This window comes from Salinivibrio socompensis S35 (genome assembly GCF_000513715.1).
GTDB classification, from domain to species: domain Bacteria; phylum Pseudomonadota; class Gammaproteobacteria; order Enterobacterales; family Vibrionaceae; genus Salinivibrio; species Salinivibrio socompensis.
Genome location: NZ_AQOD01000053.1, coordinates 1 through 41,218 on the forward strand (window position 1 = coordinate 1; position 41,218 = coordinate 41,218).

The 41,218-nt window shown below is 49.3% G+C and carries 34 protein-coding genes and 7 pseudogenes; 21 read left to right on the top strand and 20 right to left on the bottom strand.

The genetic code is table 11. From position 1 onward, the window contains the following. Positions 1-404: 404 nt before the first annotated feature. The 4 genes and pseudogenes from tkt to DZ54_RS0106885 all read right to left on the bottom strand — a co-directional run bounded on the left by tkt (position 405) and on the right by DZ54_RS0106885 (position 4,634). Positions 405-2,398, bottom strand: a pseudogene (tkt, locus tag DZ54_RS19775) (transketolase). 98 nt (positions 2,399-2,496) lie between these two features. Further along, positions 2,497-2,676: a transaldolase family protein gene (locus DZ54_RS27675; protein ID WP_081721616.1), complete on the bottom strand. Its 180-nt coding sequence runs from the start codon at positions 2,674-2,676 to the stop codon at positions 2,497-2,499. Continuing rightward, positions 2,667-3,443 (bottom strand): transaldolase, encoded by a 777-nt coding sequence (locus tag DZ54_RS19780; RefSeq protein WP_081721617.1) that lies wholly within the window; start codon positions 3,441-3,443, stop codon positions 2,667-2,669. The genes DZ54_RS27675 and DZ54_RS19780 overlap by 10 nt, the downstream gene beginning before the upstream one ends. A gap of 180 nt (positions 3,444-3,623) precedes the next feature. Further along, positions 3,624-4,634: a sugar-binding transcriptional regulator gene (locus tag DZ54_RS0106885; RefSeq protein WP_128080468.1), complete on the bottom strand. Its 1,011-nt coding sequence runs from the start codon at positions 4,632-4,634 to the stop codon at positions 3,624-3,626. Positions 4,635-4,967: 333 nt separating this feature from the next. Here DZ54_RS0106885 and DZ54_RS23350 point away from each other — a divergent pair, with 333 nt between their 5' ends. Together DZ54_RS23350 and DZ54_RS19785 are read left to right on the top strand one after the other, a co-directional pair. Then, entirely contained in the window at positions 4,968-5,507 is a 540-nt protein-coding gene (locus DZ54_RS23350; protein WP_051415947.1) for a 7TMR-DISMED2 domain-containing protein, read from the top strand. Positions 5,508-5,576: 69 nt separating this feature from the next. Continuing rightward, a complete protein-coding gene (locus tag DZ54_RS19785) occupies positions 5,577-7,544 on the top strand; it encodes a putative bifunctional diguanylate cyclase/phosphodiesterase (protein WP_051415948.1) in 1,968 nt (655 codons plus the stop codon). A 27-nt stretch (positions 7,545-7,571) separates the two neighbouring features. On the opposite strand, the gene murQ is transcribed toward DZ54_RS19785, so the two are convergent. Both murQ and DZ54_RS0106905 read right to left on the bottom strand, forming a co-directional pair. Further along, positions 7,572-8,522, bottom strand: a complete 951-nt coding sequence (gene murQ, locus DZ54_RS0106900; protein WP_025673542.1) for an N-acetylmuramic acid 6-phosphate etherase — start codon at positions 8,520-8,522, stop codon at positions 7,572-7,574. A 9-nt stretch (positions 8,523-8,531) separates the two neighbouring features. Then, complete coding sequence (locus DZ54_RS0106905; RefSeq protein WP_037353823.1) at positions 8,532-9,644, bottom strand: anhydro-N-acetylmuramic acid kinase; 1,113 nt, start codon at positions 9,642-9,644, stop codon at positions 8,532-8,534. Here DZ54_RS0106905 and DZ54_RS25205 point away from each other — a divergent pair. Further along, a complete protein-coding gene (locus DZ54_RS25205) occupies positions 9,643-9,807 on the top strand; it encodes a hypothetical protein (protein WP_164831562.1) in 165 nt (54 codons plus the stop codon). The two genes, DZ54_RS0106905 and DZ54_RS25205, sit on opposite strands and share 2 nt — an antisense overlap. Positions 9,808-9,851: 44 nt before the next feature. Continuing rightward, positions 9,852-10,855 (top strand): annotated as a pseudogene (gene nagZ / locus DZ54_RS19790) (beta-N-acetylhexosaminidase). A 124-nt stretch (positions 10,856-10,979) separates the two neighbouring features. On the opposite strand, the gene DZ54_RS25210 reads toward nagZ, so the two are convergent. The 5 genes and pseudogenes from DZ54_RS25210 to DZ54_RS24085 all read right to left on the bottom strand — a co-directional run bounded on the left by DZ54_RS25210 (position 10,980) and on the right by DZ54_RS24085 (position 14,628). Next, positions 10,980-11,156, bottom strand: coding sequence for a hypothetical protein (locus tag DZ54_RS25210; RefSeq protein WP_164831563.1), 177 nt, complete (start codon positions 11,154-11,156; stop codon positions 10,980-10,982). A 149-nt stretch (positions 11,157-11,305) separates the two neighbouring features. After that, a complete protein-coding gene (gene hdfR / locus DZ54_RS0106925) occupies positions 11,306-12,151 on the bottom strand; it encodes an HTH-type transcriptional regulator HdfR (RefSeq protein WP_025673544.1) in 846 nt (281 codons plus the stop codon). Positions 12,152-12,240: 89 nt separating this feature from the next. Further along, on the bottom strand, positions 12,241-13,707 hold the full coding sequence (locus DZ54_RS0106930; RefSeq protein ID WP_025673545.1) for a lactate dehydrogenase: 1,467 nt from the start codon (positions 13,705-13,707) through the stop codon (positions 12,241-12,243). Positions 13,708-13,725: 18 nt separating this feature from the next. Beyond that, positions 13,726-14,436 carry a purine-nucleoside phosphorylase gene (gene deoD / locus DZ54_RS0106935; RefSeq protein WP_025673546.1) on the bottom strand — a complete coding sequence of 237 codons (711 nt, stop codon included), beginning with the start codon at positions 14,434-14,436 and terminating at the stop codon, positions 13,726-13,728. Positions 14,437-14,458: 22 nt separating this feature from the next. Beyond that, a pseudogene (locus DZ54_RS24085) lies at positions 14,459-14,628 on the bottom strand (XapX domain-containing protein). A gap of 482 nt (positions 14,629-15,110) precedes the next feature. Here DZ54_RS24085 and DZ54_RS0106945 point away from each other — a divergent pair. The 5 genes and pseudogenes from DZ54_RS0106945 to DZ54_RS0106965 all read left to right on the top strand — a co-directional run bounded on the left by DZ54_RS0106945 (position 15,111) and on the right by DZ54_RS0106965 (position 19,234). Further along, a complete protein-coding gene (locus DZ54_RS0106945; protein ID WP_205619373.1) occupies positions 15,111-16,025 on the top strand; it encodes a siderophore ABC transporter substrate-binding protein in 915 nt (304 codons plus the stop codon). Between the two features lie 122 nt (positions 16,026-16,147). Further along, the gene (locus DZ54_RS0106950; RefSeq protein ID WP_037353832.1) at positions 16,148-17,095 is read left to right on the top strand and encodes an ABC transporter permease; all 948 of its coding nucleotides are present in this window, start codon (positions 16,148-16,150) and stop codon (positions 17,093-17,095) included. Continuing rightward, positions 17,088-18,034: pseudogene (locus tag DZ54_RS19800) on the top strand (iron chelate uptake ABC transporter family permease subunit). The gene DZ54_RS0106950 and the pseudogene DZ54_RS19800 overlap by 8 nt, the downstream one beginning before the upstream one ends. Before the next feature lie 5 nt (positions 18,035-18,039). Next, positions 18,040-18,825: an iron ABC transporter ATP-binding protein gene (locus DZ54_RS0106960; RefSeq protein ID WP_025673550.1), complete on the top strand. Its 786-nt coding sequence runs from the start codon at positions 18,040-18,042 to the stop codon at positions 18,823-18,825. Positions 18,826-18,904: 79 nt separating this feature from the next. Next, complete coding sequence (locus DZ54_RS0106965; RefSeq protein ID WP_025673551.1) at positions 18,905-19,234, top strand: YnfA family protein; 330 nt, start codon at positions 18,905-18,907, stop codon at positions 19,232-19,234. Between the two features lie 52 nt (positions 19,235-19,286). Here DZ54_RS0106965 and DZ54_RS0106970 read toward each other — a convergent pair whose 3' ends face one another. Next, a complete protein-coding gene (locus tag DZ54_RS0106970) occupies positions 19,287-23,021 on the bottom strand; it encodes an EAL domain-containing protein (RefSeq protein WP_025673552.1) in 3,735 nt (1,244 codons plus the stop codon). 325 nt (positions 23,022-23,346) lie between these two features. On the opposite strand from DZ54_RS0106970, the gene DZ54_RS0106980 reads away from it, so the two are divergent. Next, complete coding sequence (locus DZ54_RS0106980; RefSeq protein ID WP_025673554.1) at positions 23,347-24,093, top strand: SDR family oxidoreductase; 747 nt, start codon at positions 23,347-23,349, stop codon at positions 24,091-24,093. Positions 24,094-24,146: 53 nt separating this feature from the next. On the opposite strand, the gene DZ54_RS0106985 is transcribed toward DZ54_RS0106980, so the two are convergent. Next, positions 24,147-24,656 (bottom strand): outer membrane beta-barrel protein, encoded by a 510-nt coding sequence (locus tag DZ54_RS0106985; protein WP_025673555.1) that lies wholly within the window; start codon positions 24,654-24,656, stop codon positions 24,147-24,149. Positions 24,657-24,899: 243 nt separating this feature from the next. On the opposite strand from DZ54_RS0106985, the gene DZ54_RS0106990 reads away from it, so the two are divergent. From DZ54_RS0106990 to DZ54_RS19810, 6 genes are all read left to right on the top strand, one after another. Continuing rightward, positions 24,900-25,487 (top strand): nucleoside triphosphate pyrophosphohydrolase family protein, encoded by a 588-nt coding sequence (locus DZ54_RS0106990; RefSeq protein ID WP_025673556.1) that lies wholly within the window; start codon positions 24,900-24,902, stop codon positions 25,485-25,487. 344 nt (positions 25,488-25,831) lie between these two features. Next, positions 25,832-26,605 carry an enoyl-ACP reductase FabI gene (gene fabI / locus DZ54_RS0106995; protein ID WP_025673557.1) on the top strand — a complete coding sequence of 258 codons (774 nt, stop codon included), beginning with the start codon at positions 25,832-25,834 and terminating at the stop codon, positions 26,603-26,605. 43 nt (positions 26,606-26,648) lie between these two features. Next, complete coding sequence (locus DZ54_RS26665) at positions 26,649-27,452, top strand: bifunctional enoyl-CoA hydratase/phosphate acetyltransferase (RefSeq protein ID WP_276201988.1); 804 nt, start codon at positions 26,649-26,651, stop codon at positions 27,450-27,452. Between the two features lie 37 nt (positions 27,453-27,489). Then, a complete protein-coding gene (locus DZ54_RS26670; RefSeq protein WP_276201989.1) occupies positions 27,490-28,077 on the top strand; it encodes a bifunctional enoyl-CoA hydratase/phosphate acetyltransferase in 588 nt (195 codons plus the stop codon). A gap of 6 nt (positions 28,078-28,083) precedes the next feature. Next, positions 28,084-29,274, top strand: a complete 1,191-nt coding sequence (locus DZ54_RS0107005) for an acetate/propionate family kinase (RefSeq protein WP_025673558.1) — start codon at positions 28,084-28,086, stop codon at positions 29,272-29,274. Positions 29,275-29,526: 252 nt separating this feature from the next. Beyond that, positions 29,527-30,114 carry a hypothetical protein gene (locus DZ54_RS19810; RefSeq protein ID WP_240472772.1) on the top strand — a complete coding sequence of 196 codons (588 nt, stop codon included), beginning with the start codon at positions 29,527-29,529 and terminating at the stop codon, positions 30,112-30,114. A 17-nt stretch (positions 30,115-30,131) separates the two neighbouring features. Here DZ54_RS19810 and DZ54_RS19815 read toward each other — a convergent pair. Both DZ54_RS19815 and fabG read right to left on the bottom strand, forming a co-directional pair. Beyond that, positions 30,132-30,839: pseudogene (locus tag DZ54_RS19815) on the bottom strand (SDR family oxidoreductase). A gap of 34 nt (positions 30,840-30,873) precedes the next feature. Continuing rightward, positions 30,874-31,605 carry a 3-oxoacyl-ACP reductase FabG gene (fabG, locus tag DZ54_RS0107020; protein WP_025673559.1) on the bottom strand — a complete coding sequence of 244 codons (732 nt, stop codon included), beginning with the start codon at positions 31,603-31,605 and terminating at the stop codon, positions 30,874-30,876. A 207-nt stretch (positions 31,606-31,812) separates the two neighbouring features. Here fabG and DZ54_RS0107025 point away from each other — a divergent pair, with 207 nt between their 5' ends. The 5 genes and pseudogenes from DZ54_RS0107025 to DZ54_RS0107040 all read left to right on the top strand — a co-directional run bounded on the left by DZ54_RS0107025 (position 31,813) and on the right by DZ54_RS0107040 (position 37,280). Continuing rightward, on the top strand, positions 31,813-32,157 hold the full coding sequence (locus DZ54_RS0107025) for a hypothetical protein (protein ID WP_025673560.1): 345 nt from the start codon (positions 31,813-31,815) through the stop codon (positions 32,155-32,157). A 370-nt stretch (positions 32,158-32,527) separates the two neighbouring features. Then, a complete protein-coding gene (gene hppD, locus DZ54_RS0107030; RefSeq protein WP_025673561.1) occupies positions 32,528-33,634 on the top strand; it encodes a 4-hydroxyphenylpyruvate dioxygenase in 1,107 nt (368 codons plus the stop codon). 261 nt (positions 33,635-33,895) lie between these two features. Next, positions 33,896-35,352, top strand: a pseudogene (locus DZ54_RS24735) (sensor histidine kinase). Then, on the top strand, positions 35,298-36,116 hold the full coding sequence (locus DZ54_RS24740; protein ID WP_051415950.1) for a response regulator: 819 nt from the start codon (positions 35,298-35,300) through the stop codon (positions 36,114-36,116). The pseudogene DZ54_RS24735 and the gene DZ54_RS24740 overlap by 55 nt, the downstream one beginning before the upstream one ends. A gap of 156 nt (positions 36,117-36,272) precedes the next feature. Next, on the top strand, positions 36,273-37,280 hold the full coding sequence (locus tag DZ54_RS0107040) for a sphingomyelin phosphodiesterase (protein WP_025673562.1): 1,008 nt from the start codon (positions 36,273-36,275) through the stop codon (positions 37,278-37,280). A 47-nt stretch (positions 37,281-37,327) separates the two neighbouring features. On the opposite strand, the gene DZ54_RS24095 is transcribed toward DZ54_RS0107040, so the two are convergent. The 5 genes and pseudogenes from DZ54_RS24095 to DZ54_RS23380 all read right to left on the bottom strand — a co-directional run bounded on the left by DZ54_RS24095 (position 37,328) and on the right by DZ54_RS23380 (position 41,050). Further along, positions 37,328-37,816 carry an MFS transporter gene (locus DZ54_RS24095; protein ID WP_128080470.1) on the bottom strand — a complete coding sequence of 163 codons (489 nt, stop codon included), beginning with the start codon at positions 37,814-37,816 and terminating at the stop codon, positions 37,328-37,330. Between the two features lie 139 nt (positions 37,817-37,955). Then, entirely contained in the window at positions 37,956-38,528 is a 573-nt protein-coding gene (locus DZ54_RS24100; protein WP_081721620.1) for an MFS transporter, read from the bottom strand. Next, on the bottom strand, positions 38,528-38,863 hold the full coding sequence (locus DZ54_RS24745) for a hypothetical protein (protein ID WP_164831561.1): 336 nt from the start codon (positions 38,861-38,863) through the stop codon (positions 38,528-38,530). Before DZ54_RS24745 ends, DZ54_RS24100 begins: the two co-directional genes overlap by 1 nt. Then, a pseudogene (locus DZ54_RS27400) lies at positions 38,776-39,865 on the bottom strand (lysine N(6)-hydroxylase/L-ornithine N(5)-oxygenase family protein). Before DZ54_RS27400 ends, DZ54_RS24745 begins: the two are co-directional and overlap by 88 nt. Before the next feature lie 105 nt (positions 39,866-39,970). After that, the gene (locus DZ54_RS23380) at positions 39,971-41,050 is read right to left on the bottom strand and encodes a GNAT family N-acetyltransferase (RefSeq protein WP_051415954.1); all 1,080 of its coding nucleotides are present in this window, start codon (positions 41,048-41,050) and stop codon (positions 39,971-39,973) included. Positions 41,051-41,218: the final 168 nt, after the last annotated feature.

Below are 41,218 nucleotides of genomic sequence, written 5' to 3' on the forward strand. Positions count from 1 at the left end.
TACCAGTTGCTTGATTAGACATAATCATTCTCTCTTAAATTACTAAAAATAGGATAGCTTTGAACGGAGTCGATGACATGTCTAGAAGCGAAAGCGGGTAACGTTAGAAACTCTATAATACAGATAATAGTGCAGCTTATGTTGCCTTTTACTTGATGAATCATTGACGCTCCGTGTTCCAGAGCTGTGACCACCGTACAGCAATCTGTTCACTTGTAAAGCGATGATGATCATTTTTATTAAATGATTAAGTGGTGCTTGGCTTCTGGTCCGTTCATCAAGTACTCCCCCCATGTTTTAAGTCGCTGTTTGACATCGAATTTAGGGTGCTAGAGGGCGGAGATAAAAAAAGGCCAGTCATCGCTGACTGGCCTTAGCAGAATTAACGTGCCGTAGAGATGCGATTAAGCGAGCAACTCTTCAGCGGTGTTAACCACGTTTTCAACCGTAAAGCCGAACATTTTGAACAGCTCGTCAGCCGGTGCGGATTCACCAAAGGTGGTCATTCCGATGATGCGACCGTCTAAGCCCACATATTTGTACCAGTAGTCAGCAATACCGGCTTCAATCGCGATACGTGCAGTAACGTCTGATGGCAATACCGACTCGCGGTAAGCGGCGTCTTGCTTATCAAACAAGTCAGTGCTTGGCATAGATACCACGCGTACTTGTTTGCCTGCTGCGCTTAGCTGAGCGGCTGATTCAACGGCCAGTTCAACCTCTGAGCCGGTCGCAATAAAGATAAGGTCAGGTTTACCTGCACAATCTTTAAGGATGTAACCGCCTTTGGCAATGTTCGCCAGTTGCGTTTCATCACGCTCTTGCTGCGCCAGACCTTGACGCGAGAATACCAGCGCACTTGGCCCGTCTTTACGCTCGACGGCTGCTTTCCACGCCACTGCCGATTCGACTTGGTCACAAGGGCGCCAGGTGCTCATGTTCGGCGTTTGACGCAGGTTAGCCATTTGCTCGACCGGCTGGTGAGTCGGGCCATCTTCACCCAGACCAATTGAGTCGTGGGTATAAACCTGGATGTTTTGCGTCTTCATCAGTGCTGCCATGCGCATGGCATTACGGGCATATTCCATAAAGATCAGAAAGGTTGCGCCGTAAGGAACAAACCCACCGTGCAGGGCAATACCATTGATAATTGCGGTCATACCGAACTCACGGACGCCATAGTGCAGGTAGTTGCCGCTCGCATCGTCTGCGGTGATCGCTTTCGAGCCTGACCACATGGTCAAGTTAGACGGTGCCAAGTCGGCTGAACCACCGAGTAGCTCCGGCAGTAGCTTGCCAAACGCTTCTAACACGTTTTGTGAGGCTTTACGTGACGCGATTTTTGCTGGGTTGGCTTGCAGATCGGCAATCAGCTTTTGGGTTTCGCTGTCCCAGTTGCTCGGCAGCTCACCGTTCATGCGACGGGTAAACTCAGCAGCAAGCTCTGGATACTGTGCTTGATACGCGGCAAACTGCTCGTTCCATGCCGCTTCTTTGGCGGCGCCGGCTTCTTTGGCGTCCCACTGTGCGTAAATGTCTTGTGGGATGTCGAAGGGCGCGTGCTTCCAGCCAAGGAATTCACGTGCCGCTTGTACTTCGTCGTCACCCAAAGGTGCGCCGTGACAGTCGTGACTGCCTGATTTATTTGGCGAGCCATAACCGATGGTGGTTTTGGTGCAGATCAGCGTCGGCTTACCGGTTTCGGCTTTCGCGGCAGCAAGGCGGCTTGGATCGCGTCAGCATCGTGGCCATCAACCGCTGGGATCACATGCCAGCCATACGATTCAAAGCGCTTAGCGGTATCGTCAGAGAACCAACCCTCAACGTGACCGTCGATTGAGATACCGTTGTCATCCCAGAATGCGATCAGTTTACCGAGGCCTAGCGTTCCCGCCAGTGAGCACGACTCGTGAGAGATGCCTTCCATCAAGCAGCCATCACCCAAGAACGCGTAGGTGTGGTGATCAACAATGTCGTGACCGTCACGGTTAAATTGCGCGGCGAGGGCTTTTTCTGCTACGGCCATACCGACAGCATTGGTAATGCCCTGGCCAAGTGGACCTGTGGTGGTCTCAATGCCTGGCGCATAGCCGTATTCAGGGTGGCCTGGGGTATTTGAGTGCAATTGACGGAACTGCTTAAGATCGTCGATAGACAGATCGTAGCCAGTTAGGTGCAGTAATGAATAGATAAGCATTGAGCCGTGGCCGTTTGAGAGCACAAAGCGATCCCGGTTGGCCCAATCTGGGTTTTGTGGATTGTGGTTCATGTGGTCACGCCACAGTACTTCGGCGATATCAGCCATGCCCATTGGGGCGCCTGGGTGACCAGATTTGGCTTTTTGAACGCCGTCCATCGCGAGGGCGCGGATGGCGTTGGCTAGCATTTTGCGTTCCATGTGTTTACCTACAGGTTGAACAGGTGAAATAGAATAAAACGGTATCATAAAAGCGGTCTTAGCCGCTTTTATTGTGTTAAATCACGCTTTGTGTCGGTTCACAGTTGCTCGCGGATCATGTCTTCCAATTTGCCTTGGTCGACCGCGAAATTACGGATCCCTTCGGCGAGTTTCTCGATCGCCATTGGGTCTTGGTTGTGTTCCCACAAGAATTCTGCATGGGTCATGCGCGCTGGGCGTTGCTCGGTGGCGCCTGTGTCTTTTAGTTTCACAGGCATATCGCTTCAGCATCACTTAATTCTTGTAACAGTTGTGGGCTGATCGTGAGGCGGTCACAGCCGGCTAATTCTAGGATCTCACCGGCGTTGCGGAAGCTCGCACCCATGACAACCGTATCGTAGCCGTGGGCTTTATAGTAGTTGTAAATGGTGGTGACTGACTTCACACCTGGGTCTTCAACAGGTTCAAAATCAAGGCCTTCTTTGCTTTGTACCAATCCATAATACGGCCAACARGTRRAATCAGATAAGCGCCCGCTTCTGCACACGCACGTGCTTGTGCGAACGAGAACAGAAGTGTTCAGGTTACAGTTGATCCCTTCTTTCTCCAGGATTTCCGCGGCGCGAATGCCTTCCCACGTTGAAGCCAGTTTGATCAGAATACGATCGTTGCTGATACCTGCTTCGTTGTACATGCTGATAAGCTTACGTGCTTTGGCAACGCTTGCGTCAGTGTCATAGGACAAACGTGCATCGACTTCGGTTGAAATACGACCAGGGATAACATTGAGGATTTCTTTACCAATGTTCACCGCCAAGCGGTCGCAAGTATCGGCGACGTGTTGGTCGGCATCACTGCTGTGTGATTTCGCATACGCAATCGCTTCCTCGATCAAAGGCGCATACTCTTTGATTTGCGCCGCTTTTAGGATCAGCGAAGGGTTGGTGGTGGCGTCTTGCGGTTGGTATTTTTTGATCGCTTCGATATCGCCTGTATCTGCGACAACGGTGGTTAGGGCGCGGAGTTGGTCTAGTTTGTTGCTCATCTTCACTCACCTTCTTTACGTGGTAGGCCCAGACGCCGAGTTACGTACTCACGCTTGCTCTGAATATGAACAGATGCAACGCGCCTGAGCAAATGATGTGACGATCTTTGAGTTTTTTACGTCACTTGTCAATTGTATTGCGACATAAAGAGCGCTAAGTCTCACTCTTTTGTCACTGGTTTACTCATCCTGTTGAAATGTGAACGCGCTTTCATCAGACGCGGGCTCCGACATATTAAGCAGTGCCATTGCGCAACTTGCACTTGTCGCGAGTACGTCGATAACGCCGGTTCTCAGCGCGCCGAGTATCGATAAGGCTTTGCGACTCTCGCTCGCCATGGCGATCACACTCGGGATGCGTGCTAAATCGGGCATCGCCAACCCGACAACGCGACCACGCATCAAATTATCAGTGGGTTGTCCATCAAGGCGGAAAAAATCAAACCCCCCGATGTCCCCGACAATACCATGATTAACTCGTGCTTCAACAAACTCCCGTGCGGTAAAGCAGCCTAATTTGACCATATGGCTATTCTCATCCATATCGCCAATTCCGACCAGCGCAAACTCTGCTTTTCTGGCCTGGTTCAAGGTTTCACTGATATTAGGATGGGACACGAACACTTGTTGGATTGACTCATTATCGACATACGCTGGGGCGTATAAGGTTTCACTGCTGCCACCAAATTTTTTCGCTAAGCGCCGACAGATATGATCAGCATTAAAGGCATCACCACTGCGGTGTGTGCCACCGATCGCGCAAACAAATCGTGCTTGACGGTGGGAAACAACGCCCGGGTGATCGGCAACCGCTGCGACATTTTGACCTTGTCCCACTGCGACGACCATTCCGTCGTTAAGGTTACCGTCGAGATAGGAAGATACCAAGGTTGCAACCTGGGTACGTTGTTCTTCGGCACTGGGTTGGTCGAGTGAAATTAAGGCGCGTTTAAGGTTAAACCTTGCCATGAGTCGCTGTTCAAGCTGGGCGCTGTGTACGGGATGGAATTTGACCGTGATTTCTACGATGCCTTCCTCACGCGCTTTACGTAAAAGGCGGCTCACTTTTGGGCGACTGATTTTATATTTACGCGCAATTTCTTCCTGAGTGGCGCTTTGCTGATAGTACAGAATGGCGATTTCAGTTAATAAGTCGGTGTCTTCGTGATAGTGATCAGGAGGCGTTGGCATACTCATGCTCGATGGTCTCGCGATTAAACGGTGCCTCAGGTTCAGCGTTAGGGCACAGTGAATGCAATGGTGACCAGTATACCTCTGTTGTATTAAATGAACAAACGTTCTTAAATAATACGGATGTTCATCCATGATAACGGTAATAGGCAAAAAACGTCGATGAGGATGTTGCGGAGAGAGGAAGAAAAAGAGAAGACTGGGCATGCTGTGTTTGAAAAAATAGCCATGCTTATCTAAGTTTATTAATGCTTGTTTGAATAAAACTATCAGCGGTTGAGTAAATAGATAGCACCATAACGGGCCCGTCTTTGGCTAAGGGAGTGTGGCTCTATGCGCGCACTGCAATCACGACAACCCCTCGTCTGGGGAGCGACACTACTCGCATTGCTCACCTTGGGTGTGTTTGGGGTGTGGATTGTTGACCTCAATCGCGGCGCGACCGAAGAACAACCACTCCTTAATACGAATTATCGTTATTTTGTTGACGAGACGAACGAGCTATCCTTGGATTATGTGATGGCTCATGCGCCTTTTACGTCGGCGTCAGGGACAAACAGTATTCCATGGAAATTGGCTTACCAGACGTATTGGATAAAAATCGATTTTAACTATACGGGTCTGACTGAACGATCGATACATGTTATCACTGACAACCCTTCCATTGACTACCTTGATGCCTACCACATACTTGATGGCGAACAGGTTCGCCGGCGTGTAAAAGCAGGCGATATCACGCTAGAGCGACTGAACCAATTGCCTCTACCGGAATCCCTGGCTGTGACCTTACCCCCTGATCATGAAAATCAGCTTCTGATCAAGGTGACCTCCCGAGACATGGCAACCACTGCTGCTGTGGATCATGAGTCATGAGAGCTATGACCAGTTCGCTAAATCATTTACATTTGGTGTGGGGCGGATTTATGACTTTAGCCCTACTTGATGGCGTTTTATAGCGCTGGTGTTTATGCATACAGTCGGCAGCGTGTGTACTTGATTTATGTACTTGCCATTGTACTGAGTACCTTAGTGCTGGGGGTTAATCATGGCTTTAGCCGTTATTTTCTCCCTGCGCCGATCCAGATGTTCATCAGTAATCACTTAATTGCTCTGACGGTCTGTTTGCTGGTGGTGGGTCTATGGTTCACTTATTTTTTCTTGGATTTTACACGTCACCCGTTTAATCAACGTGCGCGGTCGTTGTTTTTAATCACAACGGTTGGGTTGCTTGGTCTCGCGTTACTGAGTTTTATTACGCCCGCTTATGTGTCTGTCTCTTTCGTGTTGATTGCTCAAATTCCAGTCTATGGTGTGATCTTTTATTATTTTTGGCAGCAATGGCAACCGAGTAAGCACTGGATGTTTCTCTTTATTTTATGTTGGCTACCTGCGATGGTTGGCGGACTGACATTCTACGCCCTCATGCTCAATTATATTGAGTACAGCGTGTTGTCCAGTTATGCCTTGATGCTAGCACTTGCTCTCACCATGATTCTGTTTTCTCTGGCACTGGCGGAGCGATTTCGTTTTCAAAGAATGCAGGAAATGCGTTCGCTCACCCATGATACGTTAAGTTGCCTTCCCAACAACAATGTGTTGCACATGGTCATTAGCGATTTGATCAGTCGCAACCACAATTTCAATTTGTGCTGTCTATCGATTGATAACTATAATAATTTATTGCCTTATTTAGATGAGAGTGCGCGAAACGAATATATCAATGCGATTGCTGCACGCATCAACGACACACTAGCTGTTCAGGCGGTACAAGCGATCAAAACGGACAGTGATATGCCGAACTATCGGCTTGGATGTTTGAAAGAGGGGATTTTTGCCTTTTTAATTGCGGATGTGGATCGCGTAACCTGTGACCAGGTGCTGACCGCAGTCGTTGACAACTTAAATGGCGATTTGTGTGTGGGCTCTTTTGTCACGCAAGTGAATGCCCGTATCGGTGTGTGCCATTATCCAACTGATGGCGATCATCCCGGCCTGCTCATTAGCCGCGCGCTACATGCGATTGACCAGCACCGTCCCATTGTTGGCAGTTATGCTCACTTTAATTCTTATGAGCAGCGACATCATCAGTTACATGTTTCGCTAATCAATGATTTAAGGAGTGCGATTGAAAATGATGGATTAGAGCTTTATCACCAACCGCAAATTGATTTGCGTACGGGTTCTATCCATGGCTCAGAGGTGCTGGCGCGATGGACACATCCCGAGTATGGGCAAATATCGCCAGACGTTTTTGTCCGAATGGCAGAAGACGTTGGGATTATTAATAGCCTTACCCTTTGGGTGATCAAGCGGGCTTTCCAGCAGCAAGCTCAGCTTATTGAGCGAGGCCACTGTCGCCGGCTTTCGATCAACATTAGTGCGTCTGATATCTATATCCCTGACTTGGCCGGTCGTGTGGTCGAACTGGCTGGAGAATGCAATATACCCACCAATTTGATTTCACTCGAACTGACAGAATCGGTCATGGTGGAAGATTATAATTGGCTCAAGCAGTTGATCACTAAGCTGTCGACAAGTGGTATTGAGGTATCAATTGATGACTATGGGACCGGTTACTCATCACTTTATTTCTTGTCCCAACTGCCTTTTACGGAGCTTAAGATTGATCGCAGCTTTGTCCAGGATCTACCTAAAAATGGCCGACACCAAAGTATTGTCCGTGCGACCACCGATATGGCGCAATCTTTAGGGGTTATGGTCGTCGCCGAAGGGGTTGAGAGTGAAGAGGCAGAGGCCTTGCTTCGGCGTTATGGCGTGGATATTTCACAGGGATACTATTATTCGCGTCCCTTACCGTTTAACCAATACCAAGAGTATGTAGACCGTATGGACAGTGTGCAACCGAAAACGATGATATATTCACCACAAGCACGCTCTTCGTCCGGGTGATTTTGTACGTATAAAAGTCCAATGTACTCACGACAGCGGTTGCTTCTGGTGATACTCAGCGTTGCTTAGTGATCGCGAGTGCGCCGCGTAAATGCCTTTGGCTTGGTGAAGTTGCTCTCTTGCGGAGTGTGGGTCTTGTCCTGTTAACACCATAAAAATAGCCACCTTAACGTCACCGTCGGCATGGGATAGGGTCTGAGCCGCAGTCGTTTCCTCGCACCCCGTCGCCTCCATTACGATCAGTGTTGAACGCGTCACCAGTTTTTCATTGGTCGCTTTGACATCGACCATTAAGTTTTGATAACACTTACCGACTTTGACCATTGCGGCGGTGGTTAATAGGTTTAGGACTAACTTCTGCGCGGTGCCAGACTTCATACGGGTTGAGCCTGTCAGAGCCTCTGGGCCGACTTCGGGTGTGATTGCAACCTTTGCATGGGCGTTAATCGCGGCATTAGGGTTACATGACAACGCAATGGTGACCGCACCTTGCTGCCTGGCAAATTCAAGCGCACCAACTACATAGGGGGTTCGGCCACTAGCGGCAATACCGACGACAACATCATTCGACCCAATGTGTTGGGCAGAAAGATCCGCCACACCTGACTCTGGATCATCCTCTGCCCCTTCTTGGGCGATAAACATCGCTTTCTCGCCCCCGGCAATAAGGCCAATCACCTGTTCATGTCCGACTCCGAATGTAGGTGGGCACTCAACGGCATCTAAGACACCCAAGCGCCCACTGGTGCCCGCGCCAATATAGACAAGTCGGCCCCCAGCGTTAAACGCTGTCACAATGTGGTCGACGGCCTCGGCGATAGCGGAAAGCTGTGATTGAACCGCAAGCGCGACGCCTTGGTCTTCCGCGTTAATCAGGGTCACCAAACCGAGTGTATCTTGCTGATCGAGTTCATAGGTATTGGAGTTGCGCGTTTCTGATAATAAATGCTTGAGTTGTTCGACGGTAGGGGCTGTCATTGCGGCTCCTTAATAAGGTAAATAGATGGCACCCAAACAACAGGCTTGGCTTGCACCTGTCACTGCGGGTACGTTGCCTGGCTGACGGTTGAGTGTTTGTCGGGCGAGCCATGCAAAGGCAATGGCCTCCATATCGTCACAACGGATCCCGACCTCATCGGTTTGGGCAATGGCCCAGTTGGGCATCGCCTGTTGAAGGGCGTGCATCAAGGTTTGATTATGTGCGCCCCCACCACAAACAAAGACGCGTCCGCGTTCTAGCGGCCGTATGGCCATGGCAATACTCTCGACCGTGAGGGCTAAAAGGGTTGCTTGTACCTGATCGGGGGAGAGTGAAAACGCGAGCAACTGACGGTCGAGCCAGTCGAGGTTAAAATACTCTCGACCTGTACTTTTGGGCGCAGGGCGAGAAAAGTAGGCGTCTGATAGTAGCCGATGGAGCAGGGGCTGATAAGGCGCGCAGCTTGCTGCCCATTCACCATCTCGATCATAGGCTTGATGGCGATGTCGTTGTGTCCACGCATCCATTAGCATGTTGCCTGGCCCCGTATCATAGCCATATAACGGACGATCTGGGCATATCATTGAGATATTGGCGATGCCGCCGATATTGACCACCGCAGTAGGTTGTTCGCTATCGGCAAAGTAATCGTTATGAAATGCGGGCACCAGCGGTGCACCTTGGCCACCATACGCCATATCTTTACGGCGAAAATCGGCGACAGTGGTAATGCCGGTTCGAGCGGCAATCACATTGGCGTCGCCAAGTTGCATGGTAAACGGGTAATCGCCACTTGGCTGGTGATACACCGTTTGTCCATGACAGCCGACTGCGGCAACATGCTTAGGCAATAAGGCGGCTTGTTCGAGCAAGGTATTGATCGCCGCGGCATAACATTCGCCTAAGCGACGATCGAGCTCTCCGAGCGTGGTGACTGACACAGGCTGACCTCGGCTTAACGTAATGACCGTGGCCTTTATATCTTGAGGGATGGGATCACTGTGTCGGGCAATTGATTCAACCTGACCGGCTTGCGTAAACCTGACGGCGACGGCATCAATGTTATCTAAACTGGTCCCTGACATGACACCGATATAGATATCTGCTCCAGAGTATGACATGTGGCTGTTCCTTGCGTTATGGCGACGATACGATAGCAGTAACGGTACGATAGCAGTAAAGCGCGATGAGTATAAACAGATTGCGATAGGTAGCAAAGTGCTTGATTATCTGTCTGTGATGCAGGCTGATTTCCATATTCTTAGCCGGTATTATCCAGAATAATCAGTATGCGTATCGGTTATTGACAGCAGGATGAAGGAGATACCATGGGACCCGTTTGGCTCGACGTGCACGCAGAGCAACTCGATAATGAAGAGAAAGAGATCCTTGCGCACCCTAGCGTCGGTGGGGTGATTTTGTTTGCCCGCAATTATTACGATTCCGCGCAGCTTCGCGCACTCACTCAGGCTATTCGTGAGGCAGCAGGTCGAGATATCTTAATTGGTGTGGATCAGGAAGGTGGACGAGTACAACGATTTCGCGATGCGTTTACTCCCATCCCTGCCGCTCAGTCTTATCATGCACTCGGTGCAGCGACAGAAATGGCAGAACAAGCTGGGTGGTTGATGGCCGCTGAGTTGATTGCGCATGGTGTTGATTTGAGTTTTGCACCCGTGCTTGATTTGGGGTTTGGGTGTGCCGCCATTAAAGATCGTGCGTTTGGCGCGGAAAAAACGCAGTGACTCAATACGCCAGCGCGTTTTCTACGGGGATGCGCCGTGCCGGCATGGCAACCACGGGGAAGCATTTTCCGGGACATGGTGCCGTGTTAGAAGACTCTCATTTAGTCACCCCTGAAGATCCGCGTGATATGTTGAAATCGCCTGATCTCGCCATTTTTAAAGCGTTTATTGAGCAAGGCTTATTAGATGCTGTGATGCCTGCTCATGTGATCTATCCGCAGCATGACACGCAACCTGCCAGTGGTTCGCAGTATTGGTTAACCCATATTCTGCGCCAGCAACTCGGATTTAAAGGCATTATATTTTCGGATGATTTGAGTATGGGTGGGGCGCATGTTTTTGGTGATGCCCCTTCTCGTGCCAAAGCAGCACTGAATGCAGGGTGTGATATGACATTGATCTGCAATGATCGTCCAAGTGCAGTGTCGGTTTTGGACACCTTGTCGATTCAGTCCGTGCCGATGGCGGATACACTCCGCGTTCGAATGCCAATTGAATGGAAAACACTAATGCAAAGTACACGCTGGAAAGCGGCACATGATGCGTTAACTGATTTCAATAACCTGTGGCGAGAACAACAAACTTAACACAGTGATTGAGATCATCAGATACAAAAAGGCAATGCCAACGCATTGCCCTTCTTGATTTTGACAGCATTCGTTTCGAAAACATTCGTTTCGAAAACATTCGTTTCGAAAAGTATCAAGTCACTTAGCGGTCATCTCCGAAGTGGTTATCCTCGTGTTGAGGCCGGTGCGCGCGCTTGCCTTGTCGCTTCTTACCTTTTTTTCCATTCGACATATCGTCATCAAAATCGTCGTGGTGGCGAGATTTAAACTTCTCTTTTTGTTGAGAGCCGTGTTTTAACCATTGATCCCACTGTGCCATGGTGGTGCTTTCCTAACGCTTGTTGATTCATAGAGCTATAACTAGCCGGATTATTAGACAACATCTTATTGCCCAACAACTTTAAGATAGCCCAAAAACTCCCCTCCGACTAGTGAAATTCATCGGAAAAGGCCGTTTTTTTAACCGGATCAAAGTTGGCCGTTTGACGCTATTAACTGATTGATTAAATTGCTTTTATCATTGTTGTTGAGCCAGATGAGATAAAGGGAGTGGGTAAGCGCTTGTACTTTATCAACTAAATGAAGTTGGCCGCTATCGAGATACTGTTGAATTGCTAAAGAAGGAAGAAACGCGATGCCGCCATGGGCAAGCAAATAGGTTAATGCAAGGTGGCATGACTGGGTATGTAAAACCGGTGGGCGTTGTAACGGTTCTATTTGGCTCTGCGCGAGAGAAAATTGGGCCCCCCAATCGAGATAGACCAGCGGTAGATCACGACTATTATCCAGATGAAGATGAGGGACATGGCTGACCAACTGCAATTGATAATTGCCAAGGAGGTGGGACTGTAGGCCTTCAAGTTTTGGTAATTCAGCGGTGAGACCTGCGTCGATGCGTTTCTCAATCAAATGACGAGCGAGTAATTGCCTTGGGGTCGACTCGGCACGAAGTAACCAGTCGGTATGATCCGCGCCGATCTGGTTTATCCATGCGCTTACGCCATCAAGCTCCCACAACATCGGCGACGCCCCAAGTGTTAGCTGGGCACTGGCGGCTTGTATGGCACTGACATCTTGCTGCGCGCGTTGCCAGGTTTGAAGCATGGTTTCGGCATAGGGGAGTAAACGCTCACCCGCTTCGGTCAAACGCACATTGTTGCGCTGGCGAATAAACAATGCGGTGCTAAACTGTGTTTCGAGTTGACGAATGCGAAAGCTGACTGCGGATTGGGTCAGGAAAAGGTTATCCGCTGCATGACCGAAATGGCGGGTCTTGCTGACTTCAATAAACGTACGCAGCAGTTGAATATCCAATGCATCTATCCTTGTAACCGACTTTTATGAATTAAGACAAATAACGTGGTATACCGTCATCGTCAAGGGAGATGACGCAGACGTTTGGTTTAGAGCATCAGATCAGCGAGTGTAAGCGGGCGCTCCGTTAATCCAAGACGCTGAGCAGGGGTGACGTGTGCGTGATCTTGCCAACACAGGTTGTGCCAGGCACGGTAAATATCAAGTAGCGGCAGTAACCCGCCAGGACGCAACCGACGGCGTGGTTCATTGACGAGTAGTGAAAATTGCTGATGGAAGTGTTGTTGATACTTCTTCATGGCATCACAGCTGGCATGAGTCAACCAATAGGCTTCTCTGCCTTTGTTTTGTCCATGATCGCAAATGGCCTTGTTACCTTCTCCGCTACGTGTAAACGCCCAGCGATCGCGCCACCAACTAAGCAACACAATGTCGATTTTTTCCGGCTCTGAGCCGGGTTGCCAATAAGCATCTTGCTCGACGTAAACATGGCTGACGCGCTTGTCACGAATATCGGCTTCGAAAACGGACAGACAGGCAGAACGCAACAAGGGCTCCTGCGGAGAAAAAACCACAATGTGTTGCCAATGATCTATCAAAGGCTTGAGATTTAAATAATGAGCGTATGTAGTGTATTGGGGGCGAATTAACGTGCCACGATTAGGATAGATAAAATGGAACGATTGTGTGTAAGGGTCTTCCACATTTGAGCGTGAAAACACCTCACGGTATTTTGCGTCAACCCGACCAAGCAGGCCGTCAGGGCGTGGTGTGGTTTCGGGACGCTGCCCTGCATTCGCTGTCGCCATAAAGCGACAGGCGTCTTGATAAGGGTCATGATGGTCACTGAGACAATCATGATCATACGGGTGATAATTGACATCTTGAAGCAAGATATAGCCGCTATGTGCCTCACCGGTCGCTAGCCATTGTACGCCATTCTGGCTCTGGGGCTGCAGCGGTGCGTGGACGCTCGCGAGATGGCCGGTTGAGGTATCAGCTAAAAAGCGCGTGTCGTAAGCGGCCAATTTTTGGCGACAACGTGCAGCGATTTGATTTAGGTGGTCATAAAAGGTTTTTGGATTGAGAGAAAGTCGGCGGCAGATCTCTCTCACGGTATGACCCGTGAAGAGGAAGGCAAGCAATTTTTGTTGCAATTCGCTCTTCTTGTTGGCCCCAGACCAACGATCGACAAAGGTACTTTGACAACCTTTGCACCGATAGCGCTGTCTATCTCCGCTATAGCCAAAGGCATGGTAACAGTGACGATGCGTTAGGACTGGCTTACCTAAGTGCTCACATGCAGGATTAGTGCAAGCACAGAGACCATCAGCATGGCGTTGACGTTGGGCTATCAACTCCGCATGAACCTGATGATTGTTGAGTAGAGGAGGAAACGCCCCGCATTCTCGGCATACTAGCGTGGGGCGTGCCGGATTAGAGCGCTGAACCAGATAATCTTGCTCATCCATTGACCCGAAGTTAGGGCAGGTCAAAGTTTTACAAAAATTCAGCTGCAATAGACCGGACGCGGGGGGCAGTTTACCGCTTGACACGTTTCCTCCGAGCCACGTTTACAGGTTGATTGCAGTCTCGAGCGAGACAGTCATCATTTCATTAAACGATTTTTGGCGCTCATCGGAGCTCAGTGCTTCACCACGAATAATGTGGTCAGACACGGTCAAAATCGTTAGGGCTCGTGCTCCCAGCTCTGCTGCAACGCCGTAGATACCGGCTGCTTCCATATCAACGGCGAGAATGCCGAGTTTGTCCATTTTATTAAACAGATCCGCCTCTGGGCTGTAGAAGAGATCCGCAGAGAAAACATTCCCGACACGGACAGACACATTTTGCTTACGGGCCTCACCAACGGCGGTCTCAAGCAGGTGATAGTCAGAGATTGCAGCAAAGTCGTGGCCAGCAAAACGGGTACGATTTACCTTGGCATCGGTTGAAGCACCTTGTGCAACAATCACGTCCATGAGTTTGACATCATCTTTCACCGCGCCACAGCTACCGACACGGATGACGTTTTTAACGCCGTAATCTTTAATCAGCTCATGGACGTAGATAGAGCAAGATGGGATACCCATACCGTGACCCATGACCGATACTTTTTTGCCTTTGTACGTCCCGGTATAACCGAACATGTTACGGACATCGGTGACCCGTTCCGCGTTTTCTAGAAAGTTTTCGGCAATGTACTGCGCGCGCAGTGGATCACCTGGCATCAGGACTGTTTCAGCAAATGCGCCGTCTGCAGCGTTAATATGTGGGGTAGCCATAGTGTGCTCCAATTATCTAAAGTTAAGAGAAAAAGCGTTCGATCACGGCTTGATAAGCCATGCCGCCAAGGTAGATACCAACGATACCCATGATCCAGAAATAACCGGGGGAGCGGGCAGTGGTAGCTTAATCGCGCTGAAGAAAAAGCCAACAATGGCGCCAGCGACGACCGCAAGTAAAATTTCGTTCATTATAACCCTCAAACAATTCGTTAGATGCAGTTCAGCTCAAATCGGTACCGAATTTGCGACAGTCTTAGCTGTCTTTATTATCGTTTCAGTTGTTCCGCATGAGATAAGTCTAGTGTATGTAACTAACGCGCATATCCGCGCGATCTTGATCACAACTATCTCCATGTTAACCCGTAAACCAGATAATGATTACTAAATATGTTGATAGTGTCGGTGCAATCGCTTGCGTTCTGAGCAAATTGGTTCGATTAGATCGTGGGATCGCGAGAAAAAAAGCGAAATGGCGCCGAAATGAGCTGCCATTTGTCTTTCTTTTGCGCAAGATCAAAACAGTTTCAGTAACTGACGCCCTGACAGAGAAGGAGGCCGTTGATTCAGTTTTATCAATAGAACTATAAATATGAATAATTCTCACTTCTATTCGTGACTTAACGTTTTGACTGCGTTAGCATGCGGCCATAAATTTTTGCGAGGAAAGGGCTATGCAAGCTTTTCGTTCATTTTTCCAATTTATTCTCTTAACCGTTTCTTTGGTACTAAGTGGTCACGCGGCGGCAAAAACCATTAATCATGCAATGGGCACGGTTGAGATTGACGGTGTGCCTCAGCGTGTGGTCGTTCTTGGGCAAGGTAGCCTTGATGTGCTTGATCGTCTAGGGGTAGAACCGGTTGGGGTGGTTAAATCACTGATGCCAGATTATCTAGCCAAAACCTACCAAGATGATAAATATATCGCGGTTGGGACCGTTAAAGAGCCTGATTACGAGGCAATTTTTACCGCAAAACCGGATTTGATTATCGCAGAAGCGCGTATGGCGTCACTGATGAGCGAGTTAGAAGAAATTGCTCCTACCATCATGTTCCAAGCTGATTACGACCATTATTGGCAGAGTGTGCAGGAAAATTGGCGCATGCTGGGTAATGTCTTCGAAAAACAAGAAAAAGTGGAAGCAATTATCGACCAAGTGAACACTAAAATGGCGCAAGCACATGAGAAAGCGGTGGCGGATAACTTCAGCGCGCTCATGGTGATGAGTAACGGCAGTAAAGTGGCGATGTTCGGTGAGAAAAGCCGCTTTGGTCTGGTTTTTGATGAACTCGGACTTAAACCCGCAAAAAGTGACGACGTAGAAGTGGCCGGCTCGCATGGCAATCTGATTTCTTTTGAGTACATTGCCGATGCTAATCCAGATGTGTTGCTCGTGCTTGATCGTGAGCAAGCGATTGGTGAGGGCGAGGGGAAAGCCAAGGCGCGTTTCGACAATCCACTGGTGAATAAAACGCCAGCGCATCAACATCAACGTATCAGCTACTTAGATCCAACGGCTTGGTATATCACCATGGCCGGCATGACCGCGATGGATAAGATGATCGACGATGTCAATCGCGTACTTTAATCGCTTTTTTCATCGTTAATTGTATTCTCGTGGCTAATCGCCTTTTTATGGATATATAGATAATCGTTTACCCGGGCTTGTCCCGGGTCTTTGTGGTTTTAGCCTTCAACGGTAGTTGTGTTGTGAAGTATCTTTCTATTCCTGTCCTTATTGTGCTGGCACTGTTGTCGATATCTATCGGTGTTGCTCACGTTTCTTTGGATAGCTTATGGGCAGGCGATCCAGAAGCCTGGACCATTTTTACCACCAGCCGTATTCCGCGCCTACTGGCGATTTGTTTAGCCGGTGCTGGGCTGAGTGTGGCTGGGCTCATCATGCAGCAGATCTGTCAAAATCGCTTTGCATCGCCGGATACCACAGGCACCATTGATTGTGCGTTGCTTGGCTATGTGGTCACCCTCGTGATTTTTAGCGGCGCAAACCAATGGCTTGATCTCACCGTGATTGTGGGCACCGCGATGGCAGGTACCTGGCTATTCGTGCGTTTTTTACAGCGTCTTAAATTTAAAAATACCGTGCTCGTACCTTTGATAGGGATTATGTACGGCAACGTGGTCTCTTCTCTGACGCAATTTTTGGCTTACAAATACGATTTGATTCAAACCTTACAAGCGTGGACGGTGGCCAATTTTTCATCGGTATTGGCCGGGAACTATGAAGTCTTATTCGTTGCCATGCCCGTCTGTGCCATCGCCTATGCCTACGCGAGCCAATTTAGTGCCGCCAGTATTGGTGAAAGCTTTGCCAAAAATATTGGTTTGGATTATCAAAAGGTCGTGCTATTTGGCGTCATGGTGGTTGCCCTGTTGTCATCGGCGGTGGTGATGATCGTCGGTGTTATCCCTTTTCTTGGCCTGATTGTGCCCAACGTAGTCTCACTGTTTATGGGCGACAATATTAAGCGAAATTTACCCTGGACCGCTTTTTGGGGCGTGGTGCTGGTCTTAAGTTGCGATATTTTAGGCCGTGTGATCATCTTCCCTTACGAAGTGCCTATCGCCATGATCATTTCAATTTTGGGTGGTGTGGTCTTTATCTACTTAATCATGAGGGATAAAGCCAATGCGTGATGGACTCAAACTCTCCCTTGTCGCGTTAGGCGTCTTGCTGGTGGCTGGCTACTTCTTAGGACATGGTTTAACCGCGGACAATTATGCTTACTTCCTCTCTAGACGCACGCCGAAAGTATTGGCGATTGCGCTGGCGGCGATCGCAATATCGGCATCCTCATTAGTGTTTCAAACTATCACCAATAATCGAATATTGACCCCGTCGATTTTAGGGTTTGATAGCTTGTATGTGCTATTGCAAACGACGCTGCTGGTAGCCTTTGGCTCGACCAGTGCCTTGCTCGTGAACCCCTATTTAAACTTCGCGGTGAGTGTGCTGTTGATGGCAGTGATGGCGAGTGTGTTGTTTACGCTCTATTTTCGTCGACATCGCGCAACATTTATACTTTGCTGTTAATTGGGATCGTGCTCGGGAGTGTGTTTGGTAGTATTAGCCAGTTCTTCACCTTACTGGTTGATCCGAGCGAATTTGCGGTGCTTCAAGATGCCATGTTTGCCAGTTTTAACAATGCGAATCGCGATTTGGTGTACATCAGTGTGCCAGTGTTGGCGCTGTGTTTGTTGGCGCTTTACCGTTTTGCCAACCAGCTAGATGTCTGCTTGCTCGGAGAAGACAATGCCACCAGCTTAGGGATCGATACACGTGGGTTAACACTGAAAGTCATGATGATTATTGCGGTGATGATTGCGGTATCGACGGCTTTGGTCGGGCCCGTGCTTTTCTTTGGCTTAATAGTCGTCAGCCTCGCTCGGCAGATGTTTGTGAGCTTCCAGCACCGTTTTTTGATTCTCGCGACCAGCGTATTGGCGGTTTTCTTGTTGTTAACGGGTCAGTATGTTGTTGAACAGTGGTTTGGGTTTGAAACCACGGTGAGTGTGATTATTAACTTTGTTGGCGGAAGCTACTTCTTGTACCTGCTAACGAAAAATAAGTTTTAATTATTATGATTGAATTAATTGGATTGTCGAAAGCCTACGGGCAAACTCAGGTGGTGAATCAAGCGAGTGCGTTGTTTCCACCTGGCAAAGTGACCGCGATTATTGGTCCAAACGGCGCGGGAAAAAGTACGTTGCTTTCGATGGCGAGTCGGCTCACGGACAGTGATGCGGGCGAAGTCTTGATTGGCGATAAACCTCTGAGTGAATGGAGCAACGAGGCGCTCGCGAAAAGGTTAGCGGTATTGCGGCAGGCAAATAACGTTAATATGCGCTTTCGGGTACGTGAGCTCGTGGCATTTGGTCGTTTCCCCCATTCTAAAGGACGACTCACCGCAGATGACGACGTTGTGATTGATGAGGCATTAGCACAGTTAGGGTTAACGGAGCTACAAGACCGCTTTATTGATCAGTTAAGTGGTGGTCAACGGCAGATGGCATTTATTGCAATGGTGGTGGCGCAAAACACCGACTATATCTTTCTCGATGAGCCGCTCAACAACCTCGACATTCGTCATTCTGTGGCGATCATGAAGACGGTAAGAGACTTGGCACACCGACACAATAAGGCGGTGGTGGTCGTGATGCACGATATTAACTTTAGCGCCTGTTATGCTGACAATATGGTCGCGATGAAAGATGGCGAAGTGGTCTCCAGCGGTCGAGTCGATGAAGTGGTGACCAAACCAGTGATGGAGCGAATTTACGAGATTGAGTTTGAGGTTGAGCAAATCAATGGTCAGCGGATCTGTCTCTATTATGGGGCGTCGACGCCATCAATAGTGTCTGCGTAAACAGCCAATGAATATGGTTTTGTACATCCTTTGGACTTAGTAAAACAGTCAATAATGGTTAGAAAGGACACCTCATTCTATGTTAAAGACGTCTGGGCTCTTTGTTTTGACAGCGATTGCAGAAATTGTAGGATGCTTTTTACCGTATTTGTGGTTACGTAAAGAGGGACCCGTCTGGTTATTGTTCCCTGCGATCATTAGCCTTGCTTTATTTGTCTGGTTATTAACATTGCACCCCGCAGCCAGCGGGCGCGTTTACGCGGCGTACGGCGGTGTCTATGTGGCGACGGCATTAGTTTGGCTCCGAATAGTCGATGGCATTAAGTTGTCGACCACGGATTGGCTCGGTGCTGGCGTCGCCCTCTTGGGGATGGCGATTATTGTGTTTGGGTGGAATCAACATGGTTGACGTAAGCTTGGCGCTTGTTGGTGCTTCTATTACGGGATAAAACCAGTCGCCACTATGTGATTTTGCGTTGATATCTCGCAGCGAGCAACGTATCAAGCGGTGTTGGGTAATCAATGAGAAATCCTTGCACGTAATGAATGCCGATCTCTTGCACAAGCGCGAGTTTCTCTTCGTCAGAGACCCACTCTGCGACGGTTTTGTACCCCATGGTGTCGCAGATACTGACGATAGACTCGAGGATCACACGATCAATTTCGTTTCTATTGTCGGTTAAGTTTGCGACAAATTGGCCATCCACTTTCACAACATCCACGTTAAACAGCTTCAAATAGTGGAAAGAGCATAAACCAGCGCCAAAATCATCGAGTGCGACATGCGCACCATAGGCACGTAACTCATCCACAAATGAGACGGCGGTATTTAAGTGGCTGATCAAGGCAGATTCTGTGATCTCAAAACATAACCGCTCGGCGGGCAGCGCTGAAGAAGCCAGCAGCGCTTTCAAGTTGGTTTGGAACTTAGGATCGCTGATCGAGTGCGCAGAAAGGTTGAGGTTAAATTTAAGGCCAGAGTCAGCCAGCTCTCGGGCGCGGGTGTTGAGCACATAGTTCGCCACCCACGCATCAATGTCACGAATGTAACCAAAGGCTTCAGCCGCAGGAATAAACTGCCCTGGGCTCAGGATGCTGCCGTCGGTGTCGATCATGCGCACTAATAGCTCATACCAGTGTTCAATGGTCGGCCCTTTCGCGGGCGCCACTTGTTGGCCATACAGCGTGAATCGGTCTTCAGCTAATGCAAGGGTGATTTTTCCGACCATTTGCATATCGCTGTGGCGACCCTGAGCCATGCTTGATATATCGTGATAGTCAACAATTTGCCCACGGCCAGCTGACTTGGCTTCATACATGGCGATATCAGCACGGCTCATCAAATCAGAGAGGGTCAAGGCATCATCGTCGACATTCACTAAGCCGACACTGGCACTGATGGCGAAAATCCGTTCCTCGTAGGAGAAAGACAGGCTCTCAAGGCGACTGATCAAATCGACCATGGTGTGTATTGCGTCACGCATATTGCAGTGCGTGAGTAGGACTGCAAATTCGTCACCGCCGAGTCGCGCGACGGTGTCATCACTACGCACGTTATCCGCCAATGTTTGTGAAACTTGGCAGAGGACATCGTCTCCTGCATGGTGTCCGACAGAATCGTTGATGATTTTGAAAAGATCGAGATCGACGAAGGCGAGTACTGACGGGATATGATCATGGCGTTGAGCAAGATGCTTTTCCATGATGGTTTCAAACGCTCGACGGTTGGGTAAATGGGTGAGTGGGTCGTGATTGGCGTTGTAATCGAGTTGCGCCATTAACGCATGCTCGTCAGACACATCACGTAAGATATACACATAGCCTTGATGACTGGTTAACGGTGATACCGCGACGGAGACATATACGCGCTCCCCGTTTGCTAAAACGAGCTGGTAGGCATCTTTTATTTGTGTTTCAAAGAAGGTCGCCGTTTGGTTGTGACTTAAACGCGAGAGCAGAACCCGCTTTTGCTGATGATAAAGCTGAAAAATATCATCGACAGGTTGTCCGAGGGGCAGGGGATGTCCATTGATGGTCAGTCGCTGCGCTGTGTGATTGAGATAGGCCAAATAACCTTGGCTGTCGGTGGTGACCACCGCGTCGTTAATGGAGTTCATCACCACGTCTAATTGCTCACGTTCCTGGGCAAGAGTCTGGTTGAGTTCATTAATTTCAGTGTTGTCCCAGTTGGCACCAATCAGCCGTACGGTGTTGCCGTTATCATCGCTTTGTACGCTGGCAAGGGCACGTAGATAACGCGTTCGACCGTGAGTATCGATAATGCGGTATTGGGTATCGATTCGCTGTTGATATTTTAGGGCTTTGCCGAGTATATGGTTAACCGTTTCAACGTCCTCTGGATGGAGACGATGTTGCCACATCGCGAGTGTTTCTTGGCCATCAGATGCTGGTATGTCGTAAAGCACATACATTTGCGAGTCCCATTCGAGCCTATCTGCTTCGAGGTTGTACTCCCAAATACCAATATTGGCAGCTTTGGTTGCGGCCTCAAGGCGGCGGCGTAAGGTATCGGTTTGTTGGTTGGTCAAGTACTGCTCTGTGACATCGATTACCGTACTTAACACGGTTTCGGTTTCTTCACCCGTTTGTCGCGCGGACGCTTGTCGTAGGTACCGGTAGTCCCCTTGGTCATTTTGAAAGCGAAACACTTCGATCATGCGTTCGGTACGCCCCTCAACCAGCAGGCGCATGGTTTGCTCCCAGGCTTCTAAATCGTCCGGATGGATTCGAGCGGTCCAGGCTTGGTAGGTTTGGATGCTTTTTGAACTGATCCCCAATAACGGCGCGGACCAACCTGAAAATAGAATAACGCCAGTATGGACATTCAGTTCAAACACCGCGAGTTTGTTGATATCGAGAGCAAAACGCCAACGCTCCAGCCAGCGTTTTTGCTCTCTTTGTGCCGCTTTCAGCGCATTAATATCTTCGACTTGACTGATTAGGTGAGTAACATGCCCCGCGTGTTTATCACGGACTGCAGTGACTGATAATCGTCCCCACACTTGCTCTCCATCCGCCCGTAAAAAGCGCTTTTCAAGCCATTTATTGTCGGTATGGCCCATGAGCAGTTCATTAAAATAGTCTTTTAATGCCGCTTGATCTTGCTCGCGGGTAAAAATAGAAACATGGGATCCAAGCAATGCACGAGGATCGCAGGCAAAAAAACGAGCTAGGCTGGCGTTGGCCTCCTGAACGATACCGCGAGGATCGAGTATGGCCATACCAATGAGGGAATTGTGCATCGCCTGAGTCAGTAAGGCCTGTTGCTCCAGGTGATGCTTTTGGTGACGGCGATAGCTATATGCTAGTTGTGTCATCATCACCCCGGTCATCATGGCCGCGGCAGCCATCGCCATACGAGATAGTGAGGCTTTTTGGTCGGCTTCAACTTGAAATGTCAGGGCGCCTAACGCGGACAACACATCAAAGCTCAAGAGTGTTAATGCGATGCAGCCTAAACCTATCAGGCGGTTTTGTAGTGTCGCCGCTAACACAAATAGAGTGGTCAGTGCTAAAAACGGATGAGGAGAAAGGTACAATAATAGGCTAATCGCACCGAGTGCGGCCGCGCATAAGGTGAGCAATGAGGCCCAAAATCTGCTCGGTTTAGCGAGTCGCTCATCAGGTCGTTGGCCGAGATTCTCTTTGATGACCAACAATAAAGGAAATAAGGCAACAAAACCGACAAACTCACTAATAAACCAACGCAGGAGCAAGTAATCGAAAGGTTGATTGGTTCCAATTGACTGAACACTGGCCCCCAGTGTCGCACCGAATAAGGGACTCATAACCAGCGTTGGGGCCAGACCTCGAATAAAAGGCCACATGCTCTCGAGGGGGTTGCCGTAACGCTTGCGCATTAATCGGTAGGTCGCGCAACCTAATCCAGCGGTTGCCGTGTTGACAACAGCCATACTGGCACTGAGAGACGCAGAAATTCCCATCACGGTGTCGGCATAATAGACACCGGTGAAAAAGCCCGCCGCGGCGAAAAGCCTCACGTAGCGTGAAAAGCAGCTAAACGCGAATGCACCGGCAGCTGATACGTACCAGATCACGGCGAATTGTTCGCTTTCTGGCAGCACCGCTAATGAAAACCACACCAGCGAAAAGCTCATCGTGACTAGAATAAAAAAGGCCTGGACCGATTGGCGGACTCGTCGATGGGGGATCATGATTCTCTCATTAATAACAATAATCTAGGGAGAGCTTAGCGCATTTTGGATAGGATTTAATCACATTTGTCCGTGGATGATGCGCAAGATATCACCGCTAACGACACTAAACGCTGATTTGGTGACCGTACAGGTAGGCGTCATGGGCCACATACTGATACCATGCGGCTGCAAACCTATAAGCGCGGTACTGGTGGGATAATGCATGATCGTTCTGCCCCGCTCTTTGTTGTCGGTAAACATTGGGTAGCAGGTAAACATTGGGGCGCAGTGAAAATGCGGTATTATCTACCGGTATCAGCAGAATGAGCGAAAAGGAGTAGCAATGAATCCAGTTGCGATTGTAACCGGGGCAAGTGGCGGCATTGGTCGTGAGACGGCGAAGTTATTGGCACAGCGTGGTTATGCCATTTGCATCAACTATTTGAGCAACAGTGAATCTGCTTTTGCGCTTGTTGATGAACTTCAAGCGATTGGTGTTAATGCGATCTCCGTTCAGGCCGATGTATCGACCGAAGAAGGTGTAAAGCGGTTATTCAGTGAAGCGGACAACCGTTTGGGGAACATCACGGCATTGGTGAACAATGCCGGCATTATGTTACCGCAATCCTCCGTGAGTAGTATGGATGCAGAGCGGATCAATGCCATGTTCCAGGCCAATGTGACCAGTGCCTTTTTGTGCTGCCGCGAGGCGGTGCATCGCATGGCACAGTCTCGTGGTGGAAACGGTGGCGCTATTGTCAATGTTTCCTCCGCCGCGGTTAAAACGGGATCACCCAATGAATACGTTGATTATGCCGCGACCAAAGCCGCGTTAGATACATTAACAATGGGACTGGCGAAAGAAGTGGGCCGTGAGGGGATTCGAGTCAACGCGGTGCGTCCGGGCCCAATTGATACCAACATGCATGCGGCAGGAGGAGAACCTGATCGTGTGGCGCGTGTGGCTGATAACATTCCTCTCGGTCGCGGGGGATCGACGCTGGAGGTGGCAGAAATGATTGCTTGGTTACTGTCAGATAACGCGTCATATTCGACGGGTAGCCTATTTGATGTCGCAGGTGGCATGTAGTGTTGCGATGATATCACCGCGCCGTCAGCGGCGCGGTAGATTCGCATCGTTAGTTAAAAGCCAATACTGGTGCCGACACTGACTGAGCTTGTTTCGGCATCGCCGCGATCAGCATAGGTGAGCTCAAAGTTCATTTTAGGTCCGACGGTGGGTTGTAATTCAAACCCGACTGTCCCGCTCGCGCCCCAACCGATGTCTTTATCCGTACCAAATTCGGTTTGATAGTAGTTACCACCGCCACGCAGGTAGACACTACCGATCGTCATGGGGAAGTTGACTTGTACACCAACCGGGATATATGTCGAGGTTAATTTTGTTTCGACACCATTGGCGTTATCAAAGTCGGCACTGGTTTCACCATAACCCGTATATAGGCTGGTATAATCCGTCAGCCGCCACGTACCATTCACTTCCCAGGTGTGGCCTGTCTCCGTTTGAGAACCGTATCTTACATCGGTAACACTGGCGCTGGCACCGACACTGAGTGGCGACGTTTGGGCCTGTGCTGTGGTGGCGAGTAATATGCCCGCACAAAGCGTGGCAAGCGATAAACGTTTGGTCATAATAACAATCCTTTTGGCCGAGAGTGCGCCTGACGTGTTCACTCATTATAAAACGATAACGGCGAGGAGGCACCAAGCTTGAGCGATATTTGCGCTGTCACGCTAGGTCGTATCAAAGAAATTACTGGGTCGTATTAAAGAATCCGCGCAATCGATTTTAACTCCCCGCCAGCAGTGCTATTGTATTGCCCCTTGTGTACCAGCATGACGCCATGCGTGTTTGTTTCTCAAAGGGCTTTAAACATGAAATTTGCAGTTCTCGATCAAGCGACTTACGACCACCTTTACCGTGATATTGAAGCCTTTCGAATCACGTTTGACTTGCCTTGTAACGATCCAAGCTCATTAGATGATAAAGCGGATGATCTTCACACCGCGCTCGCGGTCGAGGAGATGACTGAGCTTGCTGAAGCAGACTCGCTTGTTGAGCAAGTTGATGCCATTGTCGACAGTGTTTATGTCCTGATGGGCCGCGCCGTACAGATGGGATCGCGTGGATACCGTGATCAACTTGAAGTTAGTTATATGATTGATATTTTGCTACAAATTGCCAATCGACTCGGGATCGATTTCATCACCTGTTGGGATGAAGTGCATAGCAGTAATATGAGTAAAGTTTGCCGCAATGCGCAGGCGTTCACTGACACCCAAGCCTACTATGCGAAAAAAGGCATTGAGGTGGTCGCAAGCCTCAAAGAAGATGGGATTATTGCCAAATGTGCCTCGGATGTGACGGTAGACGGTAAATTGATTCGTGAAGGCAAGGTGATGAAGTCGGTGTACTACCGTCCAGCGGATCTTGCGAAATGCGTGATGGCCGAACTGGCTTAGATTCACATCACTCACGCTAGGATAACGCCGCCTTACAATAGGGCGGCGTTTTTGCATTATGACCTCAGTGGCCATCCCTCCTCCTCATTTTTATTGAGTAAAAGCTCTTCATTTGGCCGAGCCAGCACCCTTGTCATTAAAGTTTTGCAAAATTGTCTTGTTTTCTTACAAAGATTGTCGTTTATTTTCTTCTACAATTTTGTCCTTAGTCCTGATTTGGGTCTAAGGTAAAGGCTTGTGAGTGGTTTAGAGTAGACGACACCTTTTTTAGTGTAATCACTCAATGTGAGCCGTTGAATCAGTCGTTCGGGCCACATTTTCGTAACAAATCTAGGGGGAACACCGTGGAACATCCTTTCTCGCTTGAAGGTAAAGTCGGCATCGTGGCAGGCCTTGCGAATGAAAACAGTATTGCTTTTGGCTGTGCTCAAGCATTACGGCAAGCCGGTGCGGACGTACTGGTGACCTATGGCTCACCCAAAGCTGAATGTTTTGTCACGCCTCTGAAGCCGTCCATGGGGGATCCTGAACTGATGCTTTGCGATGTGCAAGATGACCAACAATTGGATGCGTTATTTGCACGTGCCAAAGAAAAATGGGGGCGGGTTGATTTTGTGGTTCACTCGATTGCGTTTGCGCCGTTAGATGATTTACACGGTCGAGTAGTGGATTGTTCCCGTGAAGGCTTTTCGCTTGCGATGGATATTTCCTGCCATTCGTTTATTCGTATGGCTAGGCGGGCAGAGCCTCTGATGTCATCCGGAGGGACACTCTTTAACATGTCTTATTACGGTGCGGAAAAAGCGGTGGACAATTACAACTTGATGGGGCCGGTTAAAGCCGCCCTCGAATCGACCACACGCTATCTCGCTGCTGAGCTTGGGCCTCAAGGCATCCGAGTGCATGCTATTTCTCCAGGCCCGATCCGCACGCGTGCCGCCTCCGGACTAAAAGAATTTGAAGCGTTAGCGGTAGACGGCGAAACGCGCTCGCCACTACGTCGGCTGGCAACGATACAAGATGTTGGCAATGCCGTTGTTTATCTTACCGCTGATGCAGGGCGTGTACTGACTGGCTTAACCCATTATGTCGATGCCGGTCATCATCTGCGTTTTTAAACTGGCTTATTTTTCGACGTAAATGACTATAGAGGAGTCCACTATGACAGGGACGTATAACGAGGCGGTCATCGAGAATAAGACGTACGATGAAATTTCAATCGGTGATGAGGCATTTTTAGAAAAACGCTTAACCATGCAGGACATCAAGCTCTTTGCGATCATGTCCGGCGATGTTAATCCTGCCCATGTGGATGATGACTTTGCGAAAAGCAGCCGTTTCCAAGAGATTATCGCCCACGGTATGTGGGGCGGCGCACTGATATCAACCGTGCTCGGTACACAGTTACCAGGACCGGGTACGGTTTATTTAGGCCAAACGCTCGCCTTTAAAGCGCCGGTCATGCTTGGTGATGTGCTTCGGGTGATCGTACGTGTCGACCAAATGGATGATAAACGTCATCACATTGTTTTTGCTTGCCGCTGTGAAAACCAACGTGGCGATACCGTCATTGAGGGCGAAGCGCGCGTGCTAGCCCCCACTAAAAAAGTGAGCCGTCAACGGACAGTGATGCCAGAAGTCCGCTTGTCTGAACGAGGGCAGCTACACGCCATTCTCAACGCCGCAGATCACCCCGATCCGATGCATACGGCTGTTGTCCATCCGGTGGATGACAGTTCTATTCGTGGCGCGGTTGCGTCGGCAAAACAGCAGCTCATCATTCCAACGCTGGTGGGGCCAAGAGACAAAATTCTCGCCGCCGCGGACACCGCTGAAGTCGATATTCAAGACTTCGAAATTGTCGATACCCCACATAGTCACGCAGCGGCAGAGCGCGCCGTACAAATGGCACGAGCGGGTCAAATCGAAGCGTTAATGAAAGGTCGYRCYGAGCCTGCATACTGACGAATTACTGCATGAGGTCGTCAAGCGTGAGGGAGGATTGCGGACTGAGCGTTGCCTGAGCCATGTGATGGCGTTTGATGTGCCAACCTATCCAAGGCCGTTATTTATTACTGATGCCGCGATCAATATCTACCCAGGACTCGCCCAAAAGCGCGACATCATTCAAAACGCGATTGAGCTGGCGCATGCGATCGGGAACACGCATCCGCGGATAGCCATATTGTCTGCCGTTGAGACCATTAATCCAAAGTTGAATGCGACGATTGATGCTGCCGCGTTGTGCAAAATGGCCGAGCGTGGTCAAATTACTGGAGGGATCCTCGATGGCCCTCTGGCGTTTGACAGTGCCGTTTCTGAGGACTCTCGCGCAACAAAAGGCATTGAGTCGCCCGTAGCCGGGCGCGCTGATATCTTGATGGCCCCTGATCTTGAAGCCGCCAATATGCTGATGAAACAACTCAGCTACTTGGCCGATGCCAAAGGCGCCGGGGTCGTGGTTGGCGCGAGAGTGCCGATTATGTTAACCAGTCGCGCGGATGATGCCTTAACGCGAATAGCGTCGAGTGCACTGGCCTTATTGCTGGCCGACTATCAACGCAAATCGCTCGATAAGTCGCGAATGTAGGTGACTATGCCACACATACTGGTGATCAATAGTGGCTCATCGAGCCTGAAATTTGCGTTATTCGATGTGGCAGCGATATCGAACAACGATAACCGGGATCAGAAAGCCTGCGTATTTCGAGGGCAATTTTCGGGACTGGGCACAGAGAGAACAGCGGTGGTTATGCTCACTGAGGAGCAAGCCTACTCTGCGGGACCCGATGAGGCCAATGATCATCAAGCCGCCATTGTGTCGTTGCTCGATTGGTTAGGACACCACAATGTGCTCAACCAGCTGGTTGCGGTGGGGCATCGCGTTGTTCATGGGGGAATGCATTTCGATCGGGCGACCCGCTTAGATCCGCATAAATTAACGTTACTCGGCGCACTGACCTCTTTAGCGCCGTTGCATCAACCTTATAGTCTTGCGCCGATTCGAGCGCTAGAAGAGCGATTGCCCGGTATGCCTCAAATTGCCTGCTTCGATACCGCTTTTCATGCGAAGCAGCCTTTAGAAGCTCGCCAATTCGCGTTGCCTTATGCAATGTATGATCGCGGCTTTCAGCGTTACGGGTTTCATGGGCTTTCTTATGATTATATTTGCCGTTGCTTACCGACAGTCATTCCAAATTATGATCCCCAAGCACGCGTGATTGTGGCCCATTTGGGCAACGGTGCCAGCTTGTGTGCGATTCAAGCAGGGCAGAGCATCGCTTCGACCATGGGATTTACGGCGTTAGAAGGATTACCTATGGGCACTCGCAGCGGCGCGATTGATGCGGGATTGGTCTTGCACCTCATCGGTGAAGAGGGAATGACAGTCGCCGAGGTAAGCAAGCTTCTGTACAAAGAGTCCGGCCTGTTGGGCCTGTCTGGGATCAGCAGTGATATGCAAACACTGTTACGTAGCGACAGACCCAGAGCTCAGCAAGCGATCCATCATTATTGTTATCGTATCGCACGAGAGATCGGTAGCTTAAGTGTCGCCTTGGGAGGGCTCGATCATGTGGTGTTTACCGCCGGCGTGGGTGAGCATGCGGCGCCAGTGCGAGACAGTGTTGTGCGCCAATGTGGTTGGTTGGGGGTTGCGTTAGACACCTCGGCGAATCAACGTAACCAAACCTGTATCTCAGCCTCTTACAGTGAGGTGGGCGTTTGGGTTATCCCGACCGATGAAGAACGCGTGATCGCGATGGATTGCGTTGAATCATTGCGTTGATCTTAGACTAATCACGGGCGCGTCTGGCGTTTAAGGATAGTGATAAAAATCCTTTAAAATGTGATATTCCATACAAAGTTATTTCTTTCAGTGCACGGCTGGGCGTCAAATGCGTATCCTTAGCGCGGACAAAGAATGCAAGGATAACATTATGATGCGCGGGTTTTGGGTGGGGTTATTGATACTCAGCCTAACAGGGTGTGCGCAAAAGCTAGGACGGCCGTTTGATATAAAAAWTTCGCGAAATCGGACATGGATTTGATTACCGATATCCATATCGCCGAAATCCGTCAGATCACTGAGCGGCTGTTGATCAAGCTCTATAAACGTAACCCCAGGGAGCTTAAAAAAGTACCCGGTATGACCATTGACCAACGTGTCAATCAGTTAATGGGAGCACAACGCCCCCAAAACGGGTTCCGAGAGCTTGGCGGCATGGATGGTATCGCTTTGCTGCCACTGGCGTTTTCTACCGAATTTGAGGGCGATCGTGTGTTTGCACTCATGGCCGGTGTCACTGGCATGATCAGTGCCAGCTATAACCATCAGACAGAGTTCTTCTTACTGGATGACATTGATCAGCAGAAGCTTTACAACTGCGCACGCAATCTCGAGAAAGTGGCGTGGCTGCTAAATAACCACCGTGATGTGCAGGGAAACCTGCTGCTACTCAGTAACGGGGTTAACCCAAACGGTGTCCCTAACTACAGTTACGAGCGCTTACTGAGTCAGATGATTTTGATCCAAGATATGATGGCACTGATGGTGGCGGACAGCACCAATCGCAATATTAATCAAGTGGTACACAGTATGGCTTCCATGACCTTTTTCCCTATTTGATCGCTACCGCTATGTATCTACCATTCAATGGTGTTGCCTTGATAATCAAAAAAGTGTCCGCTTTGGCTGTCGGTGAGCGTATCGAGGACTTGCTTGAGACCTTGCGCCGATATGTCGGTGGTGATCAGCGCATTGGAGCCGCCCATTTGGGTTTGTACCCAACCAGGATGTAACGCGACTGTACGAATCCCTTTCGGTCGCAAATCAATCGATAAGCTTTTGACCACTGCATTTAGGGCTGCCTTGGAGCTTCGATAGATATAACCGCCTCCTGATTAATTATCGCTCATACTGCCCACCTTCGATGAGATGAAGGCGAAAATGGGAGTGTGCCCGCTATTATTGGCAAGCGTGAGGTGTGGGGTAAAAGACTCAGCCATGACTAACGGCGCAATGGTATTGACCTCTAGCACCTCTCGCCATGCCTCAGTATCCGTTTCTCCTAGTTGATAGCCTTTGGGACCATATTGACCGGCATTATTGATCAGTAAGTGGACTGGCGTATCACTAAGTCGTGACGCGAGATCCTGTACCGCAGCATGGTCCGTGACATCCAAGGCGTGTGTCGTTAACGAGGTATAGCGGTTTTTCAGCGTCATTAAGTGAGGCGCAGAACCCGGAAAGCGGCAACATGCAATAACACGCCAGCCATGTTCAAGGTATCGCTCGGTAAGCGCCAAGCCGATCCCGCGATTCGCGCCAGTGATTAGAAGTGTTGGGGTCATGCGTCTCTCATTGTCGTGAATGCGTGTTATCCCATTATATGACTAATCCGCCATCGACTTTAAGTGTTTGACCTGTGATAAAGCTCGCGTTGTCGCTGGCAAGAAAACTGATCGCATTGGCGATGTCTTGCGCGGTACCCATTCGCCCCAATGGGGTTTTGCTTTTCATCATCTCAATCACTTTATCGGGCAAATTGGCGGTCATGGGGGTTTCGATAAACCCAGGTGCGACACAATTGGCGCGAATTTGAGCGCCATGACGGGCGAGCTCTTTTGACCAGGTTTTTGTCATTGCGATGACGCCCCCCTTTGATGCGGCATAATTGGTTTGGCCAATATTGCCATCGGTACCGACCACTGACGATAAACTGACAATCGCCCCTTGCGCTTGCGCGATCATCAGCGGTGCGATCGCCTGTGTCATGGTAAATACACCTTTTAGATTCACATCAATCACGGCATCCCAATCGTCTTCACTCATTTTGGTGAGCAAGTTATCCCGTGTGATCCCTGCGTTATTGACGAGCACATCGATCACTGCGTTGTCTTGGTGCAACGTCTGCACCCAGCTGGCGACAGCGTCTCTATGGCAGACATCGAGCGCCGCGGGTTTTATTACGGCATGGTCTTGCCAGTCTTGCATGTTGTCTAGATTCCGGTCCAGCGCGTAAACGGTGTGTGCGCCCTGCTTGACAAATGTCTCGACGATGGCTCGGCCAATACCTTGAGCCGCTCCCGTAATGACACAGTGTTTACCGGTCAGCATAGTCTTTCTCCTTATTGTATTCATCAATATGTTCTTGGGCGATTAGTCATCTAAGCCTTTGCTTCTTCTCGCGACGTTGCGCCACTAAGAGATCAACGTGCAACAAATGGGCCAAAGGTAATCGCCTTAAGCATACATCGGGATATCAATCTGTGGAGAAATAGACTAAAATTTAATCAAGATGTCACCTTGTTGAAGAGAGGATCTATGCCGACGTCAATCAACTCGCAACCTTTGGCGCAGCAATATATGCAGCGCCAGCGTGATCGTCAGGACGATCAGGTCAATGGTGGTCTCAATAACTCGATGAGTGTGCAAGAACGCGCTGAAGTCATTCGTAAAGAGCGAGAGGAGCAGAAAGAGGCGACCGCATCGAATGAACAGCGTGAGGATAAACGTGACTATCAGGCATTAATCGATCGTGTTGCTGAGCAAGAGGCGCAAAAAACAAAAGCGAATGCGTATAATCAGCAGCAACAGGCATTAATGGATCAAGTTCAGAAAACGGTCACACCTAACGCACAGCAAACCAGCTACAGCCTGAAAGTGTAAGAGCGGGGGGCAGTTGGTCGATATTCCACTGGGTGTGACGGGTCGAGATTAATTATCAAGCCGCGACAACCTTTATCTAACCACCTCATTTGGCCGTCGCTTTCCGAGGCGTCGGCTTGTTTCCCCAAAGGCTTTTTCTCCTGTCTTTGTTTGTTCAATGTAAACGAAGTGTGTGTTTATGCTCAGGTATCTTTACACGTGCCGTTTGTTTTATATATCTGTTTAAAAAGGTTTTATTGTTTTTTTGTTTGCCTGTTAAGTAAAGATTACAACATGAGTTAACATTTAAGTAACAGTGTGTTGATGTTGGGTCACTAGTGCTTACTCCGGACTAATGCTATTCCTACTGCATTAACAAGGAGGAACTATTATGACGTCCACACTGCAAGCACAAGCGCCGGTCAAAACCATTAATCCATTAGGGACCGATGGGTTTGAATTTGTAGAATATACTGCCCCCGATCAAGCCGGTATTGATGCGTTGAAGCGCTTATTCTCATTGATGGGTTTTGCTGAAATTGCCAAGCACAAACACAAGCATGTTTGGCTGTATCGCCAAGGCGATACCAACTTTATTGTTAACGGCGAAATTGTTAACGGCGAACCCGAGTCTCAGGCACAAAGCTTTGCTAAGAATCATGGCGCGAGTGTGAATGCAATGGCATTTCGTGTTCAAGATGCGGTCCATGCGATTGCTTATGCGGCGAAACAAGGCGCTAAAGTGGTTGAGCCTAATGTGGGGCCGATGGAGCTCAGTATTCCGGCGGTGTATGGCATTGGTGATTCGCTGCTCTATTTTGTTGACCGTTATGGTGATCAGAGCATTTACGAAGTTGATTTCGACTTTTATCCCGATTGGCAAGCGCGCCTTAAAGAAGCCGATGCCGGATTGAAGATTATCGATCACCTGACGCACAATGTCGATATTGGCAATATGGATGTTTGGGCTGATTTTTATGATCGTATTGCTAACTTTAAAGAAATCCGATTTTTTGATATCGAGGGCAAAAAGACCGGTTTGAAATCACGCGCACTCACCGCGCCCTGTGGAAAAATCCGTATTCCAATTAACGAATCTAGCGATGATAAGTCTCAAATTGCCGAGTATCTCAAAGAGTATAACGGTGAAGGCATTCAGCATATTGCGATGACGACTGATAATATCTACCAGACAGTACGCACATTACGGGAGCGGGGTATGGCGTTTATGGATACGCCAGAGACCTACTACGAACAAGTCAATCAGCGCGTCAACGGTCACGAGGAGAATATTGATGAACTTCGTGATACACGGGTTTTGATTGATGGTGACGCAGAGAGTGGTATTTTGCTTCAGATTTTCACCAATACAGTCATTGGTCCTGTGTTCTTTGAAATTATTCAGCGTAAAGGGAATCAAGGCTTTGGTGAGGGTAACTTTAAAGCCTTGTTCGAATCGATTGAACTTGATCAAATGCGTCGTGGCGTATTGGATTAACTCGGCGAGCAATGCCTTGAATGACGACCTGTCTTGAGTCGTCATTCACCCACCCACACTTGATAGTGCTATGACTGAGAGCACTCTCTCCCTAGCGCTCTTTAATCGGAGCGCTTTTTTGTCTACTTTTCTTTATATTGCCGGATATTTTTCGCCCAAATGAAGAACAGACTCTATGCTTATAGGGTAGGCTCTCTTATTTAACAGGTGATTATGAAAGTAGGCAAATCCATGGTACGCCATTCCCTTTCTGTATCGTTAATGACGAAGCTGGCGCTATGCTGGGTAATACTCATCGCCCTATTCGCCTCACTATTACTGTTTGCCGATTATCAAGCCCAGAAGTCGCAGGTTCAGCGCGTGTTACAAGATGTGGGTAATCGCGATGTCTTCGCCATCAAAGATTCCCTGTGGCGATTAGAAACACAAGCGTTTGAACAACAAATCGAACAGCTTATCGCACAGCCAGAAATCGATTATATACATGTCTACGACGCCGATAGCACACCAATCGAACGTGGTGTCGAGCCGGCTCAACAATCGATACGGATGACTTGGCCATTGATTGCTAAAAAGGAAGGCAATGAATATATGCTTGGCCAGCTTGAAGTGGCGTCTAACTATACCGCATTACAAGCCTATCTCGGGGAGAGTATTAGGTGGGTATTTCTAGGATGGTTGGGCGTTTCAGGCTTGGGTGTGATGGTGTCAACGTGGATAGTGCGACGATATATTACTGCGCCCCTATCCGCTCTACATCAGCAGGTGAATCAGTGGGACAACGGCCTACCCAAGCAAATCAATGCCCCATTACAATATCGCGGCTGGTACGGCTTTGAGGCGAGTTACAATGCCATGGTCACTCAATGTCGCCAAACGCTATCGCGGGTTGAGAATGAGAAGCAGGATGCAGAGCAGGCCAGCCATAAAAAAAGTGCGTTTTTGGCCAATATGAGCCATGAAATCCGCACACCAATGAACGGTATTATCGGGATGGCATCGTTGCTGAAAAGTACGCGTTTGAATGACGAACAACAAGAGTTCGTCGAGATGCTTGAGACCTCATCTATGTCGTTACTGGATGTGATTAACGATATTTTGGATTTCTCTAAAATTGAGGCAGGTAAGTTAGAGTTAGAACCATTAGAGCTCAATGTATTTGAGCTGGGTAAAGACTTGGAAAATCTATTCACGTTACGGGCGAAAGAGAAACATTTACAGTTTGGCTGTGAGATTGACCCAGAAATATCGCCGTTACTGATTGGTGATACGCCGCGATTACGCCAAGTGATGATCAACTTAGTCGGGAATGCCCTTAAGTTTACTGAGCAAGGCGAAGTCGCCGTTTCGATCACCAAAGTCCTCGATGAGGGAAACGCTTGTGTGCTCCGTTTTCAAGTTAAAGATACGGGACCGGTGTGCCGATTGAGTCGCAAAATCGTATTTTCGGTAAGTTTGAACAAGGCGATTCATCAGCAGCAACGGCGGGCGGTACTGGGCTGGGCCTCGCGATCTCTCAGCAAATTGTCAATTTGATGGGGGGGCGGATTACCCTAGAAAGTGAAGTGGATGTGGGTAGCCTATTCTCGTTTTCGGCGCGCTTCGAATGTGCCGATGTGCCGCTTGCGACACCGGTAGAAGCTATTTATTCGCGGGAGCGCCAATGCTCTTGGTCGATGATAGTCGCCTCAATATGCGTATTACGACCGCGCAGCTGAGCAATCTCGGCTGTCAAATCACCTGTTGTATGCACCCCGATGATGCGGTGCCTTTAATTAAAGAGCGTTTTGATGGCCAATATCCATTCAAAGTTGTCTTGTTGGATAAGATCATGCCAAAAATAGATGGTTTTAGTCTCGCCGAGCAGATTGTGGCTGAGTTTGGCGATAAAAGCCCAGCCATTATCATGCTGACGGCGGCGCCCGATGCTCTGGATAGGCCGCGCATCGAGCAATCTGGCATTGAGGGATACCTTGGGCGCCCCTACCAATTTAATGATTTAAAAGCCTACTTAGTCAGAATACTCCAGCAAAGACAGCCAACGCTGGGCGTTGTGCGTTCAACAGGAAAGGGGATCTCACTGGCAGGGCTACATGTGCTTGTGGTTGAGGATTCAAAGGTCAACCAACGTGTTACGGAAGCCATGCTAACGCAGTTAGGTATCCATGTGCGCTCGGCGGATAATGGCGAGCAGGCGCTAGCACTTTGGAGTAGTCAGCCTTTTGACGCTATTTTTATGGACTGTCAAATGCCGGTTATGGACGGCTATCAGGCGGCACAGCAGATCAGGGAGAAAGCATCTCGCGCGGACCGGATCCCTATTATTGCATTAACCGCCAACGCAACGGCGGAAGATAAAGAAGCGTGCCTGGCGGCGGGCATGGATGATTATATTGCTAAACCCGTTCGACAACACGAACTGGCAACCATGCTAAGAAAACACACCTTCACCACAGACACACAACTGCTGACCAAAGAGTAACCCAAGACAGTGAACACTGTTACGCAAGTGTGATCTTAGTTACAAAGCTATCAGAAAATACGAAGTATTCGTCGTGTTTTTCAACCTCTTTTCGTTAGGGTTCTAATCTTTTGATGGGCTTGACCCGAAAAATAAAGCAAAACGCGAAGAGGATGTATGAACAAAAAAAATATGCTCTCAGCAGCTGCAGCGCTGTTGTTGAGTTTAAGCGCGCACGCCGGTGAACTTAACGTGATGGCGTATAACATCATGCAGTTGAGCAACCTGCAAGACTGGGATCAAGCAGAACGTGCGGCGCGCTTACCGGATGCGATTGCCGACATGAAGACCCAACCTGATGTCATTTTGATCAGCGAGGCCTTTAACGCCGAAGCAGAGCAAGCAATGAATCAGCTTGCTAACTTATACCCGTATCAAACGCCCAATGTAGGGCAAGATTGCAGCGGTGAAGGCTGGGATGCGCTGACAGGCGATTGCTCTAATTCCCTTTTTGTAGTGCGCGGTGGTGTCACCATTCTTTCCAAGTATCCGATTTTAACTCAGCAAGCGCATATTTATGAAAACAGTTTGAAAGGTAGTTGGGATTACCAAGCTAATAAGGGGTTTGCGTACGCTAAGATCGATAAAAATGGTGAGATCGTCCATCTAATTGGCACACACCTACAAGCGACTCACGATGGCATGTCTGATGAAGAACATCAGGTTCGATTAGGGCAACTCGGCGAGATAAAATATTTTATCGACAATGCTCCCATTCCTGCTGATGAGCCTGTCATTGTAGGCGGGGATATGAATGTGGAATGGAGCCGTCAAGATGAAATTAAGGACATGAAAGCGGCACTTAATGGTGCATTGCGCTTCTCTGAACCTGAAGTGACCTCTTTCCCCGCTAAACATAATTGGTTTACCAAAGCGAACGCGTATCACTTTGAGTATGATCTTAATTACAACACCACGTTAGATTATATCTTATGGAGCCGAGATCACGCTGCCCCTGTCAACCAGCCAGATATGCAGGTTGTGCCATTAAAAGCGAAGGAGAGTTGGTACTGGGATTATTTAGAAGGCGAGTGGCCCCAAGAGGCTGGACAAACTTATCATGATGGTTACTACAATGAGTTGTCTGATCATTATCCCGTCATGGTTCAATTTGAATATGAATAACCTTGTTCAGTAATCCAACGCAAGGTTTGATGAGCACAGTGAGCCGATTAAGGCTCACTGTTTTTTTGGGATCTTAAGATGCCGATTAGCACCAGGGTTGCAAGACTCACGCAAGTGATGAGGGGAAGAGGAGGATAATTAAGTGTCAGCGTCGCTAACAGTGACGCTAACCCATAGCCGAGTGTATGCGCCATGGCGATATAGCCACTCACTTTGCCCGGTGCACTGTCGAGCTGTTGCATCGCTTGGCTGGTATAGGCAGGAATAAGCAACGCACTGGCGCCAGAGATCACTAACATCGCAACCACTAAGGCGGTGAGGTTAGGCAGTAACAACAAGCCGTAGCCTGCGACCAAACTCAGTGCGCCGACGCTCAGCATGCGTTCGGTGCTCAGACGCTGTTTTTTTACTACCAACACCTGTACCACCAAGGTGGCAGTGCCGCTTAACGTCAGTAAATACCCCATGGTCTGGCTGACTTTATCCGCTGACCATCCAGTGCTCGTATTGAGCATCGGTGTGAGGTTGTATTGCAACAGGCAATCGCCGCACACACGGCGAGGCCATACCCCATGTAGGGCCAAATGGTTTTGGGCGCTAGCCACTGACTGATAGGCGAGCTTGATGCATCCTTCTTGCCCTCACGGTAAGGCATGAGGCTGATAACCAATGCGGCTAATGTTGCAGTCCCAGCATCAGCACAAGCGAGGCATACGGGCTAACGATTAAAACCGCTGAGGCGATTAACGGGCCGGCCAAGCGACCAAGACTTAAACCAATGCTGATTGAGGTAATCGCTTGCATGCGGCGTGCCTCGCCAGCGAGTAACACCGCCCAATGCTGATTCGCAGGGACCATGCCCGCCACGGTTAAACCATAAATTACCCGTGCCAGCAGCGCGAGTGCTAACCAAGGCCATTGGCTGAGGCTATTTTGTGCACCTAATGTAGCGGTCAGTAGCAGCGCAAAGCTCATTGCCATACCGATCAAGGCTTGAAGGACAACAAACTTGGGACCATATTGGTCGCTGATACGTCCCCAAAAGGGCGCGGCAGGAAGAAAGAGCACGCTCCCCACGGCAATAATCACTGCCCATGTCGATAGTGAAAACCCGCCCTGTGCCACTAACAATGGTAGCGAGACTAAGAGTCCGTTCTGGCCTATGCCCATCAAAGCGGCAATAAACGTCAAGGTGACCGATTGCCACCTTGCGGTTTGTGTCGTGGGTTGTGTTTGCGCGTGCGCCATTACCAGCCTGCCACTTTTTGCATCTTAGGCGTGGAGGCCGCGGATTCCGTCAGCGTCCAGTCTAGCAAACCGTGGTGATGCGCAATGTCGTATATCGGTGTGCCGCTAATCGCGTTAATGATCGTTGCTGCCCGCCATGCCGCGAGACTCAGTTGAGGCTCAATAATGCCGTGACAATGGGTGCCGACGTTCACCATATACAAAGCCTGTGAGCAGCCTTCACGCATTTCTACTCGGTAGTGAGCGTTCACATTTGGCCGTCCTTTGTCATCAAGGGCGAGATGACCGCGCAAGGTATCAAGCATTGAGGAAGAGCCCGAGAAAAACCGGTACACACGATAACCACCTCTGCGTCGAGTGTTGTGGTTTCACTGGTCAAGGTGGCCGTTGTCGCTAAGTGATAACCTGCTTGGTGCGATTGCATGCCAGTCAGCGTTTGCCCGGGAAGCAGTCGCCACCATGACGGGGATCGGCGCACATATTTGTCGTGATACAGGCGTTGATAGAGCCTTTCAAGCAATCTTCGGTGATCCCATCACTAGCAAGCTTTTGTTGCGCAAGCTGAGTGTGTTTGACGTTTGGCTCGAGGCCGTGAAACTGCGCCGCATAGTCGGGCATAAAATACTGATCAGTAAAAGGATTCTCATCCAATCCTTGTAGGTTAGGGCGGCGAGAGATCCAATCAATATGCGCGACTTTACCAAATTCACCGTCAAAGACATGCTGAAAGACATCGGCACCGGTTTGGCCACCACCGACAATGGCGACTTTTTTATCCCTCAAATCAGGTTGTCTTAGCGCGAGTTCGCTGGCATGAAACACCGCCTCACCCACGAAGGGAGTGGCACAGTCAGGCATAAACGGTTGTGTGCCTGTGCCCACAATTAAATGATCGCAGGTCAACTGACCATGTGGCGTATTCACGGCGAAGCCTGAATCGCGCGGAGTGATGTTAAGCACCGGCGTATCGAACTGAGTGTTGGGGAGCTGGTGAGCGACCCATGCCATATAATCAGAAAATTCTAATCGCGAAACCGTCTGTTCGCCTCGCGCGGTAAAGGGATAAAATTTCTTGGTTTTAACTAGGTAATTAATAAAGGTGTAAGGCTTGTCGGATCGACAGCCGTTACCATATCTTTTAAATACGAGGTTTGCATTTTCGCATCATCCAACAACAAGCCGGGGTGCCAAGCAAAGCGAGGCTTTTGCTCAACAAACAAGCTTGAGATTGACTGGCTGTGGGGGGCGAGTAGCGCCGCAGCACTGAGATTAAAGGGACCAAGCCCTACACCTAAAACAGAATAATGCTTTGTCATAACTGCATCCTTATTGCGCATAGTGCGCGAAAAAGTCGTTACGCTCACATTGCATCAGTGCGGCGCGTTTATGGGGAAAGTCGAATTCTTTTTGTTTTTTCATTCCCATCCCCGCGGGCCCGGATCCTAGCTACGCGCCAGTTTTGCCGCGTTGGGTTCACCCATCACGTTTGGCGTGCGCTCATCGGCCAAAAAGCAGTAGTGGATCACCGATTGCGCCCAAGTATTAAAGTATTGGCGGCCCAAAAAGTCGGAATTGCCGACCAGCATATGCATGCCGCGATCGAATGCATCGACATCGTAGTAAGGCCCCAATCTGTCTTCCGCCACCCAATAAATCTCAAAGTAGCCAAAAGGCTGACCATCAAATTCGCCAATAACTGGGATCAAGTGCGCATCGTGATGGGCCTTGTGTAAATATTGACGGTGGAAGTCGAGCGAGCCTTCTAACTCCCAAATTGGGGCAATATCCGGATGGTTATGCCAGGCGTGAAAGCAAGCGAGATCGCGTTCTGTTTCCGCCGGACGTAGCGTCAGCGTGCGTCCGAGGTGATAAAAGTAGCGACGGTAGAACACACCTTGCGGTTTTTCGGGCCGAGTTGGATGCATTAAACCATTATCTGCGGTTTGGTATTCGTCATTGGTCGGCGCTTGGGACTGGTGCCAAATGGGGCAATGCTGTTTAAACTGCGAAAGTGTTAGCGGTTTGCCTGGCGCAACCACCGTTTGCAGTGTATGGGGGTAATCACTCGCATGTAGTGTTTGGCATTGGTGTTGATAAAACACATGCTCAACCGCCGACCACCAGAGTGATTTATCACTACAGTAGCGCGTGGTCAGTGTTGCCGAGTGGTTGCTATCTTCCGGTTTGTTCAGCAAGAAGGTCGCTTTGGCCTGACCATGTTCCATCACATCAATCAAGTAATGAGAGGCGTCTAATGGATGGCTACGAAGCCCAACGGTGCGATGGATATCAGCCGGTTTGAATACCCATGAGCCAATTGCACTATCCCCATAAAACGGATTATCGATATCAGTGTAAATGTGGCTCGGATCAGCCAATGTCGCTTCATTATGATCAACAAGAAAGGTATTAACGTTCCGTTTCCAGTGCAGTGTCGGAGAGTCCAGCAGGTAGTCATATAAGCGGCTATCGACCGGATGGCTTGCCCGCCACGTCGCAAAGGCTTGACGCAGATCTGCCACAAACGCTGTTCGCTGGCACCGGTGGCTTCGCTGATCGCTGAAAGCGTATTGATCAGCGTATTACCAATCAGATAGTAGCTCAGATACGGATCGACCTTATCAGCGGCACATAACAACTTGGTAAACCGTCACTGAATGCGTCCGGGAATAACTCAGGCGCAGGGTCGG

Excerpts from the sequence above, each read along its gene's own strand:
- DZ54_RS27675 (WP_081721616.1), bottom strand. The coding sequence starts at position 2,676 with ATGCCTGTGAAACTAAAAGACACAGGCGCCACCGAGCAACGCCCAGCG.
- DZ54_RS0106885 (WP_128080468.1), bottom strand. The coding sequence starts at position 4,634 with ATGCCAACGCCTCCTGATCACTATCACGAAGACACCGACTTATTAACT.
- DZ54_RS23350 (WP_051415947.1), top strand. The coding sequence starts at position 4,968 with ATGCGCGCACTGCAATCACGACAACCCCTCGTCTGGGGAGCGACACTA.
- DZ54_RS19785 (WP_051415948.1), top strand. The coding sequence starts at position 5,577 with ATGGCGTTTTATAGCGCTGGTGTTTATGCATACAGTCGGCAGCGTGTG.
- murQ (WP_025673542.1), bottom strand. The coding sequence starts at position 8,522 with ATGACAGCCCCTACCGTCGAACAACTCAAGCATTTATTATCAGAAACG.
- DZ54_RS25205 (WP_164831562.1), top strand. The coding sequence starts at position 9,643 with ATGTGGCTGTTCCTTGCGTTATGGCGACGATACGATAGCAGTAACGGT.
- DZ54_RS0106905 (WP_037353823.1), bottom strand. The coding sequence starts at position 9,644 with ATGTCATACTCTGGAGCAGATATCTATATCGGTGTCATGTCAGGGACC.
- DZ54_RS25210 (WP_164831563.1), bottom strand. The coding sequence starts at position 11,156 with ATGGCACAGTGGGATCAATGGTTAAAACACGGCTCTCAACAAAAAGAG.
- deoD (WP_025673546.1), bottom strand. The coding sequence starts at position 14,436 with ATGGCTACCCCACATATTAACGCTGCAGACGGCGCATTTGCTGAAACA.
- DZ54_RS0106945 (WP_205619373.1), top strand. The coding sequence starts at position 15,111 with ATGCAAGCTTTTCGTTCATTTTTCCAATTTATTCTCTTAACCGTTTCT.
- DZ54_RS0106960 (WP_025673550.1), top strand. The coding sequence starts at position 18,040 with ATGATTGAATTAATTGGATTGTCGAAAGCCTACGGGCAAACTCAGGTG.
- DZ54_RS0106965 (WP_025673551.1), top strand. The coding sequence starts at position 18,905 with ATGTTAAAGACGTCTGGGCTCTTTGTTTTGACAGCGATTGCAGAAATT.
- DZ54_RS0106970 (WP_025673552.1), bottom strand. The coding sequence starts at position 23,021 with ATGATCCCCCATCGACGAGTCCGCCAATCGGTCCAGGCCTTTTTTATT.
- DZ54_RS0106980 (WP_025673554.1), top strand. The coding sequence starts at position 23,347 with ATGAATCCAGTTGCGATTGTAACCGGGGCAAGTGGCGGCATTGGTCGT.
- DZ54_RS0106985 (WP_025673555.1), bottom strand. The coding sequence starts at position 24,656 with ATGACCAAACGTTTATCGCTTGCCACGCTTTGTGCGGGCATATTACTC.
- DZ54_RS0106990 (WP_025673556.1), top strand. The coding sequence starts at position 24,900 with ATGAAATTTGCAGTTCTCGATCAAGCGACTTACGACCACCTTTACCGT.
- DZ54_RS0107005 (WP_025673558.1), top strand. The coding sequence starts at position 28,084 with ATGCCACACATACTGGTGATCAATAGTGGCTCATCGAGCCTGAAATTT.
- DZ54_RS19810 (WP_240472772.1), top strand. The coding sequence starts at position 29,527 with ATGGATTTGATTACCGATATCCATATCGCCGAAATCCGTCAGATCACT.
- fabG (WP_025673559.1), bottom strand. The coding sequence starts at position 31,605 with ATGCTGACCGGTAAACACTGTGTCATTACGGGAGCGGCTCAAGGTATT.
- DZ54_RS0107025 (WP_025673560.1), top strand. The coding sequence starts at position 31,813 with ATGCCGACGTCAATCAACTCGCAACCTTTGGCGCAGCAATATATGCAG.
- hppD (WP_025673561.1), top strand. The coding sequence starts at position 32,528 with ATGACGTCCACACTGCAAGCACAAGCGCCGGTCAAAACCATTAATCCA.
- DZ54_RS24740 (WP_051415950.1), top strand. The coding sequence starts at position 35,298 with ATGCTCTTGGTCGATGATAGTCGCCTCAATATGCGTATTACGACCGCG.
- DZ54_RS0107040 (WP_025673562.1), top strand. The coding sequence starts at position 36,273 with ATGAACAAAAAAAATATGCTCTCAGCAGCTGCAGCGCTGTTGTTGAGT.
- DZ54_RS24100 (WP_081721620.1), bottom strand. The coding sequence starts at position 38,528 with ATGGCGCACGCGCAAACACAACCCACGACACAAACCGCAAGGTGGCAA.